At 70.8% G+C, this 54,842-nt stretch carries 56 protein-coding genes (1 of these 56 running past the window's edge); 33 read left to right on the plus strand and 23 right to left on the minus strand.

What is annotated here, in order from left to right; translation table 11 throughout:
* From DEIMA_RS18870 to DEIMA_RS11700, 4 genes are all read left to right on the plus strand, one after another.
* Window positions 1-400, plus strand: partial view of a DUF4129 domain-containing protein gene (locus DEIMA_RS18870; protein ID WP_013557470.1) — the final stretch only. Its footprint begins 998 nt before the window's first position; the window shows 400 of its 1,398 coding nt (coding positions 999-1,398); its start codon lies beyond the left edge, outside the window; its stop codon occupies window positions 398-400.
* Window positions 397-1,335 carry an AAA family ATPase gene (locus DEIMA_RS11690; RefSeq protein ID WP_013557471.1) on the plus strand — a complete coding sequence of 313 codons (939 nt, stop codon included), beginning with the start codon at window positions 397-399 and terminating at the stop codon, window positions 1,333-1,335. Before DEIMA_RS18870 ends, DEIMA_RS11690 begins: the two co-directional genes overlap by 4 nt.
* Entirely contained in the window at window positions 1,335-2,444 is a 1,110-nt protein-coding gene (locus tag DEIMA_RS11695; RefSeq protein ID WP_013557472.1) for a DUF58 domain-containing protein, read from the plus strand. Before DEIMA_RS11690 ends, DEIMA_RS11695 begins: the two co-directional genes overlap by 1 nt.
* A gap of 91 nt (window positions 2,445-2,535) precedes the next feature.
* Entirely contained in the window at window positions 2,536-2,730 is a 195-nt protein-coding gene (locus DEIMA_RS11700) for a hypothetical protein (RefSeq protein WP_013557473.1), read from the plus strand.
* 54 nt (window positions 2,731-2,784) lie between these two features.
* Here the strand turns inward: DEIMA_RS11700 and DEIMA_RS11705 are convergent, their stop codons facing one another.
* The 6 genes from DEIMA_RS11705 to DEIMA_RS11730 form a co-directional block, all read right to left on the minus strand.
* Entirely contained in the window at window positions 2,785-3,201 is a 417-nt protein-coding gene (locus DEIMA_RS11705) for an organic hydroperoxide resistance protein (protein ID WP_013557474.1), read from the minus strand.
* Between the two features lie 339 nt (window positions 3,202-3,540).
* Window positions 3,541-5,100: a flotillin family protein gene (locus DEIMA_RS11710; RefSeq protein ID WP_013557475.1), complete on the minus strand. Its 1,560-nt coding sequence runs from the start codon at window positions 5,098-5,100 to the stop codon at window positions 3,541-3,543.
* 19 nt (window positions 5,101-5,119) lie between these two features.
* Entirely contained in the window at window positions 5,120-5,620 is a 501-nt protein-coding gene (locus DEIMA_RS11715) for a hypothetical protein (protein WP_013557476.1), read from the minus strand.
* A gap of 48 nt (window positions 5,621-5,668) precedes the next feature.
* A complete protein-coding gene (gene pdxH / locus DEIMA_RS11720; RefSeq protein ID WP_013557477.1) occupies window positions 5,669-6,313 on the minus strand; it encodes a pyridoxamine 5'-phosphate oxidase in 645 nt (214 codons plus the stop codon).
* 33 nt (window positions 6,314-6,346) lie between these two features.
* Window positions 6,347-7,159: a DNA-formamidopyrimidine glycosylase gene (locus tag DEIMA_RS11725; protein WP_013557478.1), complete on the minus strand. Its 813-nt coding sequence runs from the start codon at window positions 7,157-7,159 to the stop codon at window positions 6,347-6,349.
* 54 nt (window positions 7,160-7,213) lie between these two features.
* Window positions 7,214-7,684 (minus strand): hypothetical protein, encoded by a 471-nt coding sequence (locus DEIMA_RS11730; RefSeq protein WP_013557479.1) that lies wholly within the window; start codon window positions 7,682-7,684, stop codon window positions 7,214-7,216.
* Window positions 7,685-7,719: 35 nt separating this feature from the next.
* Here DEIMA_RS11730 and DEIMA_RS11735 point away from each other — a divergent pair, with 35 nt between their 5' ends.
* Window positions 7,720-8,343, plus strand: coding sequence for a pyroglutamyl-peptidase I (locus DEIMA_RS11735; RefSeq protein WP_013557480.1), 624 nt, complete (start codon window positions 7,720-7,722; stop codon window positions 8,341-8,343).
* Entirely contained in the window at window positions 8,340-9,740 is a 1,401-nt protein-coding gene (gene dgt, locus DEIMA_RS11740; protein ID WP_013557481.1) for a dGTP triphosphohydrolase, read from the plus strand. Before DEIMA_RS11735 ends, dgt begins: the two co-directional genes overlap by 4 nt.
* A 3-nt stretch (window positions 9,741-9,743) precedes the next feature.
* Here the strand turns inward: dgt and DEIMA_RS11745 are convergent, their stop codons facing one another.
* The gene (locus DEIMA_RS11745) at window positions 9,744-9,983 is read right to left on the minus strand and encodes a hypothetical protein (protein WP_013557482.1); all 240 of its coding nucleotides are present in this window, start codon (window positions 9,981-9,983) and stop codon (window positions 9,744-9,746) included.
* Window positions 9,980-10,408: a hypothetical protein gene (locus DEIMA_RS11750; protein WP_013557483.1), complete on the minus strand. Its 429-nt coding sequence runs from the start codon at window positions 10,406-10,408 to the stop codon at window positions 9,980-9,982. Before DEIMA_RS11750 ends, DEIMA_RS11745 begins: the two co-directional genes overlap by 4 nt.
* 78 nt (window positions 10,409-10,486) lie before the next feature.
* Here DEIMA_RS11750 and DEIMA_RS11755 point away from each other — a divergent pair, with 78 nt between their 5' ends.
* The gene (locus DEIMA_RS11755; RefSeq protein WP_013557484.1) at window positions 10,487-11,230 is read left to right on the plus strand and encodes an SDR family oxidoreductase; all 744 of its coding nucleotides are present in this window, start codon (window positions 10,487-10,489) and stop codon (window positions 11,228-11,230) included.
* Window positions 11,231-11,291: 61 nt separating this feature from the next.
* Here the strand turns inward: DEIMA_RS11755 and DEIMA_RS11760 are convergent, their stop codons facing one another.
* The 5 genes from DEIMA_RS11760 to aroE form a co-directional block, all read right to left on the minus strand.
* Complete coding sequence (locus tag DEIMA_RS11760; protein ID WP_013557485.1) at window positions 11,292-11,558, minus strand: hypothetical protein; 267 nt, start codon at window positions 11,556-11,558, stop codon at window positions 11,292-11,294.
* A gap of 11 nt (window positions 11,559-11,569) precedes the next feature.
* Window positions 11,570-11,977 (minus strand): OsmC family protein, encoded by a 408-nt coding sequence (locus tag DEIMA_RS11765; RefSeq protein ID WP_013557486.1) that lies wholly within the window; start codon window positions 11,975-11,977, stop codon window positions 11,570-11,572.
* A 49-nt stretch (window positions 11,978-12,026) separates the two neighbouring features.
* The gene (locus tag DEIMA_RS11770) at window positions 12,027-12,863 is read right to left on the minus strand and encodes a GNAT family N-acetyltransferase (protein WP_013557487.1); all 837 of its coding nucleotides are present in this window, start codon (window positions 12,861-12,863) and stop codon (window positions 12,027-12,029) included.
* A gap of 97 nt (window positions 12,864-12,960) precedes the next feature.
* A complete protein-coding gene (locus DEIMA_RS17560; RefSeq protein ID WP_013557488.1) occupies window positions 12,961-17,493 on the minus strand; it encodes an ATP-binding protein in 4,533 nt (1,510 codons plus the stop codon).
* A complete protein-coding gene (aroE, locus tag DEIMA_RS11785; protein ID WP_245528317.1) occupies window positions 17,490-18,284 on the minus strand; it encodes a shikimate dehydrogenase in 795 nt (264 codons plus the stop codon). The genes DEIMA_RS17560 and aroE overlap by 4 nt, the downstream gene beginning before the upstream one ends.
* A gap of 190 nt (window positions 18,285-18,474) precedes the next feature.
* Here aroE and DEIMA_RS11790 point away from each other — a divergent pair, with 190 nt between their 5' ends.
* From DEIMA_RS11790 to DEIMA_RS11835, 10 genes are all read left to right on the plus strand, one after another.
* The gene (locus tag DEIMA_RS11790; protein ID WP_013557490.1) at window positions 18,475-19,518 is read left to right on the plus strand and encodes a PhoH family protein; all 1,044 of its coding nucleotides are present in this window, start codon (window positions 18,475-18,477) and stop codon (window positions 19,516-19,518) included.
* Between the two features lie 128 nt (window positions 19,519-19,646).
* Window positions 19,647-20,753, plus strand: a complete 1,107-nt coding sequence (locus tag DEIMA_RS16985; RefSeq protein ID WP_013557491.1) for a GGDEF domain-containing protein — start codon at window positions 19,647-19,649, stop codon at window positions 20,751-20,753.
* Window positions 20,754-20,825: 72 nt separating this feature from the next.
* Window positions 20,826-21,293: an rRNA maturation RNase YbeY gene (gene ybeY, locus DEIMA_RS11800; protein WP_043816701.1), complete on the plus strand. Its 468-nt coding sequence runs from the start codon at window positions 20,826-20,828 to the stop codon at window positions 21,291-21,293.
* Window positions 21,290-21,670, plus strand: a complete 381-nt coding sequence (locus DEIMA_RS11805; RefSeq protein WP_013557493.1) for a diacylglycerol kinase — start codon at window positions 21,290-21,292, stop codon at window positions 21,668-21,670. The genes ybeY and DEIMA_RS11805 overlap by 4 nt, the downstream gene beginning before the upstream one ends.
* Window positions 21,671-21,891: 221 nt before the next feature.
* Complete coding sequence (locus tag DEIMA_RS11810) at window positions 21,892-23,229, plus strand: hemolysin family protein (protein WP_013557494.1); 1,338 nt, start codon at window positions 21,892-21,894, stop codon at window positions 23,227-23,229.
* Window positions 23,222-23,632, plus strand: a complete 411-nt coding sequence (cdd, locus tag DEIMA_RS11815) for a cytidine deaminase (protein WP_013557495.1) — start codon at window positions 23,222-23,224, stop codon at window positions 23,630-23,632. Before DEIMA_RS11810 ends, cdd begins: the two co-directional genes overlap by 8 nt.
* Window positions 23,633-23,755: 123 nt before the next feature.
* Window positions 23,756-24,313 (plus strand): DUF2239 family protein, encoded by a 558-nt coding sequence (locus DEIMA_RS11820; RefSeq protein ID WP_013557496.1) that lies wholly within the window; start codon window positions 23,756-23,758, stop codon window positions 24,311-24,313.
* Between the two features lie 90 nt (window positions 24,314-24,403).
* Window positions 24,404-25,648, plus strand: a complete 1,245-nt coding sequence (locus DEIMA_RS11825) for a TCR/Tet family MFS transporter (RefSeq protein ID WP_013557497.1) — start codon at window positions 24,404-24,406, stop codon at window positions 25,646-25,648.
* Window positions 25,645-25,977 (plus strand): GIY-YIG nuclease family protein, encoded by a 333-nt coding sequence (locus DEIMA_RS11830; protein WP_013557498.1) that lies wholly within the window; start codon window positions 25,645-25,647, stop codon window positions 25,975-25,977. The genes DEIMA_RS11825 and DEIMA_RS11830 overlap by 4 nt, the downstream gene beginning before the upstream one ends.
* Window positions 25,978-26,032: 55 nt before the next feature.
* Entirely contained in the window at window positions 26,033-27,031 is a 999-nt protein-coding gene (locus DEIMA_RS11835) for a DUF1517 domain-containing protein (RefSeq protein ID WP_052303310.1), read from the plus strand.
* Window positions 27,032-27,097: 66 nt separating this feature from the next.
* On the opposite strand, the gene DEIMA_RS11840 is transcribed toward DEIMA_RS11835, so the two are convergent.
* On the minus strand, window positions 27,098-28,024 hold the full coding sequence (locus DEIMA_RS11840; protein ID WP_013557500.1) for a DUF808 domain-containing protein: 927 nt from the start codon (window positions 28,022-28,024) through the stop codon (window positions 27,098-27,100).
* A 152-nt stretch (window positions 28,025-28,176) separates the two neighbouring features.
* Here DEIMA_RS11840 and recG point away from each other — a divergent pair, with 152 nt between their 5' ends.
* On the plus strand, window positions 28,177-30,516 hold the full coding sequence (recG, locus tag DEIMA_RS11845) for an ATP-dependent DNA helicase RecG (protein ID WP_013557501.1): 2,340 nt from the start codon (window positions 28,177-28,179) through the stop codon (window positions 30,514-30,516).
* 266 nt (window positions 30,517-30,782) lie between these two features.
* Window positions 30,783-31,643 carry an SDR family oxidoreductase gene (locus tag DEIMA_RS11850; protein WP_013557502.1) on the plus strand — a complete coding sequence of 287 codons (861 nt, stop codon included), beginning with the start codon at window positions 30,783-30,785 and terminating at the stop codon, window positions 31,641-31,643.
* A gap of 329 nt (window positions 31,644-31,972) precedes the next feature.
* Here DEIMA_RS11850 and DEIMA_RS11855 read toward each other — a convergent pair whose 3' ends face one another.
* Together DEIMA_RS11855 and DEIMA_RS11860 are read right to left on the minus strand one after the other, a co-directional pair.
* On the minus strand, window positions 31,973-32,398 hold the full coding sequence (locus tag DEIMA_RS11855; RefSeq protein ID WP_013557503.1) for a hypothetical protein: 426 nt from the start codon (window positions 32,396-32,398) through the stop codon (window positions 31,973-31,975).
* A 92-nt stretch (window positions 32,399-32,490) separates the two neighbouring features.
* On the minus strand, window positions 32,491-35,619 hold the full coding sequence (locus DEIMA_RS11860; protein WP_013557504.1) for a DEAD/DEAH box helicase: 3,129 nt from the start codon (window positions 35,617-35,619) through the stop codon (window positions 32,491-32,493).
* 114 nt (window positions 35,620-35,733) lie between these two features.
* Between DEIMA_RS11860 and rpe the strand changes: the two genes are divergently transcribed.
* Window positions 35,734-36,405, plus strand: a complete 672-nt coding sequence (gene rpe, locus DEIMA_RS11865; RefSeq protein WP_013557505.1) for a ribulose-phosphate 3-epimerase — start codon at window positions 35,734-35,736, stop codon at window positions 36,403-36,405.
* On the plus strand, window positions 36,402-37,148 hold the full coding sequence (locus DEIMA_RS11870; protein WP_013557506.1) for a 2-phosphosulfolactate phosphatase: 747 nt from the start codon (window positions 36,402-36,404) through the stop codon (window positions 37,146-37,148). Before rpe ends, DEIMA_RS11870 begins: the two co-directional genes overlap by 4 nt.
* Before the next feature lie 3 nt (window positions 37,149-37,151).
* Here DEIMA_RS11870 and DEIMA_RS11875 read toward each other — a convergent pair whose 3' ends face one another.
* From DEIMA_RS11875 to prxQ, 5 genes are all read right to left on the minus strand, one after another.
* Window positions 37,152-37,538: a hypothetical protein gene (locus DEIMA_RS11875; RefSeq protein ID WP_013557507.1), complete on the minus strand. Its 387-nt coding sequence runs from the start codon at window positions 37,536-37,538 to the stop codon at window positions 37,152-37,154.
* A gap of 130 nt (window positions 37,539-37,668) precedes the next feature.
* On the minus strand, window positions 37,669-38,946 hold the full coding sequence (locus tag DEIMA_RS11880; protein ID WP_013557508.1) for a glutamate-5-semialdehyde dehydrogenase: 1,278 nt from the start codon (window positions 38,944-38,946) through the stop codon (window positions 37,669-37,671).
* A 72-nt stretch (window positions 38,947-39,018) separates the two neighbouring features.
* The gene (proB, locus tag DEIMA_RS11885) at window positions 39,019-40,122 is read right to left on the minus strand and encodes a glutamate 5-kinase (protein ID WP_013557509.1); all 1,104 of its coding nucleotides are present in this window, start codon (window positions 40,120-40,122) and stop codon (window positions 39,019-39,021) included.
* 102 nt (window positions 40,123-40,224) lie between these two features.
* Window positions 40,225-40,905 carry a ribose 5-phosphate isomerase A gene (gene rpiA, locus DEIMA_RS11890; protein ID WP_013557510.1) on the minus strand — a complete coding sequence of 227 codons (681 nt, stop codon included), beginning with the start codon at window positions 40,903-40,905 and terminating at the stop codon, window positions 40,225-40,227.
* Window positions 40,905-41,411, minus strand: coding sequence for a thioredoxin-dependent peroxiredoxin PrxQ (gene prxQ / locus DEIMA_RS11895; protein ID WP_013557511.1), 507 nt, complete (start codon window positions 41,409-41,411; stop codon window positions 40,905-40,907). Before prxQ ends, rpiA begins: the two co-directional genes overlap by 1 nt.
* 97 nt (window positions 41,412-41,508) lie before the next feature.
* Between prxQ and DEIMA_RS11900 the strand changes: the two genes are divergently transcribed.
* The 6 genes from DEIMA_RS11900 (at window position 41,509) to DEIMA_RS11925 (ending at window position 46,484) form a co-directional block, all read left to right on the plus strand.
* On the plus strand, window positions 41,509-41,799 hold the full coding sequence (locus DEIMA_RS11900; RefSeq protein WP_013557512.1) for a hypothetical protein: 291 nt from the start codon (window positions 41,509-41,511) through the stop codon (window positions 41,797-41,799).
* 67 nt (window positions 41,800-41,866) lie between these two features.
* Window positions 41,867-42,529, plus strand: coding sequence for a deoxyribose-phosphate aldolase (gene deoC, locus DEIMA_RS11905; protein ID WP_013557513.1), 663 nt, complete (start codon window positions 41,867-41,869; stop codon window positions 42,527-42,529).
* Window positions 42,530-42,536: 7 nt separating this feature from the next.
* Window positions 42,537-43,148, plus strand: coding sequence for a Maf family nucleotide pyrophosphatase (locus DEIMA_RS11910; protein ID WP_013557514.1), 612 nt, complete (start codon window positions 42,537-42,539; stop codon window positions 43,146-43,148).
* Window positions 43,145-43,927: a rod shape-determining protein MreC gene (mreC, locus tag DEIMA_RS11915; RefSeq protein WP_013557515.1), complete on the plus strand. Its 783-nt coding sequence runs from the start codon at window positions 43,145-43,147 to the stop codon at window positions 43,925-43,927. Before DEIMA_RS11910 ends, mreC begins: the two co-directional genes overlap by 4 nt.
* Window positions 43,927-44,421, plus strand: coding sequence for a hypothetical protein (locus DEIMA_RS11920; RefSeq protein WP_013557516.1), 495 nt, complete (start codon window positions 43,927-43,929; stop codon window positions 44,419-44,421). The genes mreC and DEIMA_RS11920 overlap by 1 nt, the downstream gene beginning before the upstream one ends.
* Window positions 44,418-46,484: a peptidoglycan D,D-transpeptidase FtsI family protein gene (locus DEIMA_RS11925; RefSeq protein WP_013557517.1), complete on the plus strand. Its 2,067-nt coding sequence runs from the start codon at window positions 44,418-44,420 to the stop codon at window positions 46,482-46,484. The genes DEIMA_RS11920 and DEIMA_RS11925 overlap by 4 nt, the downstream gene beginning before the upstream one ends.
* A 52-nt stretch (window positions 46,485-46,536) precedes the next feature.
* Here DEIMA_RS11925 and DEIMA_RS11930 read toward each other — a convergent pair whose 3' ends face one another.
* Window positions 46,537-47,904, minus strand: coding sequence for an MFS transporter (locus tag DEIMA_RS11930; RefSeq protein WP_013557518.1), 1,368 nt, complete (start codon window positions 47,902-47,904; stop codon window positions 46,537-46,539).
* Window positions 47,905-47,978: 74 nt separating this feature from the next.
* Entirely contained in the window at window positions 47,979-48,533 is a 555-nt protein-coding gene (gene rnhA, locus DEIMA_RS11935; RefSeq protein ID WP_013557519.1) for a ribonuclease HI, read from the minus strand.
* 54 nt (window positions 48,534-48,587) lie between these two features.
* Between rnhA and DEIMA_RS11940 the strand changes: the two genes are divergently transcribed.
* From DEIMA_RS11940 to queG, 6 genes are all read left to right on the plus strand, one after another.
* Window positions 48,588-49,133, plus strand: coding sequence for an SRPBCC family protein (locus DEIMA_RS11940; protein ID WP_013557520.1), 546 nt, complete (start codon window positions 48,588-48,590; stop codon window positions 49,131-49,133).
* A gap of 171 nt (window positions 49,134-49,304) precedes the next feature.
* Window positions 49,305-50,372 (plus strand): phosphogluconate dehydrogenase (NAD(+)-dependent, decarboxylating), encoded by a 1,068-nt coding sequence (gnd, locus tag DEIMA_RS11945; protein ID WP_013557521.1) that lies wholly within the window; start codon window positions 49,305-49,307, stop codon window positions 50,370-50,372.
* A complete protein-coding gene (gene zwf / locus DEIMA_RS11950; RefSeq protein WP_013557522.1) occupies window positions 50,365-51,933 on the plus strand; it encodes a glucose-6-phosphate dehydrogenase in 1,569 nt (522 codons plus the stop codon). Before gnd ends, zwf begins: the two co-directional genes overlap by 8 nt.
* Window positions 51,934-51,943: 10 nt before the next feature.
* Window positions 51,944-52,885 (plus strand): glucose-6-phosphate dehydrogenase assembly protein OpcA, encoded by a 942-nt coding sequence (locus tag DEIMA_RS11955; RefSeq protein ID WP_013557523.1) that lies wholly within the window; start codon window positions 51,944-51,946, stop codon window positions 52,883-52,885.
* On the plus strand, window positions 52,882-53,562 hold the full coding sequence (pgl, locus tag DEIMA_RS11960; RefSeq protein WP_013557524.1) for a 6-phosphogluconolactonase: 681 nt from the start codon (window positions 52,882-52,884) through the stop codon (window positions 53,560-53,562). Before DEIMA_RS11955 ends, pgl begins: the two co-directional genes overlap by 4 nt.
* Before the next feature lie 146 nt (window positions 53,563-53,708).
* Window positions 53,709-54,824, plus strand: coding sequence for a tRNA epoxyqueuosine(34) reductase QueG (queG, locus tag DEIMA_RS11965; RefSeq protein WP_013557525.1), 1,116 nt, complete (start codon window positions 53,709-53,711; stop codon window positions 54,822-54,824).
* Window positions 54,825-54,842: the final 18 nt, after the last annotated feature.

Consider the following 54,842-nt stretch of genomic DNA (forward strand, 5'->3'; position numbering starts at 1 on the left):
GTTCGTGGGCCTGAGCGTCCTGGCCTTCGGGGTGCTGGTCGCCGTGGCCACACTGGTGCTGCGGACGCGCGCGGCGTCGCCGGAGGGCGCGGCGCCGGAAGGGGCGGCGGGCGAGGGCGACGCCGCGGAGCATCGCCTGCACCGGGTGCGCGCCGCGTACCGCCGCGCCGAGGCGGCCCTCACGCGGGCCGGGTGGTCGCGCGCGCCGCACGAGACGCCCGGCGCCTACCTGCGGCGGGTGGCCGAGGTGCACCCGGACCTCGCGGACGCCCTGCGCACACTGGGCGCCGCGTACGACCCGGTCCGGTACGGCGGGATGGTCACCGAAGCGGACGCGGACGCCGCTGAAGGGGCGGCGCGCGCCACCGAACTCAAGATGAACACAGCGGAGGACGCATGAAGGAATTTACGGAGCGGGTACTGAGCAACGTGGCGCGCGTACTGGTGGGCAAGGAGGACGTGGCGCGCGTGGCGCTCGCGGGCGTCGTCGCCGGTGGGCACGTGCTGCTGGAGGACGCGCCGGGCACCGGGAAGACCATGCTGGCGCGCGCCCTCGCCGTCAGTCTGGGCCTGAAGTTCAGCCGTGTGCAGTTCACGCCGGACCTGCTGCCGAGCGACGTGACGGGCGTCAGCGTGTACCGCGACGGGCGCTTCGAGTTCGTGCCCGGCCCGATCTTCACGGGCATCCTGCTGGCCGACGAGATCAACCGCGCCACCCCGAAAACGCAGTCGGCGCTGCTGGAAGCCATGGCGGAAGGGCAGGTGACGGAAAGCGGCGTGACGCACCGCCTCGCGCCGCCATTCGTGGTGATCGCCACGCAGAACCCGGTGGAGCATGAGGGCACGTACCGTCTGCCCGAAGCGCAGCTGGACCGGTTCCTGCTGAAGCTCTCGGTGGGGTACCCCACGCTGGCGGAGGAAGTCGCGATGCTCGCGAACCTGCAGGGCGCCCACCCCATCGACGCGCTGGGTACCGTGAGTGACGCCGACGAACTGCTGCGGGTGCGCGCGCAGGTGCGGGAGGTGTTCGTGAGTGATGACGTGCGCGCGTACATCGCGGGCCTCGTGGCGGGCACGCGCACGCACCCGGCATTGACGCTCGGGGCGGGGCCGCGCGCGAGCCTCGCGCTGCAGGGGGTCGCGCAGGCCCTGGCGGGCATGGCGGGCCGAGCGTTCGTAACGCCCGACGACGTGCAGGCGGCCGCGGCGGGCGTCCTCGCGCACCGGCTGGTGCTGCGCGCGGAAGCGCGCCTGTCGGGTCTGCGTGCGGACGCCATCGTCGCGGAGGTCGTGCGGGCGCAGCCCGTCCCGGCCGAGGCGGCGCCCGCACAGTGATGGCGCTGCTCGCGTGGGTGGCGGCGCTGCTGGCGCTGGTGGCCCTGCTGCGCGTCCTGTACGCTCGGCCCCCGCAGGTGCAGCTGACGCGCACGTACCCGCCCGCGGCGTTCGAGGGAGACCGCGTGCCGCTGACCGTGACGATCCGCGTGCATGCGCGCCTGCCGACGCGCGTCCTGATCGAGGACCCCACACCGCGCACGGTCGTGCCGGACGCGCAGCTCACGCTGGGTGGGCTGGTGTTCGGGCGGCTCGCCCTCACGCATGCGGCGACGCTCACGCCGCAGCGGCGCGGCGTTCACGCGTGGAGCGGTTCGACGCTCGCGTGGGCGGACCCGCTCGGGCTGTTCTGGCACCGCGCGCCCCTCACCGTGCCGGACGCGCTGGAGGTGTACCCGGGCACGCACGGGCTGGTCCTCCCGGACCTGCTGCGCCCCCTGCTGTCCGAGGGGAGTCTGGCGCGCACCGTCGGCCTGGACGATCCGATCAGCCTGCGGGGGGCGCGGCCGTACGTGCCCGGCGACCCGCCCGCTCGGCTGCACTGGCGCCTCACGGCCCGCATGGGCACCCCCATGGTCCGCGAGGTGGAACGCACCGCCGCGAGCCGCGTGACTGTGCACGTGGACGCACGCGGCACCGACGAGTACGTGGAGGCCGCCGCGCGCCTCGCCGCGAGCCTCACGCGCGAGGCGTTGGAGTTGCAGGTGCCCGTCGTGGTGAGCGACGCCGAGGGGCGCAGCCTGGGCGGGCGGACGCCCGAGGCGTTGCGGTCCGCGCTCTCACGCCTTGCGCGCCTGCACGCCCAGCCGGACGCCCCTGCGCGTATCCCCGAGCCGGAGCCGGGCGGGAACCTGATCGTGATCACGCAGCGGGCCGGCGCGGCGTTCCTCGCGTCGGCACTCGCGGCGCGCGCGTACGCCCGGCGCGTCGTGGTGATCGTCCTGCCCGAAGGGTTCTACCTGGAGCCGGGCGAGGTGGGGCGGCCTATTCGCTTCGCGCCGCCCGACGCGGTACGGGACTTGGAGCGGCAGGCGGGCGTCCTAGAGGAAGCGGGCGTGCTGCTGTACGTCCTGCGGGGGAACAGCAGCGTCCTGCGATTGGGTGCCTGAATACCGCGTGCGGAGGGGCATGAACGAGCGTTTACGTGCGCGTCATGCGGCGCGTGGACGCGCACGATACGTTCAGGGCAGGAGGGCCATCATGACCGATGCTCAGAAAGAACCGCAGCACCTGCCCCAGAATGAGAACGACAGCGCGCCCACGCCGCAGACCGCGCCGGAGTCCGCGCAGCAGAAGGGGCTGGATGACCACGACGTGGCCGTGCAGGGCAGCATGATCACGAGCGACCCGCCCAGCACCAACATGGGCGAAAGCGAAGACGACCTGAGCCGCTAAGAGCTCAAGGGGAGGGGCCACGCACGTGCGTGGCCCCTCCCCTTGCTGCGCCGGTCAGTCGATGACGCTGAGGCGCACGTCGATGTTGCCGCGGGTGGCGTTGCTGTACGGGCACACCTCGTGCGCGGCGTGCACGAGCTTCTCGGCCACGTCGCGTTCCACGCCGGGGAGGCGGACGGCAATCTCGACGTTCAGCTTGAAGCCGAGGCCTTCTTTTTCCAGGCCAACCTTCGCGGTGACTTCGCTGTTGTCGGCGCTTACCTTCTGGCGGCGCGCGGCGACGCCGAGCGCCCCCTGGAAGCACGCGGCGTACCCGGCGGCGAACAGCTGCTCGGGGTTCGTGCCGGTGCCGCCGTCCCCGCCGATCTCGCTGGGGACGCTGAGGTCGACATCCAGGCGGCCGTCACTGGTGCGGGCGTGTCCGGCGCGGCCGCCGGTGGCGGTGGCTTCTGCGGTGTACAGGTTGCTCATAGATGGAACCTCCACCGCGCATGATATCGGGGCGCGTCGGCGGGGCGACGGTAACGATTCGTACGCTTCCGCGCGAGCCAGGCTAGGGCATGAAGAAGCGCTGTAGGGCGCACCGGGCCTGCACGACCAGCGACCCCGCACGCCTGAGCACGCCCCGGTGAAGGTGTCGCCTGCGTCTCGTGATGCCTCGACCGCACGATGAAGCCTCGGACCGTGGGGGCGACCGGACCACGGTGGGCCGGTCGACCAGAGCCGCGGTCCCCAGCGTCGGCGACGCCGCCGGGGGAGAAGCGCAGGCCACCTACAGGGGTGGGTGGCCTGCGCTTCAGCCTGACCGGGTCAGTCGTTCGCGGCGCTCGGCTCGCTCGCGGGGCGGTTCTGCAGCAGGGACAGGAGGTTCACGCCGGTGGAGGTCTCCACCTGCTCCACCAGCGACACGATGTTCATCGGCAACGTGCTGATGGCGCTGCGCGTCGCCTGCCCGTTGCCGCTGTCAATCACGGTGACCTTGTCGATGCTCATGTCGCGCACGCTCTGCGCGAACTCGCTGACGATGCCGGGCAGCATGTTCAGGATGAACGCGCGTTCTCCTTCCGGACCGGCGTTGCGGAACGCCTCGACGAGCAGGCGGACCGCTTCGGCCTTCGCGCGGCCCTCCTCGATGATGGGCGCCGCGGCCGCCTGCGCTTCCAGCAGGCGTGCCTCGCGTTGCGCGCGCGCCGGGGCGATCACGTCCGCCTCGTACTTCTTCTGGTTCAGGACGATGCGTTCCTGCTCCAGCTGCTGCTCCGCGACGACGCGCGCGCGTTCCGCCGCGACTTTCGATTCGTTCTCCTTCGCAGCGGCAATGGCGTTCAGTTCGGCGGTGCGGACCCGCAGTTCGTTCTGGCGTTCCAGGATGGCCTGCTGCGACGTCGTCTGCGCGATCTGCGCGCGCTGCTGCGCCTGCGCTTCCACTTCAGCGGCTTCGGCGTTCTGCTGCGCCTCGATCACGCGCGCTTCGCGGGCGCTCTGCGCCTGGCGCTGCCGCAGCGCCGCTTCGAGCTGCGCGCGTTCCTGCTCGAACGCCTGCGTGGCGCGCACGCGCGCCAGTTCGCTTTCCACCGCCGCTTCGTTCTGGCGGGCGAGCTGCACAGCGCCGAGTTCGGTGCGGCGCACCTCAAGCTTGTTCTGCTCCTCGAGGATCGCCTGCTGGCTGATAGCCTGCGCAACCTGGGAGCGCTGCAGGGCTTGCGCTTCGGCCTGCGTCGCTTCGGCGTTGCGTTCGGCTTCGGCGACGCGCGCTTCCTTGAGGACGTCGGCGGTTTTGCGGCGCCCGATGCTTTCGAGGTAGCCGCTGCCGTCGCTGACGTTCTGGATTTTGAGCGTGTCGAGTTTGATGCCGAGGTTGCTCATGTCATGCTCGGCTTCCTCGATGAGCGCTTCGGCGAACCGCAGGCGGTCCTCGTTGATCTCCTCGGGCGTGAGCGTGGCGATGACGCCGCGCAGGTTCCCTTCGAGCGTGTCGCGGGTGATGCTGGTGATCGCCTCGCGCGGCACTTCCAGGAACCGCTCGATGGCGTTGCTGAGGTACGGCTCCTCGGCGTTGATCTTCACGTTCGCGACGGCGTGAATTTTGAGGGGGATGCCGCCTTTGCTGTACGCGTTCTCGACGCTCAGGTCGAGCGGGATGGTCGTGAGGTCCAGCCACGCGACCTTCTCCAGCACGGGAATGCGGAACGCGCGGCCCCCGCGGATCACGCGGTACCCGACGGTGTCGCCCTCGGGCGTCTTGCGCGCGCGGCCAGAGATGACCAGCACCTTGTTGGGCGGCACGACGATCAGGAGGTTCTGGATGAGGACCAGCATCAGGATGATGCCGATCAGGATGATGCCGGCCAGCACGAGAATGTCGTTCACGGAAACTCCTTGTTCGGGCTCAGCGCCCGTCCCAGCGGCGCACGTGCAGCACGCCGCGCTCGATGCCGATGACGATGACCTGCTCGCCGACGTTGAGGGCGTCGTCGCTCAGGGCGAGGTGCTGCGTGGACTGCCCGGCCATGATGACCTCGACCTTGCCGGGCCGGGCACCTTCCGGGCGGATGCGGACGATACCGACGCGGCCGGCGACGCGCCCCGCGCCGGTGTGCACCTCGCCGCGCGTGCGGGCGACGCGGGTGAGCCACGCCGCGAACGCGCTCACGGGCAGGCCTGCCGCGAGCGCGTACGCGAACTGCGCGGCGCCGCCGTACCCGAGCGCGCCGGCGACGACGCCGCCCAGGCCGAAAAAGGCCGCGAAGGCCACCACGGCCCGCACGCTCAGCCAGGACGCGACCTCGCCGGCGTCGGCGTGGCCCGCGCCGAAGTCGTGGTCGTGCCCGGTCAGCAGGGACAGCAGCAGGAGCGCGCCGCCCACCAGGAGTAGCAGAAGGTAGACCATAACGTTCCAATTCACGATACGCGCCGGCCCGCGCGTACGTTCCCGCATTTACGGCATCAGCCGGTCGGCGCTCCAGCCGCCGGGCGTGCGGGCGTACCGGAAGCGGTCATGCATGCGGTTCGGGCGGCCCTGCCAGAACTCGAACGCGTCCGGGACGATGCGGTACCCACCCCAGAACGCCGGGCGAGGCACTTCGGTGCCTTCCGGGTACTGCGCGTGCAAGGCCGCGAACTTCGCTTCGAGGGCCGCTCGGTCCTGAATCACGCCGCTTTGTGGGGTGCTGGCGTGTGCGGCCAGCTGGCTCTCGCGCGGGCGCGCGTGGAAGTACGCGTCACTCTCCTCGTCCGGCACGCGGGTCACCGCGCCGCGCACGCGCACCTGCCGTTCCAGCTGCGGCCAGTAGAACAGCAGCTCCGCGTGCGGGTTGCCGTTCAGGTCGTGGCCCTTGTGGCTGTCGTAGTTGCTGTAGAACGTGAACCCGCGTGCGTCCGCGCCGCGCAGCAGGACAGTGCGGGCGCTGGGGCGGCCCTGAGCGTCGGCAGTGGCGAGCGTCATGGCGTATGGCTCGGGCAGGTCGGCGCGCAGCGCCTCGTCCAGCCAGCGCGTGAACTGCTGCACCGGGTCGGCGTGCAGGTCCGCGCGGCGCAACTCGCCGCGCGCGTACGTGAGTCGCAGGGAAGTGAGGTCCGTCATGCGGCGAGTGTACCCGGCTCGTCCTGCCGCGCGTCAGTCGCGGCGCACCTGGCACGCCGGGCAGTGGTGCGTCCCGCGCTGCGCCAGGACGCTTTTCGTGATGGTGGTCCCGCACCGCGCGCACGGTTCGCCGTCGCGGGCGTACGCGTTATGCTGCTGCTGGAACAGCCCGGACAGGCCGTCCGGCTGCGCGTACGTGCCGTCGCTGAGGGTGCTGCCGCCCGCCTGCACCGCCTCGGCCATGACTTCGCGGATGGCGGCGTGCAGGCGCGTCGCCTCGTCCAGCGTGAGTCGGCGCTGCGCCGGGTGGATGCGCGCGCGCCACAGGCTCTCGTCCGCGTAGATGTTCCCCACGCCCGCCACGGGCACCTGCGACAGCAGCCAGGGCTTCACGGGGCCGCACGTCGCGGCGGCCCGCACGAACGCGTCCACCGCGAAGTCGTCGCCGAGCGGCTCGGGTCCCATGCCGGCGAGGGTCGGCATGCTCGCGTACGCGCCGGGGTCCACGACTGCCCACTTCCCGAACTTGCGGGCGTCTTGGTAGTAGATGGCGCCCTCGTCGGTGTGCAGGGTCACGCGCGTGTGCGGGCCCGGCTCGTACCGGAACCCGCCGGTCATGCCGAGGTGCACGATGAGCTCGGCGTCGTCCTCGTGCCCGTCGGGGTCCTGGAGGCGCGCGAGGATGTACTTGCCGCGCCGCGTGAGGTCACGGACGACGCGGCCGTGCGCACGGTGCGTGTCACGGTACTTGTCGGGCGCGTCGTGTTCGATGCGGACGATGGTGCGCCCGAGCAGGAGCGGTTCGAGCTTGCGGCGCGTGGTTTCCACTTCGGGCAGTTCAGGCACGAAGGCAGCATAGGGCGGGCAGCGGCGCGCCCCTGTGGCGAGGGGAACGAAGTGTCAGGGCTGGTACACCTGCGCGACGTACGCCACGCCGCCGTCCTCGCTGACGACCGACACGAGCAGGCGTTTGGGCGTGTCAGGCCAGCAGCCTTTCGGGGGGCGACCCGCCCACGCCGCCGTGAACGTCGCCGCGTCCACGACGCGGACGCCCTCCTGGTCCTGCAGGCACGCGAGGGCGAAGGTGGTGCCGGTCGGGAACAGCAGCGTTCTCACCTGCGGGTTGACGTTCCGCACCCAGAGTCCACCCGGCATCCGGGCGTAGAACGCGCTCAGGGTGCCCTGGAAGCCGAGCTTCTGTGCACGCGCGTACTCGAGCGGGCCGGGTGTGAACACGTCGACGTAATCAGCGGTGACGCGCAGGCCCTGGGGCGTGGGCGTGACGTTCGTGAGCATGGCGTACTGCGTGGTCGTCGCGGCGGACGCCACGCCCAGGGCGGCGAGGGTGAGGGCGGTCAGGAGGGTGCGCATGCGTTCAGCGTACGGGCGCGAGGTACGCTGGGCGCATGCGTTTGCTCCTGACTGGCTTTGAGGCATTCGGCGGGGACCGCGTGAACCCGACCGAAGCGGTGGTGGCGGCCCTGCACGGCCAGGTCGTGGCGGGCGCGCAGGTGATCGGCGCGGTCCTGCCCGTGGACGCCGCGCGCGCGCCCGGGGCAGTACGGGCACTGCTGGACGAGCACCAACCGGACGCGGTGCTGTTGACGGGCGTGGCGCGCGGGCGCGCGCAGCTGGCGCTGGAGCGCGTGGCCGTGAACGTGCAGGACGCGGCCCTGCCGGACAACGCCGGGCGTCGCCTGTCCGGGGAGCCGGTCGTGCCGGGCGCGCCGGACGCGTACCTCAGCACCCTGCCGCTGCCGGACGTGCTGGCGGCGTGGCGCGCGCACGGCCTTCCCGGGTACGTGAGCAACACGGCCGGGCTGTACCTGTGCAACGCGGCGATGTTCGCGGCGCGGCACCACCTGGGGGAGCGCGTGCCGTGCGGGTTCCTGCACGTGCCCGCGAACGAGTGGATGGCGCTGGACGCGCGGCCCGGCGAGGTCCTCGCGTACCTGCCGCAGGCGGAGATCGAGCGGGGCGTGCGCGTGGCGCTGGCGGCGGTCGCGGCGGGCGTGCGCGCGCCCGCATGACGCGTGCGGCGCGCTGGGCGCGGCTGCTCACGACGGAGCGGCTCGGCGCGCCCGGGGAGGCGCGCGACCCGGAGCGCAGCCCGTTCGAGCAGGACACGGGCCGCGTGACGTTCAGCAGCGCGTTCCGGCGCCTGCAGGACAAGACGCAGGTGTTCCCGCTCAGCAAGAGCGACACGACGCGCACGCGCCTCACGCACAGCCTGGAGGTCGCGTCCATCGGGCGGTCGCTGGGGGAGCGGGCGGGACGCCTGTTGAGCGCCGAGACGCTGCTGCCGGAGGGCGTGAGCGCGCAGGATGTCGGCGCGGTCGTGAGCGCCGCGTGCCTCGCGCACGACGTCGGGAACCCGCCGTTCGGGCACAGCGGCGAGGACGCGATCCGCACGTGGGCGGCGCGGTTCCTGAACGCGCACCCGGGCCTGGACCTGACGCTGGCGGAACGCGAGGATTTCCTGCGGTTCGAGGGGAACGCGCAGACGTTCCGCATCTACGCGCGCACGCAGGCGCGCGAGCGTGACGGGGGCCTGCGCCTGACGCTGCCGACGCTCGGCACGCTCGTGAAGTACCCGTGCCCGAGCACGTCCTGCGGGCCGGACGCGGGGCACGCGTACGCGAAGTGGGGGTACGTGCAGGCGGACGCGCCCCTCGCGGCGCGGGTGTTCGCGGGGCTGGGCCTCACGCGGCAGTCGGGCGAGCGGGAGCGGTACGTGCGGCACCCGCTGGTGTACCTGATGGAGGCCGCGGACGACATCTGCTACGCCGTCGCGGACCTGGAGGACGCGTACCGGCTGGGCCTGATCGGGCTGCGGGAACTGCTGGACGTGTACGCGAACGCCGCGGACCTCGGCGGGCACGCGTGGGAGGAAGGCGCGGGCGAGGACCACGCGGCGTTCCCGGCGAACCGCGCGGCACGCGCGAAGAACCGCGTGATCGCGCGCCTCGTGGATGACACGTTCGACGCGTTCCGCGCGCACCTGCCGGAGATCGAGGCGGGGACGTTCACGAGTGACCTGATTCACAGCATTCCGGAGTACGCCGCGCGGTACGCGCCCCTCAAGGCGCTCGCGCGTGAGCGTGGGTACGAGAGCACGAGGGTGCTGCAGATCGAGCTGGCCGGGTACCGCGCGCTCGGGGGCCTGCTGGACGCCCTCGCGGACGCGTTCGTGACGCGCCCGGACGGGCACGACAGCCGCAAGCTGCAGCAGCTGGTGCCGGAGGAGTTCTATGTCCTCTCCCCCACCCCGTACCACGAGGTGCTCGCGCGGCGCGCACGCGGGCGGCTCTTGGAGCACCTGAGCACGTACGAGCGCCTGCTGACCCTCACGGATTACGTGAGCGGCATGACGGACCGGTACGCGCTCGAAACGTACCAGTACCTCACGGGCATCAAACTGCCCTGAGCGTCAGGGGAAGCGGGCCTTTCCGGGCTGCCACGCGCCGCCCGGCCCGCCCGCCCAGTGCCACGCGCCGTCCGGGCGCGTTTCGAGGCGCGCCTCGATGTCCGGCAGGGGCACGCGCCGCGCGAACCGCGTGCGGGCGTGCCACTCGGCGAGCGCGGCGGCGCGGTCTGCGGGGCGCAGGCCCCGCAGGGTGTTCGCGGCGCGGTTCACGGCCAGGTCGAACAGGGCGTCCGGCGCGCTCACGCGAGGCGGTAGTCGTCTCCGTCGCGCACGACGCGCCCCTGCGCTTCGAGGCGCTGCACGGCGGCGCGGGCGCCCGCGCCGAGCGGCGAGCCCACCTCGAGGTCACGCAGGGTGAAGCGGCCACCCTTGCGCATGGCGTAGCGGTACACCATGCGTTCTTCGGCGTCGGCGCGCGGGGTGGTGGCGGCGCGGCGCGTGAACGCCCGCCAGATCAGCCACGCGACCAGCAGGCCGATCAGGAGTTCGAGGGGAATGAGGCGCGCGGCGAGGTCCGCGTCGCCGTGCAGTTTGAAGCCGTACTTGCGGACGCCGTTCACTTCGACCATGCCCATCGGCCAGCCGCGCGAGAACGCCACGCCGTACGCGATCAGGGCGGTCGAGGCGCCGCCGATCAGACTCAGGAAGATTCGTTGAAACCCGGCCACGCCCGCAGTCTAGCGCGCGGCGCGCGGGCGCCCTGGAGTGCGGGAACCATTCGGCGACGCGCGGGGTATGCTCCGCGCATGACGAGTGGACTGCCGGAGTGGCTGAGCTTAACGGGGAAACGCGCGCTCGTGACGGGCGGCAGCCGCGGGATCGGCTTCGCGGCGGCGCGCGCCCTGCGGGACCTGGGCGCGGACGTGACGATCGCCGCGCGGGACGAGGCGACGCTGGAGCGCGCAGCGGAGGCGCTGGGGGCGCGCGCGGTCCGCGCGGACGTGGGCAGCGAGGCGGGCGTGCGGGCGCTGCTGGCCGCGGCGGGCGACGTGGACGTCCTCGTGAGCAACGCGGGCGGGCCGCCCACGGCCCTGCCGAGTCGCGTGTCGGAGGACGCGTGGCGCGCGGGGTTCGAACTGACGTTCATGAGCAGTGTCCGCTTGTCGCGCGGCGTGCTGGGCGGCATGCGGGCGCGCGGGTGGGGGCGGATCATCACGGTGACGAGCCTGACCGTCACGCGCCCGGCGGTGGGCCTGCCGGTGAGCAACGCCATGCGCGCCGCTGTCACGAACGACGCGCGGTCCCTGGCGCTGGAGGTCGCGCGTGACGGCGTGACCGTGAACACCGTCGCGCCCGGGTACACCGCGACAGAGCGGCTGCAGGAGGTGTTCGCGTCGCCGGAGCAGGAGGCGGACGTGCTGCGCCGCATTCCCGCCGCGCGGTTCGGCGCGCCGGATGAGGTGGCGGCGGCCGTGGCGTTTCTGGCGTCCCCGGCGGCGGCGTACATCACCGGGCAGGAGCTGCTGGTGGATGGCGGCTGGGGCATCTGAAGCGCGCAGGGTCCCCGCCCCCTTTGACCGGAGCGAGGCGGGGCCCCTGTGAACGGAGGCTTCAGTGGGTTGGGGGCGTCGGCGCCGCCCAGGCCTGCAGGGCGCTCTCCCCTTCGGCGGTCAGCTGGTACGCGCTGGCCGCGCCGCGCCCGGCGCCTTCGCGTTCAATCCAGCGGTTCGCTTCAAGGCTCTTCACGAGCGGCATGCTGAGGCGGCGGCCGTTCAGGGTGTAGTACGGGCCGCGGTCCCCGCGCGCGTGCATGGTGAGGGCCGCGCCGTCCTGCAGGGCCTGCAGGACGCGCGCCTGGGCGTCGGTGAGGGTGGGCACCGCGCGGCGCGTCAGGCGGTTTCGACGAGTTCGACCTGTAGGGTGATCTCGGCGTTGACGCTGGCAGCAGCGGAGCAGTACTTCTCGTGGCTGAGGTGCGCGGCCTTCTCGAGCGCGTCGCGGGTCACGCCCGCGCCGCCCGCGATGTGGCGGACGATGATGTGCGTGTAGCGTTTCGGGTGCTCCTCGGCGCGGTCCCCTTCGATTTCGATGCGGTAGGTGCTGAGGGGCGTCTTGCGCTTCTTCATGATCTCGACGATGTCGTACGCCGTGCAGGTGGCGACCGCGCCCAGCAGGGCCTCCATGGGGCTCACGCCGACCTTGACGTCGCTGTTGTCGATGAGGAGCTGCTGGCCGGTTTCGTTGAAGCCGACGTAGCGTTGGTCGCCGAGGTGGTGGACGGTGAGGCGCTTCTTCATGCGTTTCAGTGTACGGGTGGCGCGGGGCGGGACCGTGATGCGTGCGGGGTTACGGGGTGAGGGGCAGGGTCATGTGGAGTTGCGTGAGGTCGTCGCGGACGAACCCGGCGCGGGCCGCGAACGGCGCGGCGAGGTCCTCGGGCACGACGGGGATGATGCGGAGCGGCAGGTGCCCGTGGTGCGCCTGGAGGGCGTTCAGGAGCGTGCGCGCGTGCCCACGCCGGCGCTGTTCCGGGGGGGTGATGAGCGCGTGCAGGACCGTGACCTGCGGGTACGGCGTGATGAGGGCGTGGGCCGAGCCGTCCACGGTGACGCCCCGTGCGGGGGCCGTGAACCCCGAGAGGGTTTCGCCAGCGAGCATCCAGGGGAGTTCGGTGTCGGCGTGGCGCGTGACGAGGCGGGCGACGTGCAGCGGGTCGACCTCGACGAGGGGCGCGCGTGGGGGGGCGTCCGCGGCGGGGCGGGTGTACCCGACGAGGCGGCCGGTGGTGTGGAAGCCGGCGCGTTCGTAGAGGCGCACGGCGGGCGCGTTGTGCTCGATGACTTCGAGCGTGAACGCTCGGTCCCGGCGGGCGCGCGCGTCGGCGATCAGGTGCGTGAGCATGGCGCGGCCGACGCCGCGTCCGCGCGCGGTCTGCGCGACGCCCATCGCGGCGAGGCGCGCCGTCCAGCCTCGCCGGGCGACCATGGCGGCGCCGACCAGTTCGCGGCCGTCGAAGAACAGCTGGCTGGCGTGCGGGTCGAGGTGTTCCGGGCGGAGGCGCGCGTCGAGGGTCTGCGCGGTGAACGTGATGGGCACGACGTACGCGGCGAACGCGGCGTTCAGGGCGTTCGCGAGGGTGGCGCTGTCGAACTCGGCAGCCGGGCGCGCAGTGAGGGGCGTCATGGCGCCGAACGTACCACCTGCGGGCGCCGCGTCGTCAACCGGGCGGAGGGGCGCCGCGCGGCGCCCCTCCAAGGGGTGTGGCGGCGGCGTGGGCCGCTCAGAACTCCTCGTCTTCTTCCAGGCCGGGCAGCGTGACGCGGAAGGTCGCGCCGCCGCCGGGCGTGTCGAGCACCTCGATGCGCCCGCCGTGCGCCTGCACGACCTGCTGCGCGATGGTGAGGCCCAGGCCGGCGGACCCGGCTTCCTTGCCGCGGTAGAACTTGTCGAAGATGCGGGGTTTCACGTCGTCGGGCACGCCGGGGCCGGTGTCGATCACGTCAATGGTGATGTCCTGGCCGTGGTCCTCGGCGTAGACGCGGACCTTGTCGGGCGTGCCGCAGATGCGGATGGCGTTGCTGACGAGGTTCACGAACACCTGCGTGAGGCGGCCCGGGTCGGCGACGACCTCGATGTCGGGCGAGTCAACGCGGATGCCGTAGTCGCGGCCGACGGCGCGGACGATGTCGGCGAGGTTCACGAAGTGCGGCTCGATGCTCTGCACGAGTTCGCCGCGGCTGAGCTGCAGGAGGTCGTTGACGAGGCGCGTCATGTTCTCGGCGACGCGCGCGGCGTCATGCAGCGTCTGGGTGGCGCCTGCTTCGCGTTCGAGGCGGCGGAGGTAGCCGAGCAGGGCGGTGAGGGGTGTGCGCAGTTCGTGGCTGGTTTCCGCGAGGAAGGTCTTCTGGAGTTTCAGGGCCTCTTCGAGCTGCCCGGCCTGCTCCTCGAGTTTCTGGCGTTGCTGCTCGGCGACGCGGTTGAGGCGTTCGACTTCCTCGAGACGCATCTGGAGGGTGAGGTTCAGCGCGCGGATTTCCGCCTCGGCGCGTTCTCGGCGTTGCCGCTCGGCGGTTTCGGCGAGCGCGCGGGTGACGGCGGGCACCAGGCGTTCGAGGCGCTGCTTGAGGACGTAGTCGGTGACGCCGCGCCGCAGGGTGTCCACGGCGACTTCTTCGCCCATGGCGCCGGTGACGATGATGAACGGGAGATGCGGGTGGGAAGCGCTGACGAGCTCGAAGGCGCTGAGGCCGTCGTAGGTGGGGAGGCTGTAGTCGCTGATGACGATGTGCGGCGCGAAGGTCTGCAGGGCGTCGCGCAGGCCGGCTTCGTCGTCGACGCGGATGATCTGGGCGTCCCAGGGGAGCGTGCCGTCCTCGAGGGTGGCGCGGACGAGTTCGTGGTCGAGTTCGTTGTCCTCGAGGTGGAGGACGTTGAGGACGCTGAGTTCGCTGAGGGCTTTGTAATCGCGGGGTTGGGTCATTGGGGGTCTCGGGGGGGTGAGGGGGAGCGTGAAGCTGAAGGTGGCGCCCTCGCCGGGGGTGCTGTGGGCGTTGACGGTGCCGCCGTGGCGATTGATGATGCGGCGAACGTTCGCGAGGCCGATGCCGGTGCCGTTGAATTCGTCCGCGCGGTGCAGGCGCTGGAACACCCCGAACAGCCGGTCGGCGTAGGCGGGGTCGAACCCCACGCCGTTGTCGCTCACGTGGACGGTGACGCTGTCGGTCCCCTGTTCGGCGCGCACTTCAATGCGGGCGTGGGCCTGCTTGCCAGAGTACTTCAGGGCGTTGCCGAGCAGGTTCACGAACACTTGTTTCATGAGGGCGCGGTCGGCGGGGACGGTGGGGAGGTCGTGGAGGCGCCACTGAACGTCGCGGCCTTCCGCGTCGGGTTGCAGGTCGGCGCGGGCCTCCTCGGCGAGTTCGGTGAGGTTCACGGGGGCGCGGCGGAGTTCCTGGCGGCCCATGCGGGAGAATTCGAGCAGGTCGTCGATGAGGGTGCTCATCTTGGTGGCGGCGTCCGTGATGATGCCGAGGTAGCGGGCGCTCTTGTCGCTGAGGGTGCCGGTGTCCTTGCGCAGCAGGTCCGCGAAGCCCACGATGTGCCGCAGGGGCGTGCGCAGGTCGTGGCTGACGCTGTAACTGAACGCCTCGAGTTCGCGGTTGGCATCCTGCAGGGCCGCGGTGCGGCTTTCCACGCGCGCTTCGAGCGTCTGGTTGAGGTGCTGGAGTTCGCGGCGGGCGGCCTGCGCGCGGGCGTACTGGCGGTGGTTGTCGAGGGCGGTGCCGATGCGCGTGGCGACTTCCTGCATCAGGTCCAGGTCGCGGTCGTCGGGCGTGTACGGCAGGCCGAAGCCGAGCACGCCGCTGGCGCTCTGGCCGCGCACGCCGAGCGGCATCAGGACGGCGCTGGTGAGGCCGAAGGGTTCCAGGGTAGGGCTGGTGTAGATGCGCAGCTGCCCGGTGTGCTCGGCGTCTTGGACGGCGCTCATGGTGCCTTCGGCGCTGGCCATGTGGAGGTCCGGGCGGAGTTCGCCGCGGACCATGGTGAGCGGGTCGGGGAGGCTGCCGAGCCCGCCGTGCCAGAGGGTGACGGCGTCGGCGAGGCGGGTGGTGAGGGTGCGCAGGACCTGCTCGAACGCGTCGCGTTCGTCGCCGACGCGGGCGAGCGTCTGGCTGAGGTCTGCGAGGAGGCGCGAGGCGCGCTGGCCGTACACCTGATCGTCAATGTCGGTGCTGGTGCCGACGTACTCGATGATGCGTCCGTCCACGTCGTGAATGGGTACGGCGCGCGCCATGAACGTGCGGTACTTGCCGTCCGCGCCGAGCAGGCGGTGTTCAGCCTGGAAGAGGTGCCCGGTGGCGGTGGCGGCGCGCCAGCGGCGCACGAAGTGGTCGCGGTCGTCCGGGTGGGTGTACTCGACGAGGCGGTCCGGGGGGACGTGCGGGCCGACGTACTCGTTCCAGCGGCGGTTGGCGTACGTGACGGTGCCGTCCGGGCGGGCGAGCCACACGAGGTGCGGGAGGCCTTCGAGGACGCCTCGGTAGCGTTGCTCGCTGGTGCGCAGGTCCTGCTCGGCGGCGATGCGCGTCTGGATATCGGTGGCGGTCGTGACCCATTCGATGATGTCGCCGCGGGGGTTGCGGACGGGGTTGCCGCGCACGACGAAAGTGTGGTGCGCGCCGTCGGCGCGGCGGTAACGGACTTCCAGTTCGTACGGCTCGCCACGCTGCGCGCTGCGTTCGGCGTGGTCCTGCAGGCGCGCCCGGTCCTGCGGGTGCGCGGCGCTCAACGGGCCGAGCGTGATGGAGTCGTGTTCGCTCAGGCCGGTGTACGCGAACCAGCCGTGGTTGTAATACACGGGGTGGCCGTGCGGGTCGGTGACCCAGACCATCTGCGGCATCGCTTCAAGGACGCCGCGGTAGCGGAGTTCGCTTTCGCGGCGGGCGCGGTCCGCTTCGACGCGGTCGGTGACGTCCCGGATGACTTCAAGCTGCCCGAGCAGTTCGCCTCGGTCGCTCATGACGGGGGAGCGTTGCGCTTCGCCGTAGAAGGCGGCGCCGTCCGCGCGGACGTACTGGGTGGTGACGGCGTTGAAGTGGCCGTCGTGCAGGCGCGGGTCGGCGCGGAGCACGTCGAGGTTCTGCCCGGCGAGTTCGCCCTCGCCGTACCCGAAGGTCTGGGCGGTGGCAGGGTTGCTCATCAGGACGGCGCCGCTGGCGTCGGTGAACAGCGCAGCGTCCTGAATGGCGCGCCAGATCGCTTCGAACTCGGCGCGGGCGCGTTCGAGGTTGGCGCGGCTCGCGGCGAGGCGCGCGTTCATCTCCTCGGCGCGCTGGCGGGCGCGCACCTGCCCCTGCAGGGTCGTGAACGAGAGGGTGGCGACGAGCAGCCCCGCGCACAGCACCAGCCACGGGGACACCGCGGCGACGTCCCGGCCGAACGACGCGGGGGCGCTGAAGGTCAACGTCCACGGCTGGCCGTTGACGTTGAGGGTCTGGCGATGCTGGAACGCGCGGGCGGGGCGAGCCTTGCCGAACACGGTGAGTCCCGCCGCCTGGATGGTGAGGTCCAGGCCGCTGACGGCGGCGCGGCTGCTGGTGCGGACCCCGCCGATGAAGTCGACGATGCGCAGGGGCACGTACACGTAGCCGGTGCGGGCGGCGCGGCGCGCACTGACGGTGGCAGGGACGCTGCCGCCGGCGTACACCGGCAGGTAGATGAGCACGCCGGGTTGCGGCTGGCCGTACTTCGCTTCCTGCACGAGCGTGATGGGGGCGGTGGCGGTGGGGCGGCCGGTGTCGCGCGCGCGGTCCAGGGCGGCGCGTCGGTGCGGCTCGCTGTACATGTCGAAGCCGAGCGCGAAGGTGTTCGCGGGGGTGCGCGGCTCGATGTACGTGATGGGCACGATTTCCGGGCGCAGGCTGTACGGGCGCACGTTGAAGCTGGGCTCCTCGATGCGACGGGCCGCCTGGAAGGCGCGCACGTCGGTGGCGCGGACGGCCGCGGCGTACCCGATGCCCTGCACGCCCGGCTGGCGCTCGCGGAGGTCCAGGGCGGCGACGAACCGCATGAAGTCCTGGCTGCTGACGGTACTGCTGGCGGACCACAGGGCGCGGGTGGATTCCAGGGTGCCGTTCAGAATGTCGACGCGCTGCTCGAGCGCGCGGGTGTAGATATCCACCTCGCGTTCGAAGCGTGCACGCTGCTGCGCGGTGACGCTGCGCGCGACGACGGTGGTGACGACAGCAGTGAGCAGCAGGATGAGCGCCAGGATGACGTAGCTGAGGTTACTGCTGGGCGCGTCGCGCGTCATGCGTCCTCCAGGGCGTTCAGGAAGACGTGGGCGGGCACGTCAGCGCCGGTCCAGGCGGTGAACGCGAGGCGTGCCTGGTGGGCGAGCATCCCGAGGCCGTTCGCGGTGCGGGCGCCTCGTGCGCGGGCGTCGCGCATGAGGCGCGTGTCGCGCGGCTTGTAGACCATGTCGTACACGAGCGCGCCGCGCGCGAGGGCGGGCGGGTCCGGGAGGGGCGTGGCGTCGGGGTCGCCGAGGCCGGCGCTGCTGGCGTTCACGATCAGGGTGATGTCCAGCCAGGGGACGTCCTCGCGCGTGACGGCCGTGCCGCCCAGGTCGCGCGCGAGGGCGCGGGCGTTGTCGAGGGTGCGGTTCAGGATGAGTACGTCGCGGCCCTCGGCGCGCAGGGCCCACACGGCGGCGCGGGCGGCGCCGCCCGCGCCGAGCACGACGCTCACGCCGCCCGCCGGGGCGTGGGCGTCGCGCAGAGCGGCGAGCAGGCCGGGCGCGTCGGTGTTATCGCCCGTGAGGGTGCCGTCCGCGTGAATCACGGTGTTCACGGCGCCGATGGCGCGCGCCGCGGGCGTCAAGGCGTCCAAGTGCGGCAGCGCGGCGGCCTTGTGCGGCAGGCTGAGGTTCGCGCCGAGCACGTCCGGGGCGCGCAGCGCGGCGATCGCGCCGGGCAGGTCCGCGGCGGGGACGCGCACCGCGTCGTACGTGGCGTCCAGGCCCGCGAAGCGGAACGCGGCGGCGTGCATGCGCGGCGACAGGGAATGCGCGGCGGGGTCCGCGTACAGGAAAGCGCGCTTCACGCGTTTCAGTCTACGCGGGGTGTACGCCAGGTGGCGGCTGCGCACCTGAAGTCTTCATGCATATTGTGGATTCTCCCACGCCTGCACGGTGGGGAGCGCGGCAGAATAAGGGCGTTCAGATGACCGTTTCCCCCTGCCGCCCCACCTCGATTTCGTACGAGGGGGCGCCGTGTGCTGTTCAGGAGAACTTTTGAAAGAAGAGACGCTGCCGACCACCACGACCGTGAACATCCAACTCGACACGCCCGAGGAAGCGCTCGCGCTGCTCGGTGCGGGCGATGTGAATCTGCGCCGCATGCGGGACCTGACGCCCGCGAAGCTGATTGCGCGCAACGACACGGTCACCATTCAGGGCGACGCCGCGCACGTGCAGGCTGCCGAACGCATGGTCCGCGAGGCTCTCGCGGTGGTCCGCGCGGGCGGGGAACTCAGCTTGGACGCGCTGTCGCGCAGCGCCCGCCTGAGCGAGGAGGGACGCAGCCTGGCCGAGGAGACGCGCACGGGCGTGAGCCTGCCGCGCGGCCTGAAACCCAAGACGCCCGGTCAGAAGGTGTACCTCGACAAGGTCGAGCACAGCGACATCACGTTCGGCGTGGGGCCCGCCGGGACCGGCAAGACGTACCTGGCGGTCGCCATGGCGGTGCGCGCCCTGAAGGAACGCAAGGTGAAGCGCATCATCCTGACGCGACCCGCCGTCGAAGCCGGCGAGAAGCTGGGGTTCCTGCCGGGGGACCTGCAGGCCAAGATCGATCCGTACCTGCGTCCGCTGTACGACGCGCTGTACGACATGCTGGAGCAGGAGAAGTTCGAGTCGTACCTCACGAGCGGCGTGATTGAGGTGGCGCCGCTGGCGTTCATGCGCGGCCGGACGCTGAACGACGCGTTCGTGATTCTCGACGAAGCGCAGAACACCACGGGCGAGCAGATGAAGATGTTCCTCACCCGCATGGGCTTCTCCAGCAAGGTGGTCGTGACGGGTGACGTGACGCAAATTGACCTGCCGCGCCACGTGACGAGCGGCCTCGCCGTCGCGAAGAAGGTCCTGAGCGGCATCGACGGCATCGCGTGGCACGAGTTCACGGACGTGGACGTCGTGCGGCACCCGCTGGTCGGGCGCATCATCAAGGCGTACGAGGCAGCCGAGGACGCCGAGGAGAACCGCCGCGCCGCGCGGCGCGGGGATCTGCTCAGCATCCCCGAGGATGAGCGCGACGGCCGCCACGGCGACCACTAACCCGAAGACCCGCGGGGGCGGCCACCTGGCCGCCCCTGCTCGTGTGCCCGGCGGCTGCAAGGAAAGCGTGACACTTCCCCTTTCATACTGAGGGCTGTTCCGTTGGTGACCACGGAGTGCCCTCACGCATGACTTCCTCGTTTTCTTCCGATTACCTGCGCGCCCTGGAGCGCGTGTTCCGCCGCATCATGCCCTTGATTGGCCTGACGGAACTCGCGCGCGCGTACCTGGCGTGGCCGACGAACGCCATCGACGGCGCGCTGAATCTCGGCATTGCCGTGATCAGCCTGGGCCTCACCGGGGCGATGCTGCGCTGGCCGCAGCACGCGCTGCGCTGGATTCACGCGCTGATCTACGCGAACGCCGTGGTGTTCCTGCTGTTCAACCTGTTCGGGTACGCGCTGATGCCGGCGGAACTGAACGTGCGGGACACGTCGTACGTGCTCACCGGGAAGTACATCTACCTGCCGTTCATCCTGATGGTGTCGAGCTGGCTGGTGTTCCCGAGCGCTCAGGCGCGGCGCGTGGTGACGGCGCTGTACGTCGCGCACGTCCTCACGAGCGTCGTGAGTGCCGGCGGGGCGCTCCTGACCGGGCGTTCGGATGTGGCGGGCGCGCTGAACCTGCTGCTGCATCACTCGCTGGTGGGGGGCGCGTTCGTGATGCTGCTGAACATCTTCACGGACATCTACAGCCGTCAGAGCAGCCTGGAGCGGGAGCGGGACGTGCTGGAGCAGTACGCGTTCGTGGACGCCCTCACGGGCCTGCACAACCGGCGCGCGTTCGAGCAGTCGCTCGCGCAGGAGGCGGAGCGCGCGCAGCACAACGGGCAGCCGCTGAGCATCATCGCGCTCGACATCGACCATTTCAAACGCGTGAATGACACGTTCGGGCACGATGCGGGCGATCACGTCCTGAAGGACCTCGCGCGGATCGTGCGGCGCGAGGTGCGCGCCACGGACGTCGTGGCGCGCTGGGGCGGTGAGGAGTTCATCCTGCTGCTGCCCACCATGGACCTGCCGGTCGCGCAGGCGTGCGCGGAACGCATCCGGCGGGCCGTGGACGCGCACGAGTTCAGCACGGGGCCGCTCAGCGTGAGCCTGGGCGTGGCGACCCTGCTGCGCGGCGAGGACACCGGGGCGCTGTTCGGGCGCGCGGACGCGGCGCTCTACAGCGCCAAACGCGCGGGCCGCAACCGCGTGGTTACGGACGACACGCCGACCCTCCTGCACTGACCCGGGAGGGGAGCGGGGCGGTTTCGGGCGTGGGTCACGTGCGCTCGGGCGCGGCGTCAGTAAGCTGTGGGCGTGATTGATCTGGTGATTCGCAAGTCGCCGCCTGCGGGCGTGCGCTCCGCGCTGCGCGCGGCGACGGACGCGGCTCTCGCGCATTTCGGCATGGCGGACCGGGACGTGACGGTGGTGCTCGTGGGGGACCGCGCGATTCGCGCGCTCAAGCGGGAGCACTGGGGCGAGGACGCCGCGACGGACGTCCTGAGCTTCCCGACGTTCGTGCCGGGCGACCCGTTCGTGCCGCCGCACCTGGGGGACATCGTGATCAGCCTCGACACGGCGGCGCGGCAAGCGGGCGCGCGTGGGCACAGTCTCGCGCGGGAGGTGGCGCTGCTCGCGTCGCACGCGGTGACGCACCTGGTTGGGCATGACCATCCGCACGCGGAGGGGCTGGGGTTCGAGGAGGGCGCGACCGGGCCGGGGTGGCAGCCGTTTCATGACGCGTGGGCGGCGGCGCAGGCGTCGTTGCCGGAAGGCGCGTGAAGTCGGGCGGGTCGGCGCTGAGCGTGCGGCGTTGGTGGCGTTCGGCGCGGTTCGCGTGGCAGGGCGTGCGGGACACGTGGCGGGCGCAGGCGAACTTCCGCATTGAGGTGACGTGCGCGGCGCTGGTGATCCCGGTGGCCGCGTGGGTGGGGGCGCCGCTCGCGCCGGTGCTGCTGGCGTGCGCGCTCGTGCTGAGCCTGGAGCTGATCAACACGGCCCTGGAGGCGGTCGTGGACCTTGCCAGCCCGGACATTCATCCGCTTGCGCGCGTCGCGAAGGACGCGGCGGCCGCGTCGGTGCTGCTGGCGAGCCTGGGGGCGCTGGGGGTGGGGGTGGTGGAGGTGCTGCCGCGCCTGCTCCAGCACCTGCTGGGCTGATCAGCCCATGCGGAAAGCTTGAAGTTCCAGGGTGCCTGGAGGCGCGTGTGGTACACTCGCGCTTGATATGGAGCCTCCCAGTTCCGGCCCGCCGAACGCGGACTTCATGCACGGACGCCTCAGCACCGCCTATGGGCGGCGTTTTTGCTGTGGCGTCCGTTTGGTTTTGACGGGCGCGCCGTCCATCCGCGCGTCCGTGGCGCAAAGGAGTGCGCCCACAAATGAATGACATTCTTGGTGTCGTCGCCCTGTTCGTGCTGGTGCTGGTGAACGGCTTTTTCGTCGCGGCGGAGTTCGCGCTGGTGAGTGTGCGGCGCACGCGCATCGACCAGCTGGCCGAGGAGGGACGGGCCGTGGCGGTCCAGACGCAGCGGGCGCTGCGGAACCTCGACCTGTACATCGCCGCGACGCAGCTGGGCATCACCATGGCGTCGCTGGGAATCGGCTTCATTGCGGAGCCGGCCATTGAGCACCTGGCGCATCCGCTGCTGGCGCGCACGAACCTGAGTGAAGGCAGCATCCGGGGGATTTCCTTCGGGCTGGCGTTCGCGATCAGTACGGTGCTGCACATCGTGCTGGGCGAGCTGGCGCCGAAAAGCTGGGCCTTGCAGCGCAGTGAGCAGGTGGCGCTGCTGGTCACGCGGCCGCTGATGTTGTTCGCGACGGTGTTCAAGATCTTCATCTACGCGCTCAACGCGGTGGGCAACAGCGTGGTGCGGCTGTTCGGCTTGAAGGCCGTGGCGGGGCACCACACGGCGCACAGCGAAGAGGAGATCCGCATGATCGTGTCCGCGAGCAGCCAGGAAGGCGTGCTGGAGGACGACGAGAAGGAACTGCTCTACAACGTGTTCGACCTGTCGGACACGACGGTGCGGAGCGTGATGACGCCGCGCGTGGACATGGTCGTGGTGGACGCGTCGGCGCCGCTGCGTCGCTTGCTGGAGCTGAATGAGGAGCACGGGTATTCGAGGGTGCCGGTGTATCAGGACACGTCGGACAACGTGGTGGGCGTGGCGCACACCAATGATGTGCTCAAGCACCTGGAGGCGCTGGATCACATCACGGTGGCGGAGGTGATGCGCCCGACGTTCTTCGTGCCGGAAAACATGCGCGTGAGTGACCTGCTCAAGCAGATGCAGGGCCGCAAGAGCCACCTGACGATCGTCGTGGACGAGTTCGGCGGGACGGCGGGCATGGTGACGCTGGAGGACGTGCTGGAGGAGATCGTCGGGGAGATCTACGACGAGACGGACGAGGAGGAGGAGCGCCTGATCGAGATGGTCGCGGACGGCGTGTACCTGATCGATGCGGCCGCGACGGTCGATGAGGTGGAGGAGCGCCTGGACCTCACGCTCGATGAGGGGGACGAGGGTGAATTTGATACGCTCGCCGGGTTCGTGACCAACCATTTCGGGTATATTCCAGAGTCCGGTGAGGCCTTCACGTTCGAAGGCTACGAGTTTTACGTGGAGGACGCCGACCAGCGCCGCGTCTGCCGCGTGCGGGCGACGCGTATTGCGCCGCCGCTCGTGCCGGAGGAAGAAGAATCCCGTGAGTGACGTACAGTCCGTAGATCCGCAACTCCTTCAGGCCGCGCAGGCGGCGTTCAAGCAGGCGTACGCGCCGTACAGCAAGTTCCGTGTGGGCGCGGCCCTGCGCACGCCGGACGGTCAGGTGTTCTTCGGCGCGAATGTCGAGAATGCCAGTTACGGGCTGGCGCGTTGCGCGGAGCAGTCGGCGGTGCAGACGCTGGCGAGCAATGGTGGGCGGACCTTCTCGGATGTGGTGGTGTACAGCGAGGCGAGCCCGCCGGCGAGTCCGTGTGGGGCCTGCCGTCAGATTCTGTTCGAGTTTGCGCCGGACGCGAATGTGGCGTGCGTGAACCATCTGGGCGAGGTGGTTCGTGGGCAGGTGAAGGATTTCCTGCCGCACGGGTTCCGCTTGGAACACGACGACGCCTGAGCGCTGGTATCTGGGCCCCGGAGGATGTCCTCCGGGGTTTTTTGTGCCGGGTAGGTCAGAATGCTGAGGATTTTTTGTCTGGGTATTATTGACGGGTACTATTTACCCGGATAATATACCGGCATGGATGACCCCGTCACCTACACCGCCTTCACCGGCCCCTACCAGATCACCAGCGGCCCCCTTCCCCACGTCCTCGCCCACATCAAACACCACCTCGACGCCGCTCCCGACACGCCCCCCCTGCTGATCCTCCACGACCAGACCGCCACCCCCGTCGACTTCGACCTGACCGGCACCCTCCAAGACGTCCTCGACCGCGCCACCCCGCCCGCCCGCCCCCGCGGCCGCCCCAAACTCGGCGTGACCTCCCGCGAGGTGTCCCTGCTCGACCGCCACTGGGCCTGGCTGGACGCCCAACCGAGCGGCGCCTCCGCCACGCTGCGGCGCCTCATCGACGACGCCCGCAAGCGCCCCCCCTACAGCACCCGCCAGGCCGCCGAAACCCTCGACCGCGCCATGACCCTCCTCGGCGGGAACCTCCCCGGCTACGAGGCCGCCGCCCGAGCCCTGTACGCCGGTCAGCACGACACCTTCACCACGCACCTCGCCGCCTGGCCCGACGACCTGCGCACGTACGTACAGCGCCTCGCTCAGGCCACCCTCCCCACCACCCCCTGAGCCCGCTCCCGTCGCGCCCCTGCCCCACGCGACCCGGCCACCTCCACCCCCCCGCACCCGGCACGTCACTGACGCGCCGAAGGAGCCCGCATGTCTCCATCCCCGCCCCAACCGACCGCCAGCCTCCCCTTCATCTTCGTGACGCTACTGCTCGACATGCTCGGCATCGGCCTGATCGTGCCCGTCCTCCCCACCCTCGTCACGCAGCTCAGCGGCGGCGCCACGAACGCCGCCACGCTGTACGGCGCGCTCATCAGCGCGTACGCCCTGATGCAGTTCCTGTGCGCGCCCCTGCTCGGCGCGCTCAGCGACGCCCACGGCCGCCGCCCCATCCTGCTCCTCAGCCTGACCGGCTCCACCCTCGGCTACCTCCTGATGGCGTTCAGCCCCAACCTGCTGTGGATGCTGCTCGCGCGCCTCATCGCGGGCACCACCGGCGCGAACGTCACCGTCGCGAACGCCTACGTCGCGGACATCAGCACGCCCGCCACGCGCGCCCGGAACTTCGGCGTGGTCAGCGCCGCGTTCGGCCTGGGCTTCATTGCCGGCCCCGCACTCGGCGGGCTGCTCGGGAACGTCGACGTACGCCTCCCCTTCCTGTTCGCCGCCGGCCTCGCCGCCCTGAACGCCCTGTACGGCTTGCTGGTCCTGCCCGAATCGCACCCGGTCGCCGCGCGCCGCCCCGTACGCGCCACGCACCTCAACCCGTTCGGCGGGTGGCGGACCCTGCGCGCCGCACCCGGCGTACTCGGGCTCACCGCCGCCATCGTCACCGCGAACCTCGCCGTGCAGTTCAGTAACAGCACCTGGGTGCTGCACGGCACCGCCCGCTACGGCTGGACGCCCGGCACGAACGGCCTCACCCTCGCCGGGAGCGGCCTGCTGATGGCGGCCGTGCAACTGGCGCTGCTCGGCCCGGTCGTGCGGCGCCTCGGGGAGCGGCGCACCGCCACCACCGCCCTCCTGATCGGCGTGCTGTCGTTCCTGCTGTACGGCCTCGCGGCGCAACCGTGGCTGCTGTACACCGGCATGCTCCTCGGCGTGCTGTGCGGCCTGGCCGGGCCCACCACGCAGTCCCTGTTCAGCGCGCGCATCCCCCCCGAGCAGCAGGGGGCCGCGCAAGGCGCGCTCACAGGGCTGAACAGCCTCGCGACGGTCGTCGGGCCGCTCGCCGCTACGGGCCTGTTCGCGCACTACGCCGCGCCCGGCGCCGCCCCCCACCTGCCCGGCATCGTGTTCTTCGCGTGCTCCGCCCTGCTGCTGCTGAGCGCCGGCATGCTGTGGGCCACCTTCCGGCGTGCGTCCGCTCCCGTCCGCTCCGGCGGTGCTGCATGAACGCGCCCCGCGCCTACAAGGGCTTCACGCCGGTCATGGGCATCTACGCGGTGCGGCACGCGCCGAGTGGCCGGACCCTACTGGGCTGCAGCCCGCACGTGCAGGGCATGCTGAACCGCACACGCTTCCAGCTGCAGCTCGGCGCGCACCCGAACGCCGCCCTGCAGCGCGACTGGAACGCCTGCGCCGACGACCTGCAGTTTGAGGTGCTCGACGAGCTCACCCCGGACCCCGCGCGGCCCGCCGAGTACGACTACACCGACGACCTGCGCGAACTGCTCGCGCTGTGGCACGACCGCCTGAACCTCGCGCCGCACCAGCGGTATTGACTCGCGCGGTGGAAGTCGCGCACACGCGCCGCGCGAGGTGCGTAGCATGCAACGTATGCGCCGTACCCTGCTGACCCTCCTGAAAGTCCTGATGGCGCTCACCCTGGTGGGCGCCACGCTTGACGCCAGCGCCGCGCGGAAACGCTCCGGCGGCGGCTTCGGTGGGTCGTCCCGCTCATCGAGCCGCAGCAGTTCCACCCCCAGCCGCAGCGCGCCGTCTTCCTCGCGGCCCTCCACGCTTGAGCGGTCCGCGCCGCGCACCTCCACACCGCGCGTCACGGCGCCGACGTACGTCACCCCTACGTACGTCACGCCGTCCACCCGCCCGAACGTGGTCGTCACGTCCGGCCCGGTCGTGGCCACCGGCGGGTACGGCGTCGCCAGCAGCGGCGGGACCGTCCGGACGCTGCTGCTGGTGCTGCTCCTGATCATCGTGGTGGTCGTCATCGTGGTGCTCGTGCGGCGCCGCGCGGGCCGTGCTGGCAGCGTAGACGCCGCGCACGCCCTGCTGGTGCAGGTGCTCCTCGCCGACAACGACGACGTAAAGCGGGCGCTGCAGCGCGTCGCGAGCGACGGCGACCCGGACGCGCCCGGCGGGCTGGCGAGCATGCTGCGCGAGGCGGTGCTGGTGCTGCTGCGGCACGAGCAGGACTGGGTGTTCGGCGACGTCCGCCACCTGACGGGCGACCGCACGCGCGCCGAACAGCAGGTCAGCTTGTGGGCCACGCAGGCCCGCGCCGCGTTCGAGGTGCAGACCACCGCCAACTACCAGGACGGCAATGAGCACACCGGGCTGCGCCGCGCGCAGCTGGACGACGCGGCACTCGGCGGGCAGCCCGTGGCTGTCACCATCGCGGCGGCGGTGCTGGGGGCCAGCACCGCCACGCCGGGCCCGGCGAACCACGCGGCCGTCCGCACGGCCCTCATGGGCCTCGCGGCGCTGCCCGCCGACCTGCTGGCGTCCACCGAGGTGGTGTGGAGCCCAGACACCCCGGGCGAATTCATCACGCAGGATGAGGCAATCCTGAAGTACCCGAGCCTCACACGCCTGTAACCCCGGCGGGGCGCCGCGCAGCAGGAAGGCCGGGGTTTGCCCCGGCCTTCCTGCTGCGTGCAGGGTTCAGTGGCGCCGCAGGTGCAGCGCACCGACGATGAGTCCGCCCACCAGCAGGCCCACGAGGCCGGACCCGAGCGTCTCGACCAGCCACGTCACCACGCCGGACGCGAACGGCACCGCGTGCCCGGCGGCGTGCGACGCGTCGTGCAGGGTGTGCGCGGGGGCACTCACGCCGAACTTATCGAGGCCGTCGATCAGGATGTGCCCGCCCACCCACAGCATGGCGATGGTGCCAATGACGGACAGCGCGGCCATCACGACGGGCATGGTGCGCACGAGGCCCCGCCCGAACGCGCGGGCCGCGCCGGAGCGGGTGCCGGCGAGCTTGAGGCCGAAATCGTCCATTTTCACGATCAGGCCGACCACGCCGTACACCAGCAGCGTGATCATGACGGCGACGAGCGCCAGGATCAGCGCGCGCGACAGGAACGGCTCGCCGCTCACTTCCGCGAGGGCGATGGCCATGATTTCCGCGGACAGGATGAAGTCGGTGCGGACGGCGCCCGTGACCATCTGCTCCTCGTGGTCGGCGCTGCCGAGTTTCGTGTTCTGCTCGCCAGCCTTGTCGTGGTGGCCGGTGAAAGCCTCGAGGAGTTTCTCGGCGCCCTCGAAGGACAGGTACGCGCCGCCGAGCATCAGCAGGGGCGTGATGGCCCACGGCAGGAACTGGCTGAGCAGCAGCGCGGCGGGCAGGATGAACACGAGCTTGTTGCGCAGGGACCCTTTGGCGATGCGCCAGATGATGGGGAGTTCGCGGTCGGGCGTGAAGCCGGTGACGTAGCGGGGGGTGACGGCGGTGTCGTCCACGACGACGCCGATGGCTTTGACGCCGGCTTTGCTGGCGGCGGCGCCGATGTCGTCGAGCGAGGCGGCGGCGAGGCGGGCGATGGCCGCGACGTCGTCGAGCAGGGCGACGAGGCCGCCGCTCATGCGGGACTCCGGGGGTTCGGGGAGGCAGTCATCAGGAATTCAGCGTAGCAGGCGCGGTTTGCGCGTCGCTGAGCGGGCCTTCATGCTTGCGCGGCGGGGTTGGTGAGCCAGGACGTTCCGTTATGGGCGTAATCTGGTAGCCTGAGCGTTCGATGGCGACGGTCGAGGAACTCCGCGAGAAACTCAGGAAACCACTGGAACTGGAGCTGGCCGGCGGCTGCCAGAACCGGGCAGTGGCCGGCGGCATGGATCGCCTGCTCATGAACCTCGCGCGGCCCTTCCCGAAAGTCCGCGAGGTGCTGCGCGACTACGCCGCGCTGGACGAAACCGGACGCGCCGACAAGCTGCGCGAGGCGCTCGCGCTGCTGCAACCCGAACCGGTCACGGCCGCCCCGGCACGGCGCGCCCCCGCACGCGTCGCGCCGCCCGCGCCCAGCGCGGACACGCAGGTGCCGCCGGACGCCCCGGTGGACCGGGTGAACTTCGGCCCGCAGGGCCCCAAGAAGCTGCGCGGCCTGGGCCTGCACACCCTACGGGACCTGCTGCACGCGTACCCGCGCCGCCACGAGGACCGCCGCGCCCTGCCGAACCTCGTAGACGTCGAGGACGGCCAGAAGGTCACGGTGTCCGGCGTGGTGGTCAGCAAGAACCGCCGCACGCCCAAACCGAAAATGCTGATTCTGGAGGTGACGCTCGAAGACCCGTACGGGCAGCGCGTGAAGTGCACGTGGTTCAACCAGCCGTGGGCGGAGAAGCAGCTGTCGGTCGGTTCGCGCCTGATCGTCACGGGCCGCGCGAAGCGCTTCGGGCGCAGCGTGCAGATCGGCGCGGAGTACTTCGAGCGGGAGGACGACGCGGAAGGCAGCCTGTCCACGGCGCGCATCGTCGGCGTGTACGAGGCGCAGGAAGGCGTCAGCCAGGACTTCCTGCGCAAGGCGGCGCACACGGCCCTCACGAGCGTGCCGCTCGACGACTACCTGCCGGGCGCGTGGCGTCGCCAGTACGGCCTCACGGACCTTGCGGACGCCCTGTGGGGCATGCACTTCCCCACCGACGAGGACCACCTGACGCGCGCGCGCGAACGCCTGCGCTTCGACGAGTACCTGTTCTTGGAGCTGCGGCTGCTGCTGCAGGGCGAGGACGGCGTGCTGCTCGGCAAGCGTTTCCTCGCGGACGGGCGGGACATCGAGCGGTTCGAGGGCTCGCTGCCGTTCCAGTTCACGGGCGCGCAGCGACGCGTGCTGCACGAGGTCGCGGACGACATGCGCAGCGAGAAGCAGATGGCGCGCCTCGTGCAGGGTGACGTGGGCAGCGGCAAGACGGCGGTGGCGGCGTGCGCGCTGTACCTCGCGGTGCGCGACGGCTACCAGGGCGCCCTGATGGCCCCCACGGAAATCCTCGCGCGGCAGCACTTCAAGAACCTCGCCGGGTACTTGGAGCCGCTCGGCGTGCGCGTGGGCCTGCTGATCGGCGCGATGACGCCGAAGCAGAAAGCGGAGATGCAGGCCACCATCGCCAACGGCCTGATTGACGTGGTGGTCGGCACGCAGGCGCTCATTCAGGAGAGCGTCCGCTGGGCGAACCTGGGCCTCGCGGTCATCGACGAGGAGCACCGCTTCGGGGTGCTGCAGCGGCGCAAGCTGCTCGCGGACCGCCCGGACGTGCTCGTGATGAGCGCCACGCCCATTCCGCGTTCGCTCGCGCTCACGGCGTACGGGGACCTGGAGCTCAGCGTGATCGACGAGCTGCCGCCAGGCCGCACACCCATCGAGACGAAACTCATTCAGGACACGCACCGCCGTCAGGCGTACGGATTCGTGATGCGGCAGATCCGCGAGGGCCGTCAGGCGTACGTGGTGACCAGCCTGATCGAGGAAAACGAGAACCTGGAACTGCTCGCCGCGACGCAACTCGCGGACGACCTGAAAGTCATCCTGCCGGACGCGCGCATCGACCTGCTGCACGGCAAAATGAGCGCCGCCGAGAAGGACGAGGTGATGGACCGCTTCCGCCGCCGCGAGTTCGACGTGCTGGTGAGCACCACGGTAATCGAGGTGGGCGTGGACGTCCCGAACGCGACCGTTATGGTGATCGAGAACGCTGAGCGGTTCGGGCTGTCGCAGCTGCACCAGCTGCGTGGGCGCGTGGGGCGCGGCAGTGCACAGAGCTACTGCGTGCTGATCGCCGGAGAGCACTCGCAGAAGACCCGCAAGCGGCTGAAGATCATTGAAGGCAGTACGGACGGCTTCGTGATCGCCGAGGCGGACCTGAAGCTGCGCGGGCCCGGCGAGATTCGTGGGACGCGCCAGTCGGGCCTGCCGGACCTGCAGCTCGGTGACATCGTGAATGACGTGGACGTCATCGAGGATGCGCGCGCGCTCGCGAAGCACATCCTCGCGCACGACCCGAAGCTGGAGCACCCGCGCCTCACGTATCTGCGGCAGGAGTTGCAGGCGCGCAGCGCGCACGTGGCAATCCGCGAGGTCATCTGATCGTGCGCCCCATAGGGGTGCGCGGGCGTACATCTTGGACGCAGTCTGTTCCCCGCCCAGGAAGTTGTCTGAACCGTTTCATTCGTGCAGGTGGGTTTCTAAATGTTTCGAGCCGCGCATGTGACACACGTGTGACACTCCAACCGTTACCGTAGAGGTACGCGCACAACTTAAGGCGGGCCGGGTGAAGTCCGCCGCGCAGGGGGCCGCAACCACGCCGGGCGCGCGCCCCCTTTCCCATGCCGCCACCCGGGTATCCTGAACGCATGACCACTCCGGACCCCTCCCTGCACGGCCAGGTCGCGCTGGTGACAGGCGCCACGAACGGCATCGGCAAAGTGATCGCGCGGGACCTCGCCGCGCGCGGCGCGCGCGTGTACATCGTCGGCCGTGACGCCGACAAGACCGCCCGCGTCGCCCGCGACCTCCAGCAGGCCACTGGCGGCGACGTCCGCACCATCCTCGGCGACCTGAGCGTGCAGGCGGACGTCCGCCGCGTCGCCCGCGAGTACCGCGCCGCCGAACCCCGCCTGCACATCCTCGTGAACAACGCCGGCGCCTTCTACCGCGCGCGCCAGGAAACCCGCGACGGCATCGAGATGACCTTCGCCCTCAACCACCTCGCGTACTTCCTGCTCACGCAGGAACTCCTGCCGGTCCTGACCGCCACGCCGGGCGCGCGCATCGTGAACACCAGCAGCATGGCGCACACCATGACGCGCCTGCGCTGGCACGACCCGGAATTCAAGCTCGGGTACCGCGGGTGGAGCGCGTACGCGCAGAGCAAACTGGCGAACGTGCTGTTCACCCGCGAACTCGCGCGGCGCCTGCGCGGCACGGACGTGACCGTGAACGCCTTCCACCCGGGACTCGTCCGCAGCGGCTTCGCGCACAACAACCAGGGCCTCACGAGCGCCCTGTGGGGGCTACTGCGGCCGTTCTCAGTCACGGAAGAGCAGGGCGCGCGGACCGCCGTGTACCTGGCGACGAGCGCGGACGTGGCGGGCCTGAGCGGCCTGTACTTCACGAACGAGCACGTGGCGCCCGTGAGTGCCGAGGCTCTCGATGATGCTGCCGCCGAACGCCTGTGGCGCCTGAGCGAAACGTACGTGCAGCCAGTCCACTGAGCGGGGCACGGCGGGCCCGATGCGGACCTCTTGCGGACCTCCGAGCAGGCTCCCGAAGGCCTTGCCCCTGCCGGACGCCCAGGTGGGCTCACCCGGGCACACGCGCGCCCACGCTCACGTACTGCACGTCGGTGAGTATGGGCGCGGCGCCGTGTGGTGGGCTCCTCCGGGACTGACTCGGAGCCCCGGGGCTGTGCTGCTGGCGTTCAGCGGCGAACCCTGCCAGGCCCATGATGGCCCTGACGCTCACAATGGCCAGGGGCGCTTCCACCGGCTTGAGGGAGGCGGCTGCCCGGCGGCAGCGTCTGCCTGCGCCGGCACCCAGGCGTTCAGTTCAGGACACCGTCGTTCTCCGGGAGGCCGTACAGGTCCGCGCCGTCCGCGATGATGGCGCGCGCGAGGTCCAGCAGTTCCGTCTCGCCTGGGCGGGTCAGGAGGAACGTGCCGCGCTGCCCGTACTCGCCGATGTACGACGGGCCGTCGCGCCGGACGCGGACGAGCACCTCGTACAGCCCGAGTTTCAGCCACGCGGCGTGCGTGCCGCCGACCGGGACGGGCCGCACGCGCGCGAACGGGTCGGGCGCGGCGTTGAGGGTGACGTTGTTCAGGGGCTTGCCGGGGCCGTTGGCGTGGCGGGCGGCGTGGTACAGGGCGTTCAGGAACGCCTCGCAGGTTTCCTGGTCGGCGGCGCGGGCGTTGCGCGTCTTCTGGATGGCTTGTTGCAGGGCTGCGTAATCCGCGTTGGACGCCGGCATGGTCGTGTTCCAGTGTGCCGCATGCAGCGCGCGCGGAACAGGAGCAAACCAACACAAACGCGCCCGGTGGGGCGCGCGTGAGCGTCCGTCACTCAGCCGAAGTAGCTGAGGAGTTCCATGAGGGTGCGGGCGTACTCGTCGGGTTTGAGGTTGCGTTTGTCGAGGCGCACGGCGGGCGGGTAGGTGGTGACTTCGGTGCGGTGCGGGAATTTGCGCAGGCCGGGCGCGTCGTAGTCGAGCGCCTGGTACGTGAAGGTGACCTGCAGGTGCGTCATGCTGTCGCCGATGCTGAGCACGCGGCGCGCGAGGGCGGTCATGCGGAGTTTGGCGAGGTCGATGAAGTTCTGGATTTCCGGGGTGGGCGGCCCGAACTGCTTACGCAGGTCCCGTTCGATGCGCGTGACGGCCTGCAGGGTGCGGGCGTCGCTGAGGCGGCCGTACGTGGCGATGCGGGCTTCCTCGTCGTTGCCGAAGTACTCGGGTGTGAGGCGCGCGTTGACGGGCAGGTCGACGCTGACGGTGGGGGCTTCCTTGAGGGGTTCGCCTTTGAGTTTCGCGACGGCTTCGGCGAGCAGTTCGGTGTACACCTCGATGCTGACGGCCTGCACCTGCCCGTGCTGCTCTTCGCCGAGGATGTTGCCGACGCCGCGGATTTCCATGTCCTTTTCGGCGAGTTTGTGGCCGGTGCCGAGGTCCTGGAGGTCCGCGATGGCCCACAGGCGACGGCTGGCGTTTTCGGTGAGGCGCGGCGGGTAGAACAGGTACGCGTACGCGTCCACGCTGCGTCTGCCGACGCGGCCGCGCAACTGGTAGAGCTGCGCGAGGCCGAGGCGGTCACTGCGTTCGATCAGGATGGTGTTCGCTTCGGGAATGTCGAGGCCGGTTTCGACGATGGTGGTGGCGAGCAGCACGTCGAACGCGCCTTCCTCGAAGCCGAGCATGATCTCTTCGAGTTCCTCTTCGTTCATCTGGCCGTGGGCAACGCCGACGCGCGCTTCGGGCACGAGGGTGCGGAGGTACAGGCTGCGCGCGCCGATGCTGGCAACGCGGTCGTGGATGTAGAAGACTTTGCCGTTACGGTCGATTTCCGAGACGATGGCGTTGCGGACCGTCATGGGGTCGAACGGCGCGAGGACCGTCTGGATGGGTTTGCGGCCTTTGGGGGGCGTCTGGATGCTGCTCATGTCGCGCAGCCCGACCATGCTCATGTACAGCGTGCGCGGGATGGGCGTGGCGGACAGGCTGAGGACGTCCACGGCGACGGCGTCTTCCGGGAGGGCGCGTTTGCCTTTTTTGGGCGCGCCGTTCTTGTCGAGTTCCGGGAGGTTCTGGAGGGCTTTGAGCTTCTCCTTCTGGTTCACGCCGAAGCGGTGCTCCTCGTCGACGATGATCAACCCGAGGTTCTTGAACTGGATGTCGTCGCTGAGCAGGCGGTGCGTGCCGATGATGACGTCCACTTTGCCCTGCGCGAGGTCCGCGAGGATGGCGTTCGCCTGCCGGGTGCTGGTGAAGCGGCTGATGCCTTCGACGCGCACGGGCAGGTTCTTGAAGCGCTCGACGAAGGTGCTGGTGTGCTGCTCGGCGAGCAGCGTGGTGGGCACGAGAATGGCCACCTGCTTGCCGTGTCCGACGACGCGGTGCGCGGCGCGCAGCGCGACCTCGGTCTTGCCGAAGCCGACGTCCCCGGCGATCAGGCGGTCCATGGGGTGGTCCGCTTCGAGGTCACGGTAGGTTTCCTTGAGGGCGGTGACCTGGTCGGCGGTGAGTTCGAACGGGAAGTTCTCCTCGATCTGCTGGTCCCACTCTGGCATGGGCGTGAAGGCGTACCCGGGCGTGACCTGCCGCGCGGCGTACTGCACGAGGAGTTTCGCGGCGACCTTCTCGGCGTTCTTGCGGGCCTTCTCGCGCGCTTTGGCCCAGTCCTTCTTGTCGAGGCTGCTGAGGTTCGGCGGGTCGTCGGTGGTGCCCGGGTGGCGGCGCAGCACGGGCAGCAGTTCGATGGGCAGGTACAGTTTCGCGCCGCTGCGGTACTCGAGGTGCAGGTAGTCGCGGGCGACGCCGAGGACCGTGCGGCTCTCCAGGCCGAGGAACTGTCCGATGCCGTGCTCCGGGTGGATCAGGTAGTCGCCGACGTGCAGGCCAAGCGCGTCCGTGACGGGCTTCCCGTGGAGTTTCTTGCTGCGCAGGGCGCTGCCGCCCTGGAAGCCGTAGATGAGGTCCTCGGTGATGACGACGACGCGCTCCTGCTCCAGCACGAAGCCGCCTTCGCCGCGGGCGCGCAGGAAGCCGATGTCGCCGGGGTTCACGCGGGGGACGCTCAGCCAGTGGACGGTGTTCGTGTCGAGGAGTTTGTCGGCGAGGTATGACGCGGTGCGGTCGTGCCGGACGAGCACGAGGATGCGGTAGCCGGCGTCGCGCCACTGGCGGACGTCCTCGGCGAACTCGCCCAGGCGCGCGCGGTAGAAGCTGAGGGGCTTCAGGTCCGACGGGAAGTCCGTGAGCGTGAGGGGGCTGCGGCCGAAGCTGGTGACCTCGCGGCCTTCCAGTTTCGACCAGAGTTCGCTCACGAGCGGGCCGAGCGCGGTCGGGAAGAACTCGGGGCTGTCGAGGAAGACGCGGCCGCCCAGCAGCAGGTCGAGGCGCGTGGCCGTCCAGGCTTCGTCGCTCAGGTACCCTTCGGCGGGCGCGAGCGTGAACGTTTCGATCTTCTCGGTGGCGCCGCCGTCCAGCACGCGGCGCAGCGCGTCGAGTTCGTCGCCGAAGAATTCCGCACGGACCGGGCGTTCCTCGCCTTCCGGGCGCAGTTCGAGGGTGTCGCCGCGCAGCACGTAGCCGCTGCCGTCGTCCTGCGCGTCGAGGCGCGTGTACCCGAGGCGCTCCAGCTTGCTGAGCAGCGCCTCGCGGGGGTAGTGACCGCCCACGCGCAGCGCGAGGGCGTGGTCCTCGGGGTTGGCGGGGAACAGGTCGAGGGCGGTGTTCACGTCGAGGATGACGTGGTCGCGGCGCGCGCCCCAGTCGCGCAGGCCCGGGTTGACGCTCACGGGCGCGCCGAGGGCGCCGGCGTCACGGTAGGTGTCCAGGCGGTCCGCGGTGGTCAGCAGCACCGCCGGGCCGTCGTGCGCGGCGAACAGGGCGGCGCGCGCCACTTGCGGCAGCAGCAGGACGTTGCCGGCAGGAGCGGACGGCAGGAGTTTCGGCAGGGACGGGACCTTCAGCGACACCGTCAGATTGTAAAGCAGCCGCCTCCTCTGCTGGCCGTTTCCCCAAGGTTCCCCCTGACGCGCCGACGTTCTGTTTCTGGCTGAGTCGGCGTCCCCCCTTCCCCCCCTGGTAGAATGTGCGGCGTGTCCCGTTCTCCTCGCCTGGCGCCCAGCATTCTGTCCTGCGACTTCTCCCGGCTCGGCGACGAGCTGCGCGCCATCCAGCAGGGCGGCGCCGACCTCGTCCACGTCGACGTGATGGACGGCCTGTTCGTGCCGAACATCAGTTTCGGCCTGCCCATCCTCGCTGCGGCGCGCCGCGCCACCGACCAGTACCTCGACGTGCACCTCATGATCGAGCAGCCCGAGCGGTACATCGACGCGTTCGTGCAGGCCGGCGCGGACGGCCTGACCGTGCACGTGGAGGCCACCAGGCACCTGCACCGCGTCGTCCAGCAGATCCGCGCGCACGGCCGCGACGCGGGCGTCACCCTGAACCCGGGGACGCCGCTCGAAACGCTGCGGCCGGTCCTCGCGGACGTGCAGCGCGTGCTGATCATGAGCGTCAACCCTGGCTTCGGCGGGCAGGCGTTCATTCCGAGCGCCCTGGACCGCATCCGCGCCGTGCGCGCGTGGCTGGACGACGTGAACCCCGACGCACACCTGGAGGTGGACGGCGGCGTCGGCCCTGCGAACATCCGCGCGCTCATGGACGCCGGCGCGAACGAGTTCGTGGCGGGGTCGAGCGTGTTCGGCGCGGACGGTCCTGCCGAGGGCCTGCGAAGGCTGCGCGAGGCCACGCAATGAAGCTGCGCGTGGACCTCCTGCCGCACGGCGCGTACAGCGACACCGTCCTGATCGTGGACGTGCTGCGCGCCACCACCACGGCGATTACGTACCTGGAGCGCGGCGCGGACGCGCTGCTGCTCACCGCCAGCCCCGAGCGGGCGCTCGCGCTGCGCGGCACGACGGGCGAGGACGGCACGGACGTCCGCGACGACCGGTACCTGCTGGGCGGGGAGCGCGGCGGGCTCGCCATTCCAGGCTTTGATTTCGGGAACAGCCCGGTGGAGGCGAACAGCCAGAACTTCACGGGCCGCACGGTCGTCATGAACACCACCAACGGCACGGGCGCGGCGCACGTTGCGGGCACGAGCGGCAAGCATGTGCTCCTCGCGAGCCTGCGCAACGCGCACGCCGCCGCGCGCCGCGCGAAGGCGCTTGCGGTCGAGGAGGTCGCCATCGTGTGTGCCGGCACGGACGGCCGCGTCGGCATGGACGATGTGTACGCCGCCGGCGTGCTCGCGGAGTACCTGATGGCCATGGGCGAATTCACGGTGGATGACGGCGCGCGCATCGCCCTGACAGTGCGCCGCACGGTCGGGAACCCGCTGGAGGCACTGTCGAGCAGCGCGCACGGCATCGCCCTGGACCGCCTCGGCCTCGGCGAGGACGTCCGCTACGCCGCGCAGGTGAGCGAGAGCACCACCGTCCCGGTCCTCGCGGACACGCAGGACATTGAGGGTGCGCTGCGCTTCGTGGCCGGGTAACGCTCAGCGGGCCGTCTGGACCGTGCGGGTCCACCACGTGCGCACCCACGTGCGGAACGCGTCGTACTTCCCGCCGAGCGCCGCGCGGACCTTGCGGTCCTCCTCGGTGCGGAACGCCATGAGCTGCGCGCGGAACGCTGTGGCTTCCGCGCGGGAGCGCGCGCCGCTGAGGCGCAGCGCGAGTTTGCGTTCGCTGCTGGCGAGGCGGCGCAGTTCGCTGTCCTGAGCGTCCGTGAGGCGCAACTGCCGGTTCAGGTCCGCCGCGTCGCGCAGGTGGGCGCTGGTGCCGTACAGGCGCTCCAGCACGCCGGAACGCATCCAGGGGTCATTGGCCGCGGCGGTGGCGGAGCAGGCGAGGGTGCACGCGAGGATGAGGAGGTGGCGGGGCATGCGCGCAGCATAGCGGGCGTGCTCGGGGGCGCACCTGAACGCCCACTGACGCGGCCTTTAGAGGTGCGCGCGTCCGCCGCAGAATCCAGGCAGGCGCGCGGGCCGTTCGGGTCCTTCCCGGCAGGGGCGTTCAGGCGCGGGTCTGGCCGTCGCCGCGCACCACCCATTTGTTCGTGGTGAGTTCCGCCAGGGCCATCGGGCCGCGCGCGTGCAGCTTCTGGGTGCTGATGGCGACCTCCGCGCCGAGGCCGAGCTGCGCGCCGTCGTTGAAGCGGGGGCTGGCGTTCACCATCACGGCGGCGCTGTCGACGTCCTGCACGAAGCGCCGCGCCTGCGCGTCGTCCCGCGTGAGGATCACGTCGGTGTGCCCGCCGTGCGCGGCAATGAAGTCGAGGGCTTCGTCGAGGTCGCGGACGACCTTCACGCTGACTTTCAGGGCGAGGAATTCCGTGCCGTAGTCGCCGGGTGTGGCCGCCCCGACGGTCAGGCCGTCCAGGGCGGCGCGGGCGGCGGCGTCCGCGACGACGTCCACGCCGTGCGCCTGCAGGTCCCGCACGATGCCGGGCAGCGCGCCGAGCGCGCCTTGGTGGATGAGGAGCGTGTCGAGGGCGTTGCAGGCGCTGGGCTTCTGGACCTTCGCGTTGCGGATGAGGCGCACGGCGGCGTCCGCGTCGTCCGGCGCGCGCGTGAAGGACGCGTCGAGGTAGAGGTGCACGACGCCGACGCCGCCGACGATGACGGGCACGGTGGCGTTCTCCACGCAGTAGCGGTGCAGGCCGGCGCCGCCGCGCGGGATGATGGCGTCCACGAGGTCGTCGAGACGCAGCAGTTCGCGCATGCGTTCGCGGTCCGGGTCGAGGATGACCTGCACGGCGTCTGCCGGGAGGCCCGTGCGTTCGAGGGCCGCGCCGATGGCGTCCACGAGCGCGGCGTTGCTGCGCGCCGTTTCCTTCCCGCCGCGCAGGATTACGGCGTTGCCGCTCTTGAGGGCGAGCGTGGCGACGTCCACGGTGACGTTCGGACGGGCTTCGTAGATCACGCCGAGCACCCCGAGGGGGACGCGCACGCGCGTGACGTGCAGTCCGTTGTCGAGGGTGCGGTCGTCGAAGGTCTCCCCCACCGGGTCGGGCAGGCCCGCGACGTTCTCGACGTCGCGGGTGATGCCGTCAAGCCGTTCGGCGTTCAGGGTGAGGCGGTCGATGAGGTGCTCCGGCAGGCCCGCCGTGCGCGCCGCCTCGACGTCGTCCGCGTTCGCGCGGAGGATGTCCTGCGCGCGGGCGCGCAGTTCGCGGGCGATGTCGTGCAGCGCGGCGTTCTTCTCGGCGGTGCCGAGGCTGCGGAGCGTGCGGGCGGCGGCGCGGGCGCGCACGCCCATCGCGCGGACTGTCGGGGTGTGCTCCACCGTCATCCCCGCAGCGTACCAGAGTGCCCTGGGCGCGCGCCGCGCCTGTCTGCACGCGCGCTGGGCGGCACGCGTGCCTTAGAGCAGAATCAGGTCGTCACGGTGAATCAGCTCCGGGCCGTACTCGTACCCGAGCACGGCGGCAATGTCGCCGGAGTGGCGGCCCTGCACGCGGCGCAGGTCGTCGGCGCGGTAGCGCGTGAGGCCACGCGCGATTTCGTGGCCGTCCGGGCCGTACACGCGCACCGTCTGGCCGCGTTCGAAGTCGCCCTGCACGTCCACGACGCCCACGGGGAGGAGGCTGCTGCCCCGCTCGCGCACCGCAGTGGCGGCGCCCGCGTCGAGGGTGATGCGGCTGGCGGACGCAACCTCCGCGAGAATCCAGCGTTTGCGGGCCTCCAGGGGCGCGCCGTGCGCGTGGAAGCGAGTGCCGATCGGCTCGCCGTGCGCGACGCGCAGCAGGGCGTCGCGTTCGTCGCCGCTGGCGATGACGACGGGCGTGCCGGCGCGCGTGGCGATTTCCGCCGCCTGAATTTTGGTGTGCATGCCACCGGTCCCGCGGTGAGTGCCGGCGCCGCCGGCGAGCGCCCAGATGCCCGCGTCCACGCGGGGCACCTCGGGAATCAGGGTCGCTTCGGGGTGGCTGCGCGGGTCGGCGGTGTACAGGCCGGGCGCGTCCGTGAGGATCAGCAGCAGGTCCGCCTCGACGAGGTTCGCGACGAAGGCGCTGAGGGTGTCGTTGTCGCCGACCTTGATCTGCTCGACGGCGACGGTGTCGTTCTCGTTGATGACGGGCAGGATGCCGCGTTCCAGGCAGCCGTGCAGGGTGGTGCGGGCGTTGAGGTAGCGGGCGCGGGCGCGGAAGTCGTCGGCGGTGAGGAGCACCTGCGCGACGTTCAGGCCGTACAGGTCCGCGAGGGTGGCGTAGGTGTGCATCAGGCGGCCCTGGCCGACGGCGGCGAGCAGCTGCTTTTCGGCGAGGGTGCGGGTGCGCGGGGGGAACCCGAGCGCTTCCCAGCCGGCCAGGACGGCGCCGCTGCTGACCAGGACGACCTGGGTGCCTTCAGCGTGGAGCGCGGCAATCTGGCGCGTGAGGTCCACGAGGCGGGGGCGGTGCAGGCGGTCCGTGCCGGCGGTGAGGACGCTGGTTCCGAGTTTCAGGACGACGCGGCGAGCGGACATGCCTCAAGGGTAGCGCCCCCGGGCGCGGCGGCTCGGGGGCGTCTGGACACACAGGGCGGCGGACCCTTGCGGGCTGCCTTCGGGTGGGGGCGTCCGGCGTGGTCAGCGGTGGAGTTCGCGCACGCCTTCGGGCGCAGCGACGAACGCGCGCGTGGCCATGCCGATGAACAGGCCCGTATCGACGACGCCGAGGGTGCCTTTCAGGGACCGCTCGGCGGCGGTGAGGTCATGCCCGGCCGGGAAGCGCGCGTGGAAGATGAAGTTGCCGTTGTCGGTCACGAACGGCCGGTCGCCGTTCATGCGGAGTTCGCCGGTCGCGCCGAGTGCGCGCAGGCGCTCGGTGGTGCTGACCACGCCGAACTGCGCGACCTCGATGGGCAGCGGGGCCTTTTCGCCGAGCGCCGTGACGATCTTGGTGTGGTCGGCGATGACGATGAACTCGCGCGCCTGGATTTCCACGAGTTTCTCGCGCAGCAGCGCGCCGCCGAGGCCCTTGATGAGGTTGAGTTGCGGGTCGATCTCGTCGGCGCCGTCGATGGCGACGTCGAATGGGCGCGGGTCGAGGTCTTCGACGGTGATGCCGACCGCTCGGGCGAGGGCGTCGCTGGCTTCGCTGGTGGCGACGGCGGTGATGCCGGTCAGCTCGCCGCTCGTGACCTTGCGCCCCAGTTCCTCGATGGCGTACTTGGCGGTGCTGCCGGTGCCGAGGCCGACGCGCATGCCGCTGCGGATGAACGTGACGGCGCGCAGCGCGGCGTCCTTTTTGAGCGCTTCGAGGTCCATCACGCGCTGCGGACCTTCTGGTCGGTCTCGATGGCGTTCACGACGGCGTCGGCGTGCCCGTCGACCTTCACGGCGTACCACGCCTTCACGAGCTTGCCGTCCGGGCCGATCAGGAAGGTGCTGCGCTTGATGCCTTCGGTGACCTTGCCGTACATGTTCTTGGTGCCGTACGCGCCGATGCTCCGGAGGAATTCGGCGTTCGGGTCGCTGAGCAGCGGGAACGGCAGGCTGTACTTCTCGGCGAATTTCGCGTGGCTGTCGGCGTCGTCGCGGCTGACGCCGAGCACCTGCGCGCCGTGCGCGCGCAGGGTGGCGTTGTCGCGGAAGTCGCAGGCTTCCTTGGTGCAGCCGGGCGTGTCGTCTTTGGGGTACGCGTACAGGACGACGTAGTGGCCGGCGTGGTCGGCGAGGCGGTGGACGGTGCCGTCCGCGTCGGGCAGCGCGAAGTCCGGGAAGGGCTGGCCGGCCGTGAGTTTCACGGCGTCCTGGGGGGTGGGGTCGCTCATGCGCGCAGCATACCGGGTTGGTGGGTGCCGGCCATTCGGCCAGGACGGTTCACCGGGCGGCCATCGTGCGCTCAGGCGGCGCGGCACACAATGAGGCATGACGTTCGAAGAGTGCAGTGCTGAGGTGCGTGCGGAAATCGAGCAGCACCTCCCGGAGTTCCGTGAGCGTCTGCTGGAGCAGGCGGCGCCGGTGGGCATGGAGGCGTTTGACGTGACGGTCCGTTCGAAGGGGAGCGGCGCGTTGACTGTGGCGGTGCGGCCGCGCGTGGGTGAGGGCGGGCACCTGCCGCTGCCGGCCACGGCGGAGTTCGAGTTGCTGCCGGTGCAGGAGGCGGGCCGGGTCGTGTACCGCAGCACCGAGCTGGAGTTCGCCACGTCCGCGCTGTAGGGGCGCGCGTGGGACGGGGCCGGGCGGCGTTTCACGTTTTCTTAGGGTCTGCGGGTATTCTGGGCGGGTGAATCTCGCGCCTTACATCGACCACACCCTGCTCAAAGCCACCGCCACCCCGGCGGACATAGTGAAACTCTGCGCCGAGGCGCGCGAGCATGCGTTCCGGGCGGTGTGCGTGAACCCTCAGCATGTGGCGCTGGCCCGCGCGGAACTGTCCGGCAGCGACGTACTCGTGGCGACGGTGTGTGGCTTCCCGCTCGGTGCCGTGACCAGCGAGCAGAAGGCCGTCGAGGCGCGCCTGAGCGTCGAGGCCGGCGCCGACGAGGTGGACATGGTCATCGCCATCGGCAGCGCCCTCGCGGGTGACTGGGAGTACGTGCAGGCGGACATCGCGGCCGTGCGCAAAGCCATTCCGGACACGGTCCTGAAGGTCATTATCGAAACCTGCTACCTCGACGAGAACGGCAAGGTCCGCGCGACTGAGGCGGCCGTCGCGGCGGGCGCGGACTTCGTGAAGACCAGCACGGGCTTCGGGCCGGGCGGCGCGACCCTGGAGGACGTGGAGCTCATGAACCGCGTGATCGCGGGCCGCGCGCAGATCAAGGCGGCGGGCGGCGTGCGCACCGCCGAGGACGCCGCGGCGATGATCGCGGCGGGCGCCACGCGTCTCGGCACGAGCGGCGGCGTGGGTCTGGTGTCGGGTGGCTCGAATCAGCAGGGGTACTGAGCACGTGATGGACGACGCGACCACTTCGGTGGTGCTCGCGTCGGGCAGCCCGCGGCGCCGCGAGCTGCTCGGCCTGCTCGGCGTGCCGTTCCGGGTGCTCACGGCGGACCTGCCGGAGATCAGCGAGCACACCGACCCGGCGCGCGTGGCCGAGGACCTCGCGGTGCAGAAGGCCCGCGCGGTCGCCGAGCGTGTGGACGGCGCGCCACTGGTGCTCGCCGCGGACACGCTCGTGGCGCTGGAGGGGGCGATCCTCGGCAAGCCGCGCGACGCTGCCGAGAACGCCGCGTTCATCCGGCGCCTGGCCGGGCGGACGCACGAGGTGTTCACGGGCGTGGCGGCGCTGCGCGCCGGGCAGGTCACGAGCGGGGTGGAGCGCACCGAGGTGACGTTCCGCGCGCTCACGGACGCCGAGGTGCAGCATTACGCCGCGAGCGGCGAGGGCCTCGACAAGGCCGGTGGGTACGGCATCCAGGCGCTCGGTATGGCGCTCGTGGCGTGCGTGAACGGCGATTACTCGAACGTGGTGGGGTTCCCGCTGGCGCTCGTGACGCGCACGCTGCGCGCGCACGGCGTGCCCGTGTGGGGCGAGACGAGCGGAGCCCTGGAGGGCGCGTGACCGGCTGGCGTCGCGCAGCGCTGCTGTTCCTGGGCCTGCTGGGCGTCAGTATGGTCACCACGCGCTTTCAGGTGGTGGCGCCCGCAGCCGTCACGGCGGGGGTGGCGCCGGTGAACCGCGTGTTCCTGCAGGGCGCGCGGAACCTGCGGCAGGCGTACGTGACGCTCGTGGAGGAACGCAACCTCGCGGCGCGGTACCACGAGCTGCGCGCGCAGAACGACGTGCTGCGTGAACGCAACGAGCAGCTGCAGCGGGAGGTGTCGCGGCTGCGGCAGGTGGAGAGCATCCGCGCGACGCAGGCGCCGAACGTCGTCGGGATCGCGCAGGTCGTCGCGGTGGACCCGAGTCCGCTGCTGAGCCGCCTGACCGTGAACCGCGGCGCGGCGAACGGCGTGCGCGTGCGCATGCCCGTGACGGTCCCGGCGGGCCTGATCGGTCAGGTTGTGAACGTGAGCGCGCAGGAGGCGGTCGTGCTGGCCCTCACGGACCCGGAAAGCCGCATCGGGGTGACGCTCGCGCGCAACCGTGGCGGGCGGGGGATCGCGGTGGGTCAGCCGCCGGACCGCCTGAAGGCGCGCTTCTCGCTGAACGTGCCCGTGAAGGTCGGCGACGCCCTCGTGACGAACAGTCTCGGTGGGGTGTTCCCAGTGGGCATCCGCGTGGGCACGGTCGAGAAGGTCCTGCCGCTCGGTCCGAACGACGTGATGCGCACTGTCGTCGTGAAGCCGGCGGTGGACGCGTCCGTCGTGGAGGACGTGACCGTGCTGGGGGGCCTCTGATGCGTCCGTTGTTGTTCCTGCTGCTGCTGGTGGGCTTGCAGGGGGCGCTGTCGGCGCTGCTGCCCGCGCAGCTCACGCCGCCGGACCTGTTCCTGCTCACGGCGGTGGCGGTGGCGTTGCGCTGGCGGCCCGGGTGGGCGCTGCTCGGCGCGTACGGGCTGGGGCTCGTGCAGGACGCTCTCGGGCACGGCCTGCTTGGCCTGCATGCGGCGGGCGCGGCGGGCGGGGTGCTGCTGGTGCTGGGCCTGCGTAAGTTCCTGTCGGACCGTGGCCTGCTGCAGACGCTCGTGACGGTCGTGACGGCCGTGGTGGGGCAGTGGGCGACGTTCCTGGTGCTCACGTACTGGTTGCGTGGCGGCCTCGTCACGCAGGACGCGCTCGTGCAGGTGCTGCCGGTGCAGCTGGCGTTCACGCTGCTGGTGGCGCCCACGTGGGCGCGCCTGAGCGGCTGGGCGTTCGGTCGGCAGCCGTCGCCGGAGGAGGGTCTCGTATGAGTCGTGCCCGTATGCGCCGTGACCGTGTGGATCGCCTGTCGCTCGGGCGTGCCCCGGCCGAGACGCGCCGCGCGCCGCTGATGAACCGCGCGCGCTGGATCGCGCTGACGTTCACGGCGGTGTTCAGCGTGTACGCCGCGCGCCTGTACGACCTGCAGGTCACGCGCTACCACGAGTTCGCGACGCAGAGCAACAACAACTACCAGCGCGACGAGGTGATCCGCGCGCTGCGCGGCGAGATCCGCACGCGCGACGGTGTGCTGCTCGCCACGAACCGCATGGCGGTGGACCTGATCTACACCGGCAGGATCAAGGACCGGCCCATCGACAACTGGGACAAGATCCGCTACCTCGCGGGCGTCCCCGCCGACAAACTCGTGAACGGCCAGCCCATCGAGCCGGACGTCCACAAGGAAAAGGAAGTAACGCTCGCACGCAACATCCCCGCGGACCGCATCCCGGCGCTGTACGAGTTCACAGCGCTGCAGCCGAACCTGGAGCTGCGGGAGCGCCTGGAGCGCGTGTATCCGCACGGGAAGCTCGCCGCGCACCTGCTCGGGTACACGCGCGAGGCGAACGACGAGGAAGTCAAGGAGGGTGGGTACACGCTCGGGGATCTGGTGGGCGCGAGCGGGCTGGAAGCGAGCCTGGAGGAGATGAAGGTCCTGCCGGGCCGCAACGGCACGCGCCGCGTGGAAGTCACCGCGAACGGCCGGCCGCAGGGCGACAAGGTCGTTGACCCGGGCCGTAAGGGGCAGGACGTGGTGCTCACCATCGACAGCACGCTGCAGGCGGCGGCCGAGCGGGCGCTGCGGGAGGCGCTGCCGGAAATCAACCGCAACCGCGTGAAGTACGGCACGACGCAGGAGAAGGTCGTGAAGGGCGCCATCATCGCGCTGGACCCGCGCACGAACGAGGTGCTGGCGCTGGCGAGCAGCCCCACGTACGACCCGAACTGGTTCTCGCAGTCGCCGCGCCCGAAGGAACTCGTGCAGGCGCTCACGTCGCCGGACGCGGTCATGCAGAACCGCGTGGTGCAGCAGTTCGACTCGGGCAGCGTGTTCAAGCCGACCAGCACGCTGGCGTTCATTGAGCGGTGGGGGAACAAGACCTTCACGTGCCTGCCGTACATCCGCTTCGGCGGGCCGCGGTACAACTGGCACCGCACGGGCAGCATGGGCCCGATGGACGGCGCGCTCGCCATCGCGCACTCGTGCAACACGTGGTACTACCAGGCGGCGATCAGCGCGGACCCGCGCACGTTCACGAACTACCTGTCGCGGCGCATTCAGGATTTCGGGTTCGGGAAAACTTCCGGGCTGGAGCTGATCGGCGAGAAGACCGGCAACATCCCGAGCATCGAGAACTTCAACACGACGTGGGCGGCAGCGAACGCGGCCCGCAAGGCGCGCGGGGAGGCGCCGCTGGTGTGGCAGCCCGGGCAGGCGCTGAGTTTCGCCATCGGCCAGGACGCGCTGCTGGTGACGCCCGCGCAGATCGCGTCGGCGCTCAGCACGCTGGAGAACGAGGGCGTGCGGCGGCCTCTCACGGTCCTGAAGGCGGTGGGTGGGCAGGCGCGGCCGGTGAACCCGGGCACGCGCATTCCCGGCAACCTGCGGGACTTCGAGACGGTGAAACGCGGCATGAGCATGACGACCACCCGCGCCGGGGCGTACAACGGCACCGCCGCGCACATGCTCGGCCCGAACTTCTTCCCGGTACGCACCGCCGGGAAAACCGGCACGGCCGAGAACGCCGAGAGTCACCGCAAGAACTACGGGTGGACGAACGCCTGGTACGAGGGGTACGGGCCCATCGGGAACGGGCAGACGCCGAACTTCCTGGTGGTGACGTTCTTCCAGAACGGCGGCGAAGGGTCCGGGCCGGCGCTGACGGCCGCCACGAAGATGTTCGCGGCTCGCTGGTGCGTCGAACTGGACGAGCGCAACCACGCGCGCCCCAATCAGCAACCCTGCACGGGCGAGCTGGACCAGATGCACAAGGTCATGCAGACGCGCGCGGCGCGGGCAGCCGCGAGCGCCGCAAAAAACCGGGGGTCGTAATGCGAAGCGGGCGGGGCTACGTAGCCCCGCCCGCTGAACAATGAACAACCGTTTACGCGGGCTGCAGGGCGGGGTCGTCGGCGTCCTCGACGTGGCGCAGGGCGGGGTTCAGGAGCTGCGCGGCGCTCAGCAGGACGATCAGGGCGCCGCTCACGGCGATGATCCCGCCGGGCGCGTAGCGGGCGGCGAGGATGCCGGCGAGGGCGGAGCTGATGGGCGCGGTGAACTGCGCGATGAGGCGGCGGACGCTGAACACGCGGCCCTGCAGGTGGGCGGGCACGCGGGACTGCCAGATGCTCTGGGAGTGCGCGTTCATGGCGGGCAGCATCAGGCCCATCAGGACGGCGAACGTGGCGGTGAGTGGGAGGGTGCTGCCGGTGCCGACGCCGAACAGGGCCGCGCCGGAGAGGATCATGGGGATGAGGACGCCGAGGACGCGCGCGCGCCGCAGGCCGCCCCAGGTGCTGATGAGGAGGCCGCCGAGGACGCCGCCGGCGCTGTGCGCGATGGTGAGCGCCGCGAACGCCTGCTCGAAGCTGAGGTCACGGGCCTGCCAGTCGGGTTTGAGGGTGAATTTCACCAGGAGCGGTTCGAGGACGCCGAGGCCGTTGGTGAGGAGGTTGATGCCGGCGAACGTGAGCAGCAGGTGCAGCAGGGGCGGACGCTGCAGGATGAACGTCCAGCCGAGGCGGACGTCGTCCCGGAGGGTGCGGCGCGCGGGCGTGGTGTGAGGGGCGGCGGGACCGGCGGCGACGTTGGGGCGGGGGATGGCGAGGCGCGTGAGGACGAGCGCGGCGAGCAGGAACGTGACGCCGTCAATGACGAGCGCGAGGGGCACGCCGTCGCGCAGGCCGGCGAGCCAGGCGGGGCCACCACCGTGCCGGGCGAGGGCGGGCAGGGCGATGATGGAGGCGGCCAGGGCGGGCGCGGCGAGGCCGGACAGGCTCCAGATGGTCTGCATCATGCCGTTCGCGCGGGGTAGCCGCTCTCGGGGCACGAGGGTGGCGTAGCTGGTGTCGAAAGCGCTGCCGTGGAAGGTGCTGGTAAGGCCGATGATGGCCATCAGGGCAATGAGGAGCCACAGGGGCGGCGTGCTGAGGGCCAGCAGGGCGGCGCAGCCGATGGAGGTGAGGCCGCCGATCACGTCGCAGGTGAGCATGATGCGGCGCCGGTCGAAGCGGTCCGCGACGGCGCCGGCGATGGGCGCGCCGAAAATGGCGGTGGCCATGAACGCGAGGGCGGTGAGGCTGAGCGCCGCGGCCAGTTCGGGCTTCTGTTCGGGCAGTGGGTAGCGCGTCTGCGTGAGGTAGATGTTGAACGCGAAGGCGCTGAGCGCCCCGCCGATCACGCTGACGGCCTGCGAGGACCACAGCCACACGAACGTCCGCCACCCGTGCGGCGGTGGTTCCAGTTGCGTCATACCGCAGGGTACGCGCTGCCCGGGGGTGCAGGTCAACGCGCGAAATGGCGGAGGCGAGCGGGCGTGCGGGGGGCCTACTTGCGGAGTTTCTTGCGTTCCTGCACGGCGAGGACGTCGACGCGTTCGTTTTCGGCGTGGCCGTTGTGGCCGCGCACCCACACGAAGGTCATGGCGTGTTTGCGGGCCTCGTCGATGAGGGCTTCCCAGAGGTCCTGGTTCTTGACGGGGTCCTTGGCGGCGGTGCGCCAGCCGTTGCGTTGCCAGTTGAGGACCCAGCCGTCGGTGAAGGCTTTGCGGAGGTACTGGCTGTCGGTGACGACGCGCACCTGGCAGGGGCGTTTGAGGGCGCGGAGGCCTTCGAGCAGGCCAGTGAGTTCCATGCGGTTGTTGGTGGTTTCGGTGGCGTTGCCGCTGAGTTCGAGTTCGCGGTCGCCGTAGCGGAGGATGGTGGCCCAGCCGCCGTGGCCGGCCTGGGTGTCGCAGGCGCCGTCGCTGTAGAGGTCCACGACCTGCCCGGTGGGGATCACGTCGGGCTGGATGCAGGCCTTGAGGGGGAGGTGGTCGCGGGCGGCGTCCTGAGCCTGACGGGCTTTGCTTTTGGGGTACGCCTTGTACGTCACACCGGGCATGATAGCGCCGCAGGGCGCGCGGCCCGGGTGCCTGGCGTAGCATGGAGGGTACGTATGTCGGAGCTGATTACCTTCAAGGACACGGTTGTGATTCGCGCGCGCCCGGATGTGCTGTTCCGGCAGGCACTGGACCCGAAGCGCCGCTGGAAGTGGGACCCGAACGTGCGCAACATGTCGTACACGGGTGAGGAACGCATCGTGCAGAATGCGGCGCTGCACGTGAAATTGCCGAACAAGATGCTGGGGTTGTCGTTCCCGGCGAAGTATCTGCAGGTGCAGGCGCCGACGCGCGGCGGGTACGAGTCGACCCGGCCGTTCGGGCCGGTCGAGAAGTTCTCGCAGGCGTGGGGCTTCAAGCCGATTCCCGGCGGTACGGAGGTGACGCTCACGACGAACGCGCGGGTGCGCTTCAAGTGGGCGGCGAAGCCGGTGGAGCGGCTGCTGCGCAATGCGTCGGCGCAGACCCTGATCGAGTTGCAGCGCAGCGTGGACGCGCAGGGGGCGCAGCTGCTGGAGGACACCGCGAAGCGGTACCAGGAGCAGCAGAAGGAAGCGCAGAAGGCGGCGCGCGCGGCGAAAGGTGGTCGGCGCAAGCGTTGAGGTGAGCGGGCCGGGCCCGCTCTTGTTGTACGGTGCGCGTGCGGCGGGGCTTGCGTTTGGCTTTACCCACCCGGGCAGATGAGAGTCCTGGGGGTACACTGCGGGGCGTGAGTGGCGGGTTCGCCGCCAGATGAGTACAGTTCTGGAATCGTTACCAATCGGAGGAACATGATGAATATCGGCATGATCGGCCTCGGCAAAATGGGCGGCAACATGGTCGCCCGCCTCGTACAGGGCGGCGTGAACGTCGTCGGGTACGACCTGAACGCCCAGAACGTACAGCACGTCGTTGGCCTCGGTGCGCGTGGCGCCACCGACCTCGACGATCTGCTCGCGCAGCTTGGCACGCCCGGCGAACGCGCCGTGTGGATCATGGTGCCCGCCGGGCACCCCACCGAAGCGACCATTCAGGACCTCGCTGCGCGCATGACCGCCGGGGACATCATCATCGACGGCGGCAACAGCAACTTCAAGGACACCAAACGCCGCGCCGAGGAACTCGCGCGGCACGGCATCTTCTTCGTGGACGTCGGCACATCCGGCGGCATCTGGGGCCTGCAGGAAGGCTACGCCATGATGATCGGCGGCGAGGAAGGCGCCGTGGAGCGCCTGCGCCCCGTGTTCGAGGCCCTCGCGCCCGCCCGGGACCGCGGGTGGGGCCGCATGGGCCCCAGCGGTAGCGGCCACTACGTCAAGATGGTCCACAACGGCATCGAGTACGGCATGATGCAGGCGTACGCCGAAGGCTTCGAGCTGATGCAGGCCAAGCAGGAGTTCGGCCTGGACCTCGCGCAGATCGCGGAACTGTGGCGGCACGGCAGCGTCGTCCGCTCCTGGCTGCTCGACCTGACCGCCGAGGCGCTGAAGCAGGACGTCACCTTCGCGGAACTCAGCGACTACGTCGCGGACAGCGGCGAGGGCCGCTGGACCATCATCGACAGCATCGAGCAGGGCGTCCCGACGCCCGTCATCACGCTTAGCACGCAGATGCGCTTCCGCAGCCAGCAGGACGTCAGCTACGCCGGGCAGATGCTCAGCGCCATGCGCCGCGCGTTCGGCGGGCACGCCGTCAAGAAGATCGAACACGCCCAGCAGGAAGTCACCGTCGAGGCCGTGAAGCCGCACGAAGCGCACACGCCCGAAGTGGCCCTGAACACCGACGGGGCCGCTGTGAGCGGCACCGACGCGAAAGTGCAGCTCGGCGAGAGCGGCCAGCAGCGGGTGAAGAGCAATGACTGACCCGAACCGCAGCGTCCCCGCCGACGCGTCCCAGCTCACCGAAACCGCTTCGGAGCAGGCCATCCACCACCGCCCCGGCGAGAGCAACAACCCGTTCCGGCAGGGCATGCGCCGCAACCGCGCGCCCGAGCCCGCCACCCTCGTGATCTTCGGCGTGACCGGCGACCTCGCCAAACGCAAACTCCTGCCCGCCGTGTTCGGCCTGTGGCAGGACGGCCTGCTCGGCACGGCCTTCAACATCCTCGGCGTGGGCCGCCAGGACATGACCGACGAGCAGTTCCGGGAGTTCGCGCTGGACGCCCTGCGCACCAGCAAGGAAACCGACGAGATTCAGGAAGGCAGCCTCGAGAAGTTCGCGTCGCTGCTGTTCTACACCTTCGGGGACTTCGCGGACATCGGCATCTACGAGCGCATCAAACGCGAACTCGACGAGGCCGAATCCGCGCATGGAGGCCGCAAGAACGCCGTGTTCTACCTGTCCACGCCGCCCAGCCTGTTCGAGCCGATCAGCACCGGCCTGGGCAGCGCCGGCCTCGCCGACGAAACCGAAGGCTGGCGCCGCCTGATCATCGAGAAACCCTTCGGCCGCGACCTGCAGAGCGCCCTGGACCTCAACGCCACCATCCACGCGCACTGGCAGGAAACGCAGGTCTACCGCATCGACCACTACCTCGGCAAGGAAACGGTGCAGAACATCATGGCGATCCGCTTCGGGAACGCCATCTTCGAACCGATCTGGAACCGCACGTACGTGGACCACGTGCAGATCACCGCCGCGGAGGACCTCGGCCTGGAAGGCCGCGCCGGGTACTACGAGGAGGCGGGCGTCGTCCGCGACATGCTTCAGAACCACCTGATGCAGCTGTTCGCCCTCACCGCCATGGAGACGCCCGTGGCGTTCGACGCGGGCGCCATCCGCGACGAGAAGGTGAAGGTCCTGCGCGCCACGCGCCCCATCACCGAGGACGCCGCCGTGCGCGGCCAGTACGCCGCCGGCACCGTCAGCGGCGAGCAGGTCGTCGGCTACCGCGATGAGCCGAACGTAAAGCCCGGCAGCAAGACGCCCACGTACGTCGCCGTGAAGCTCGAGATCGACAACTGGCGCTGGAGCGGCGTGCCGTTCTACCTGCGCAGCGGCAAGCACCTCCCGAAGAAGGTCACGGAAATCGCCGTGGTGTTCCAGCGCCCCCCGCTCGGCCTGTTCCCCGGCGGCGCGGAACGCAACGTGCTGGCGTTCCGCATCCAGCCGGACGAGGGCGTCAGCCTGAAGTTCAGCAGCAAGACGCCCGGGCAGGAGGACCTGCTGCGCGAGGTCGTCATGGACTTCCGGTACGACGCGTTCGGCGCGCAGCTGGAAAGCCCGTACTCCCGCCTGCTCCTCGACGCGATGCTCGGCGACGCCACGCTGTTCCCCCGCGAGGACGAAGTGGAACGCGCCTGGGAACTCGTCGCACACATCCTGAACATGGACGTCGAACCGCAACCCTACACCAGCGGCACCTGGGGGCCCGACGCCGCCGACGACCTGCTCGGCCACGACCGCCGCTGGCGCCGCCTGTGACGGAGGCAGCATGACCCAACCCGTGAACCTCGGCCCGGTCCGCACGGACGTCCGCAAAGCGGAAACCGTCCTCGATGACCTCTGGACGCAAGCCGGCGTGGAAACGCGCGCGTACACCGGCAACATCGTCGCCCTCACTGAAAAGAAGCACCTCGCACGCGTCGAGGAGGCCCTCGCGGGCCTGGAAGGCCGCTACGCCGGTCGGCAGATCATCGGCGTGATGGACGGCGACGACAGCGTGCAGGTCGAGGCGCGCCTCGTCCCGCAACGCGGCGGGGTGTACATCGAGCGCCTCACGCTCGACGCGAACCCCGAGCAGCTGCGCGGCGCGATCCTGCCGCTGCTGCGACCCGCCACCCTCAACCACATCTGGTGGGCGTCCGACGACCCGCCCGGCGGGCCGCTCCTCGCGGAACTCGCGGACATCGCCGACCAGGTCATCGCAGACGCCCTCACGCTCGGCATCCCCGCAGCGGGACGGTACGCGCTCGCGGACCTCGGGTGGTCCCGCACCGCATCGTGGCGCGAAGGGCTCGCGCAGGTGTTCGACGCGCCCGACGCGGCCCTGCAGATCGGCCGCGTGGAGCGCGTGCACGTCACGTACGCCGGCGAGAAGGACCTGCCCGCGCGCCTGTACGCCGGGTGGATCGCCAGTACGCTCGGATGGCCGGACCTGAGCCGCATCACGCTGGCGTCCGCCACCAACTGCGGCCGCGAGAACGGCGACCTGTGCGGCGTGGCCCTCGAAGGTGACGGTGTGCGCTTCGCCCTCGAAACGGCTGGTGGCGACACGGTCACGTGCACGTGCGTGCTCCCGAGTGTGGAGCGCACCACCGAAATGCAGGTGCCTGGCATGACGCTCGCGCAGGGCCTCGCGCGCGTCATGGCCCGCCCGGAACGCGGGAACGTGTTCGAGCGCGCCCTGAAACTCGCCCTGGCAGGTGCGCAATGACGGCGCCCACCATGAACACCGTCGTCTCCCCCACGCCGCTCGACACGGCGCAGACCGCCGCGCGCGCGTTCGCGCAGGTCGCGCGCGACGCCGTGACGGCGCGCGGGGCGTTCTACGTCGCCCTCGCGGGCGGCAGCACGCCGAAGCTCATGTACCGGGCGCTGCGGGACCAGACGATCCCGTGGGCGGCGCTGCACGTGTACTTCAGTGACGAGCGCAGCGTCGGCCCGGACAGCCCGGACAGCAACTACAAACTCGCGTACGACGAGTTGCTCGCGCACGTGCCGATCCCGGCGGAGCAGGTGCACCGCCTGCAGGGCGAAGTGCGGCCCGTTCAGGACGCCGCGCGCGCGTACGAGGCGCTGCTGCCCGCGCAGTTCGACGTGGTGCTGCTCGGCATGGGTGACGATGGGCACACCGCCAGCCTGTTCCCGGGCACGGCGGCGCTGCACGCCACGGGCCGCGTCACCGCGAACCACGTGCCAAAGCTCGACACGGACCGGCTGACCTTCACGTTCCCGGAAATCAATGCGGCCCGCGAGCGCTGGCTGCTCGTGACCGGCGCGAACAAGGCGAACATCCTCCGGGAAGTCAAGGACGGCCTGGAGGCGCACCCGGTCGCGCAGGTACAGGAACCCACGTGGTTCCTGGATGAGGCGGCCGCGCAGGCCCTGTAAGCCTGCGGCGCGCGGGGGGCAGTCCAGGCGGGCTGCCCCCGCGCTGTTGGGGTTCACGCGGGGCCGATCTACATGGCGATGGGTGGCCGGGGCATTTGTGCGTTCGTGGGCGTTGCGCGCGCAGGCGAAGCGGCATACTGGCGCGCGTGAACCCGTATTCGACCCTCGCCGATCTCGCCTTGGACCTGGGGTTCGACGCGGTCGGGTGGGCGTCCGCACAGGTGCCGCGCGAGGCGTGGGTGCGGTACGCGGACTGGCTCAGCGCAGGACGGCACGCGGACATGACCTACCTGGAGCGGCAGGCGTGGCGACGCACGGACCTGGGGACGAGCCTGCCGGACGTGAGCAGCGTGCTGGTGCTGGGCGTGTCGCACGCATTCCCGGAACTGCCGGTCCCGGCGGGCGGCGTGCGGGTGGGGCGGGTGGCGCGGTACGCGTGGACGCCGGATTACCATGATCAGCTCACGCCGCGGCTGGAGCGCCTGGAGGTGGAGGCAGCTCGCCTCGGGGTGCGGACGCGCGGGTACGTGGACCACGGGCCGATCATGGAGCGGGACCTGGGCGGGCGAGCGTTCCTGGGGTGGCAGGGGAAGTCCGGGATGCTGGTGAGCACGCAGCTGGGGGCGTTCCTGACGCTGGCGGTGCTGCTGACGGACCTGCCGTTCGAGGGGCGGGACGCGCGCCACCCGGACCGTTGCGGACGGTGCACGCGGTGCGTGACGGCCTGCCCGACCGGGGCGATCGGCCCGGACCGCATGATTGACGCGCGGCGGTGCGTGTCGTACCTGACGATCGAGCACCGTGGGGTGGTGCCGCGCGCGCTGCGTGCGGGCGTAGGCGAGTGGCTGTTCGGGTGTGACGGCTGCCTGGAGGTGTGCCCGTGGAGCGGGAAGGCGGGCGCAGTGGCGCGTGCACTCGTGCCGGACGCGGAGCTGGCGCACCCGGACCTGAGCGCGTTCTTCGGAGGGAGCGAGCGGGCGTTCGAGCGGCGCTTCGCGGGATCGGCGTTCCTGCGGGCGCGCCGAAAGGGCATGGCGCGCAACGCGCTGACGGTCCTCGGGAATACCCTCGTGCCGGAAGGACGGCCGCTGGCGCGGCAGGGCGCGGCGGACCCCGCGTGGGAGGTGCGCGCGTCGAGCGCATGGACGCTCGCGCGGTACGCGGAGCGCCGCGCAGTGGAGGCGCTCACGCGGGACCCGCACGAGGCGGTGCGCGCGGCGGCGCAGCTGGAGCTGGAATCGTGGGGCAGCGTGCCATCCTGACGGCGTGTGAAGGTGCCG

The sequence above is a fragment of the Deinococcus maricopensis DSM 21211 genome (assembly GCF_000186385.1).
Classification (GTDB): Bacteria; Deinococcota; Deinococci; order Deinococcales; family Deinococcaceae; genus Deinococcus_B; species Deinococcus_B maricopensis.

Excerpts from the sequence above, each read along its gene's own strand:
- DEIMA_RS11690 (WP_013557471.1), top strand. The coding sequence starts at position 397 with ATGAAGGAATTTACGGAGCGGGTACTGAGCAACGTGGCGCGCGTACTG.
- DEIMA_RS11695 (WP_013557472.1), top strand. The coding sequence starts at position 1,335 with ATGGCGCTGCTCGCGTGGGTGGCGGCGCTGCTGGCGCTGGTGGCCCTG.
- DEIMA_RS11700 (WP_013557473.1), top strand. The coding sequence starts at position 2,536 with ATGACCGATGCTCAGAAAGAACCGCAGCACCTGCCCCAGAATGAGAAC.
- DEIMA_RS11705 (WP_013557474.1), bottom strand. The coding sequence starts at position 3,201 with ATGAGCAACCTGTACACCGCAGAAGCCACCGCCACCGGCGGCCGCGCC.
- DEIMA_RS11715 (WP_013557476.1), bottom strand. The coding sequence starts at position 5,620 with ATGGTCTACCTTCTGCTACTCCTGGTGGGCGGCGCGCTCCTGCTGCTG.
- pdxH (WP_013557477.1), bottom strand. The coding sequence starts at position 6,313 with ATGACGGACCTCACTTCCCTGCGACTCACGTACGCGCGCGGCGAGTTG.
- DEIMA_RS11730 (WP_013557479.1), bottom strand. The coding sequence starts at position 7,684 with ATGCGCACCCTCCTGACCGCCCTCACCCTCGCCGCCCTGGGCGTGGCG.
- DEIMA_RS11735 (WP_013557480.1), top strand. The coding sequence starts at position 7,720 with ATGCGTTTGCTCCTGACTGGCTTTGAGGCATTCGGCGGGGACCGCGTG.
- dgt (WP_013557481.1), top strand. The coding sequence starts at position 8,340 with ATGACGCGTGCGGCGCGCTGGGCGCGGCTGCTCACGACGGAGCGGCTC.
- DEIMA_RS11755 (WP_013557484.1), top strand. The coding sequence starts at position 10,487 with ATGACGAGTGGACTGCCGGAGTGGCTGAGCTTAACGGGGAAACGCGCG.
- DEIMA_RS11765 (WP_013557486.1), bottom strand. The coding sequence starts at position 11,977 with ATGAAGAAGCGCCTCACCGTCCACCACCTCGGCGACCAACGCTACGTC.
- DEIMA_RS11770 (WP_013557487.1), bottom strand. The coding sequence starts at position 12,863 with ATGACGCCCCTCACTGCGCGCCCGGCTGCCGAGTTCGACAGCGCCACC.
- DEIMA_RS17560 (WP_013557488.1), bottom strand. The coding sequence starts at position 17,493 with ATGACGCGCGACGCGCCCAGCAGTAACCTCAGCTACGTCATCCTGGCG.
- DEIMA_RS16985 (WP_013557491.1), top strand. The coding sequence starts at position 19,647 with ATGACTTCCTCGTTTTCTTCCGATTACCTGCGCGCCCTGGAGCGCGTG.
- DEIMA_RS11810 (WP_013557494.1), top strand. The coding sequence starts at position 21,892 with ATGAATGACATTCTTGGTGTCGTCGCCCTGTTCGTGCTGGTGCTGGTG.
- DEIMA_RS11820 (WP_013557496.1), top strand. The coding sequence starts at position 23,756 with ATGGATGACCCCGTCACCTACACCGCCTTCACCGGCCCCTACCAGATC.
- DEIMA_RS11825 (WP_013557497.1), top strand. The coding sequence starts at position 24,404 with ATGTCTCCATCCCCGCCCCAACCGACCGCCAGCCTCCCCTTCATCTTC.
- DEIMA_RS11830 (WP_013557498.1), top strand. The coding sequence starts at position 25,645 with ATGAACGCGCCCCGCGCCTACAAGGGCTTCACGCCGGTCATGGGCATC.
- DEIMA_RS11835 (WP_052303310.1), top strand. The coding sequence starts at position 26,033 with ATGCGCCGTACCCTGCTGACCCTCCTGAAAGTCCTGATGGCGCTCACC.
- DEIMA_RS11840 (WP_013557500.1), bottom strand. The coding sequence starts at position 28,024 with ATGAGCGGCGGCCTCGTCGCCCTGCTCGACGACGTCGCGGCCATCGCC.
- recG (WP_013557501.1), top strand. The coding sequence starts at position 28,177 with ATGGCGACGGTCGAGGAACTCCGCGAGAAACTCAGGAAACCACTGGAA.
- DEIMA_RS11850 (WP_013557502.1), top strand. The coding sequence starts at position 30,783 with ATGACCACTCCGGACCCCTCCCTGCACGGCCAGGTCGCGCTGGTGACA.
- DEIMA_RS11855 (WP_013557503.1), bottom strand. The coding sequence starts at position 32,398 with ATGCCGGCGTCCAACGCGGATTACGCAGCCCTGCAACAAGCCATCCAG.
- rpe (WP_013557505.1), top strand. The coding sequence starts at position 35,734 with ATGTGCGGCGTGTCCCGTTCTCCTCGCCTGGCGCCCAGCATTCTGTCC.
- DEIMA_RS11870 (WP_013557506.1), top strand. The coding sequence starts at position 36,402 with ATGAAGCTGCGCGTGGACCTCCTGCCGCACGGCGCGTACAGCGACACC.
- DEIMA_RS11875 (WP_013557507.1), bottom strand. The coding sequence starts at position 37,538 with ATGCCCCGCCACCTCCTCATCCTCGCGTGCACCCTCGCCTGCTCCGCC.
- DEIMA_RS11880 (WP_013557508.1), bottom strand. The coding sequence starts at position 38,946 with ATGACGGTGGAGCACACCCCGACAGTCCGCGCGATGGGCGTGCGCGCC.
- proB (WP_013557509.1), bottom strand. The coding sequence starts at position 40,122 with ATGTCCGCTCGCCGCGTCGTCCTGAAACTCGGAACCAGCGTCCTCACC.
- rpiA (WP_013557510.1), bottom strand. The coding sequence starts at position 40,905 with ATGGACCTCGAAGCGCTCAAAAAGGACGCCGCGCTGCGCGCCGTCACG.
- prxQ (WP_013557511.1), bottom strand. The coding sequence starts at position 41,411 with ATGAGCGACCCCACCCCCCAGGACGCCGTGAAACTCACGGCCGGCCAG.
- DEIMA_RS11900 (WP_013557512.1), top strand. The coding sequence starts at position 41,509 with ATGACGTTCGAAGAGTGCAGTGCTGAGGTGCGTGCGGAAATCGAGCAG.
- DEIMA_RS11910 (WP_013557514.1), top strand. The coding sequence starts at position 42,537 with ATGGACGACGCGACCACTTCGGTGGTGCTCGCGTCGGGCAGCCCGCGG.
- DEIMA_RS11920 (WP_013557516.1), top strand. The coding sequence starts at position 43,927 with ATGCGTCCGTTGTTGTTCCTGCTGCTGCTGGTGGGCTTGCAGGGGGCG.
- DEIMA_RS11925 (WP_013557517.1), top strand. The coding sequence starts at position 44,418 with ATGAGTCGTGCCCGTATGCGCCGTGACCGTGTGGATCGCCTGTCGCTC.
- DEIMA_RS11930 (WP_013557518.1), bottom strand. The coding sequence starts at position 47,904 with ATGACGCAACTGGAACCACCGCCGCACGGGTGGCGGACGTTCGTGTGG.
- rnhA (WP_013557519.1), bottom strand. The coding sequence starts at position 48,533 with ATGCCCGGTGTGACGTACAAGGCGTACCCCAAAAGCAAAGCCCGTCAG.
- DEIMA_RS11940 (WP_013557520.1), top strand. The coding sequence starts at position 48,588 with ATGTCGGAGCTGATTACCTTCAAGGACACGGTTGTGATTCGCGCGCGC.
- gnd (WP_013557521.1), top strand. The coding sequence starts at position 49,305 with ATGAATATCGGCATGATCGGCCTCGGCAAAATGGGCGGCAACATGGTC.
- zwf (WP_013557522.1), top strand. The coding sequence starts at position 50,365 with ATGACTGACCCGAACCGCAGCGTCCCCGCCGACGCGTCCCAGCTCACC.
- DEIMA_RS11955 (WP_013557523.1), top strand. The coding sequence starts at position 51,944 with ATGACCCAACCCGTGAACCTCGGCCCGGTCCGCACGGACGTCCGCAAA.
- pgl (WP_013557524.1), top strand. The coding sequence starts at position 52,882 with ATGACGGCGCCCACCATGAACACCGTCGTCTCCCCCACGCCGCTCGAC.